Genomic DNA, 56,868 nt, shown 5'->3' on the forward strand with positions numbered 1-56,868 from the left:
GGCTTTAGGCATGATGAACATCCTTCCACCCGCGAGGTTAATCCTCACAGGTCAGGAGTCAACCAAACCTTCAGCAGTCCCATCATTGTCGAGCACAACATGGAACTGGTGATGAGCCTGTGTGACCACGTCATTGTGTTCGACCAGGGGAGGCCCATTGCCTCCGGCGTCCCATCGATGATCCAGAAGGATCCCAAAGTATTGGAGGCTTACCTTGGCGTCTGAATTCTTGCTCGAGCTAAATGACATTGAAGCGGGCTACGGGCGGGCGGCCCTTGTTCTGCGGGGGCTCACCGTCCGGGTCCCGCCTGCCAGCGTGGTGTGCCTTGTGGGGCCCAACGGGGCGGGGAAATCCACAGTACTCAAGGTGGCAAGTGGCATGCTGACACCACGCGCCGGGAACATCGTCGTGGATGGGGATGATGTCACCGGGAAGTCTCCCCAGCAGATGCTGGCCACTGGACTCTCCCACGTATTGCAGGGGCACAGCGTATTCCGAGAGATGACTGTCGGCGAAAACGTGCTCCTCGGTGCCTATTCAGTCAAGGATCGTAAAGTTATCGAAGAGCGGTCGTCATTTGTCAAGAACCTCTTCCCGATCGTGGGCGAGCGATGGGGCCAGCTTGCAGGCTTGCTCTCAGGCGGGCAGCAAAAGCAGGTGGAGTTCGCCAGATCGTTGATGGTGAGTCCCAAGGTGGTCCTCCTGGACGAACCGTCCATGGGCCTGGATCCGAAAACCACAACAAAGGTTTTCGAACAGATCGCCCGGATGAGGGACGCTGGAACAGCTGTGCTTCTGGTCGAGCAGAATGCCCGCCGCGCGCTGGAATCTGCCGACATAGGCTGCGTTCTGGACCTTGGGAAGGTGCACATCACCGGACCGGCGCCGGAGCTGCTCGCGGATCCCAAGCTTGGTGAACTCTATCTTGGCGGCCGTCCGGCTGGGTTGCCTGCTGATTAGGCGCAGCGATTGGTGCCCGGGCGCGGCTGGCTGGGGCCTCTAATAGGTGGAGTACAGCTCCCCGACGCGCAGGTCGGCGTCCACCCGGTTGTCGACGCCGGGCAGCGGGCAGGCCCACGCCTCGTCATAGGCGCACGACGGGTTGTAGGCGAAGTTCAGGTCGATGATCAGCCGGTCGCCGACCACGCCCAGGTGTGCACCCTTCACCGTGTCCAGCACATAGCGGCCACCGCCGTAGGTCCCGCCGGCCGTGCCAGCAGACCCGTCGCGCAAGGGCAGGAACAGCCCGCCGCCGTACGACGCGAGCCGCCACAGCGCCAGCCGTCCGACGCCGTCGAGCCCCACGGTGCCCAGCCGCTGGAAGGTCACCGTACCGTCAGTGCCGGTGGGGACGTCCATGTTCTCGCCCACGCCGTCGTCGTCGATCACTGCCTCAAACCGGTACTCCGGCTGGTACGGGGCCACCGCGAGACCGTTGAAGGTGGCCACAGCCGTCGCGTCGAGTGGGGAGGCGGGATGGCTGGCAAACAGCTTGTCCCGGCCCGCTCGCCACAGGTCATGCGCCGACGACGGCGAACCGGCCTGTGCGGTGTCGCGCACCTGCCCGTAAAGCTCGAATACCTGCTGACGCCAGTCAGCGATGTGCAGGGCCGTGGTAGCTGTAGGCATTGCACTAGCCTAGCGGTCGGCGTCGGGCGGCCGTCACGGAAACCCTGAATACAGTTGCCCAGGCGTACTGTGTCATCTGTGACAACCGGGATCTTCTTCATTGTTTTGTTCTCCATCCTGCTCGGCGCTATCGCCCAGCGGATCGCCGGCCTGGGCTTTGCCCTGCTCATCGCGCCGTTCCTGGTGATCATCCTGGGCCCGCATGAGGGTGTGGTGCTGGTCAATATTTGCGGGGTGGTGTCCTCTGCCCTGATCGTCGGCAGGGTCTGGAAGGACATCGACTGGAGTATGTTCCGGTGGATGGTGATCCCCTCAGTCTTCGGCTCCATTCCCGGCTCGATTGCAGCGGTGATGCTGCCGTCGGCCCCGCTGTCGGTGACGGTGGGCGGCGTCGTTCTGGTGGCGCTGTCGGTGTCCCTGGTGTTGCAGCGCTCCTCGGTGGTGGTGCGTGGCAATACGCCGAAGGCAGTTGCCGGTTTCACGGCCGGCCTCACCAATGCAATGGCCGGTGTGGGCGGGCCCGCCGTCAGCGCCTACGCCCTGCTCTCCCGCTGGCCGCAACGCCCGTTCGCTGCCACTCTGCAGCCGTTCTTCGTGGTGATCGGACTGGTCACCCTCGCGGTCAAGCTCAGTCTCGACCCGACCGATGCGCCCGCGCTGCAATGGTGGATGTGGTCAGCGATCGGCGTCGTGATCGTGTTCGGAATCCTCACCGGTGAGAAGCTCTCCCGGTTCATCAAGGACGACCATGCCCGGTTCTTTGTGATTGTGATCGCTTTCCTCGGCGCCGCGGCCGCTCTGGTCAAGGGATTGCTGGATCTCCTGCTCTAGGGTCGCGATCTGCAGCCGTTGAACCGGAGCCCGGCACCGAGTCGCTGAACCTCGCAGGCATTAGCCGGTGGCACCATTGAGGAGATGAAACTTCCACTCCGTATGCCCGGTCGGCGTGCCCTGCCTATGCCCCTGTGGCTGCAGGGTGTGTTCGAGCTGGCCCAGTCAGCAGTGATTTCCGGGCTGCTGATCCTGGTCCCCCTGGCCGCCGTATGGTTGGCGGGTGGATTCGCCGATCGGACACCTACTGCAATGCTGCAATTGGGCGGTCAGGTGTGGCTCCTCATCCACGGAGTGCCGCTGGAAGTGACTTTCGCACCGGCCGACCCGGATGGCGTGGGAACCACCGGGATTCTGTCCCTCGTGCCGCTGGGCCTGACCCTGCTCCCGTTCCTGCTCGCCTGGCGGGCTGGCCGGCGTCTGGCGCGGGCCTCCTACTCCGATCAGTTGTGGCAGGCACTCCTGGGAGCTCTCGGGATCTACGCGGTGGTGGGGGGCGGCGTTGCCTACCTTAGCGCCACGGCTGAGGCGACAGTCCCGCTTGCTGCGGGCGCCCTGATTCCCCTGGTGTCGGCCGGTCTGGGACTGGTGATTGGCGCGTACCGTGAGGCGGGTGCGTGGAGCCGGCTGATCGGCGTCGACCGCGCCGCCTGGCTGGCGAAGACCAGCCAGAGTTCCCGGTGGGCCGGATCCTACGCCTGGGCCTGCCTCAGGTCCGGGTTCCTTGCGCTGGCGGTATCACTGGGGTTGTCGGCATTGCTGCTGGCTGTCACCCTCGGGCTGCGCTGGGCCGAAATGGCGGCCGTTTATCAGCGCCTCGATGCAGGAATTGTCGGCGGGAGCGCCCTGACACTGGCCCAGCTTGGCTTCCTGCCCAACTTGGTGGTGTGGACCCTTTCCTGGGCCTCCGGCGCCGGTTTTGCACTGGGATCCGGCAGTACGATTTCTCCCCTGACGACCAGTGCTGGACCGCTGCCGGCCATCCCGGTCCTCGGCGCCGTGCCGCCGGGCACCCTCGAGTACGGGCTGGCGGCGCTCGCCATCCCGGTCCTGGCGGGGCTGCTGGCCGGCTGGTGGTTCTTCCGTGAAGGAGAAAACCATCTGGACGAGTGGCTGGAAATCAAGGTGGCACAGCGGTGGGTCACTGCAAGCCTGTCGACCCTGGCTGCTGCCGTGTTGATTGGGGTGACCGCCGGTGTTGCAGCCGGGGCGGTCGCGTGGGTGTCTCACGCGTCGCTGGGCCTCGGCCGGCTGGTGGACCTGGGTCCCAACCCGCTGTGGGTGGGCCTGTTGATTGCCGCGGAGGTGGCTGTCGGCGTCGTCATCGGGTATGCAGCGGGGCCGCTGCTGGAGCGGGACAAGCGCTCCTAGCCGGTGCCACGTCCGTCAAAAGAGTGGCTGCCCCGCATTGAAGCCCCAAAAGAGTGGCTGCCCCGCGGTGAAGCCCCAAAAGAGTGGCTGCCCCGCATTGAAGCCCCAAAAGAGTGGCTGACCCGCAGATAAGTGGTGGCGCAACCACGCATCTGCGGCGCTGCCACTTTTCTGGGACCTAGGGACCGTCGATCTGCGGCGCTGCCACTTTTCTGGGACCTAGGCACCCTGTGACCCTGCGGTCAGGAGTCGGGGAGGAGGCCGCCCAGGTTGCTGAGCTCGTCCTGGCACGCGCTCTGCGCCGAGTTGGTCAGGGCAGTGCTCATGCATTCCTCGTACTCGGCGATGACCGGCCAGAAAGCCACCTGGGCGCCGGTCCCGAGGACCAGGAACGCGGTCGCCGCCAATCCGATGACCGTGGTGACGCGCAGCATCCCGGGAAGTTTGTCCCGCACCGCCCGCACCAGCGCGAAAATTCCGAGTACCAGTGCCGCCAGCCCGAAGACCAGACCGAAGACCTTCCACGGCAGGGGGAGGGTCGCGGTGAGGACCGCGCCCAGCATCGCCAGCAGGAACCACCTGAAGTAGCTTCTCGTCCGGGCCAGTTCTTTTTCCTCGGGCGACCCGGCAGCGGGCGGAGCTGGCTTGGCGGGGCGGGGGCTGTCGGTCATGGTTTAACCCTAGGGTAGAGCGCAGCCTATGGTTGACCCATGCGCATCGTAGTCCTGGTTTCCGGCACCGGATCCAACCTTCAGGCGGTCATCGATGCCGTCAGCACCGGCTCCCTCGACCTCACCATCGCGGCCGTCGGCGCCGACCGGCACAATACGTACGGGGTGGAGCGCTCAACAGCAGCCGGCATCGACGGGTTCGTGGTGGACTTCAAGTCCTTCGACCAGCGCGCCGACTGGAACGCGGCCCTGACCGAGAAGGTCGCCTCCTACTCTCCGGACTACGTGGTGTCCTCGGGGTTCATGCGGATCGTTGACCAGACGTTCCTCGATGCGTTCCCCAACCGCTACCTCAATACCCACCCAGCCCTGCTGCCGAGCTTCCCCGGCGCCCACGGTGTCCGGGATGCCCTGGCCTACGGGGTGAAGGTGACCGGATGCACGGTGATGATCGCCGACGCCGGCGTGGACACCGGCCCGATCCTGGCCCAGGCCGCCGTCGAGGTGCTCGACGACGACACCGAGGACACGCTCCATGAACGCATCAAGGTGAAGGAACGGGCGCTCCTCATCGAGACCCTCCGCCAGCTCGCACTGGGCGACCGCTGAGATGGCCATCGTCGACAACGCTGTCTACCTGGAGGGTGAACGGCAAACAGACCCGGTCTCGCTGGCCGAAACCTTCGAGTTCATGCGATCCCTCGGCGGAATGGCGTGGATCGGTCTGTACCGGCCCGACGACGCCGAGCTCGCCGCCGTCGCCGACGAATTTTCCCTCCATCACCTTGCGGTCGAAGACGCGATGGAGGGTCATCAGCGGTCCAAGCTGGAACGCTACGGCTCCACCCTGTTTGTTGTGTTGCGTCCGGCACGGTACCTCGACGCCGAGGAGAAGGTCGAGTTTGGCGAGCTTCATATCTTTGTCGGCGCCGACTTCGTGGTGACTGTGCGGCACGCCGAATCACCGGATCCGGGCCGGGTCCGGCGACGGTTGGAGGAGGCACCCGAGCTCCTGAAAATGGGGCCGTCTGCGGTGCTGTACGCAATCCTGGACGAGGTTGTCGATGAGTATGAGCCCGTGCTGAACGGACTGGAGAACGACATCGACGAAATCGAGAACGAACTCTTCGGCGGTGATCCGGGTGTCTCCCGCCGCATCTACGAGCTGCACCGGGAGGTGATCGAGTTTCAGCGGGCCACCCAACCGCTGCAGTTCATGTTGGAGAACCTGGAGCGCGGATCTGAGAAGTACCATCTGGACCCTGAAATCGGCCGACGCCTGGCCGACGTCCTTGACCATGTGATCCGGCTCGTCGAACAGGTCAACACGTTCCGCACCCTGCTGCAGAATGCTCTCACCGTTCACTCGACGCTGGTGGCCCAACGTCAAAATGAGGAAATGACCCGGTTGACGGAGACTTCCCTGAGGCAAAACGAAGAGGTCAAGAGGATCTCTTCCTGGGCCGCAATCCTCTTCGCGCCCACCCTGGTCGCTGCGATTTACGGAATGAACTTTGATGTCATACCCGAACTGCAGTGGGCGTGGGGCTACCCGTTTGCCCTGGTGCTCATGGTCGCCACCGGCATCGGGCTGTATTCGGCGTTCAAACGGAATCGCTGGTTGTAAGCGGCTTCACCTGGTTGAGTGCAATGCCACGGGTTTCCGGGGCGTTACGTGCCATCCACAGCACCGCCAGCAGCACGAGCAGGCCGGTCGCCGCGAAGGTTAGCGGCAGACCGAGGACCGGCCAGAGCAGCGAACCGAAGATCAGCGGTACCAGGCCGGCTCCTACTCGGGACACGGTGGACGCCCAGCCGAACCCCGAGGCGCGCAGCTCGGTGGGGTAGAGCTCCGACACATAGGTGTAGAGCACCGGAATGGCGACCTGGATCAGGAAGCCGAACAGGAGGAGCCAGGCGGTGGCGACGGCGGGGAGTTCGACCGTAAGCGCGAAGATCACCAGCGCGACGGCGGACAGCGGACCTGACACGGCGAGGATCCACTTCCGTCCAACCCGTTCCACCAGTAACGCAGCAGCGACGACGCCGAAGAACCCTACCGCTGTCATCCCGGCGGTGGTCAGAAAAGCAACTGACTGTTCGTAGCCCGCCTGCACCAGAATCTGCGGCATCCAGGTCAGTGCCCCGTAATAGACCAACAGGATGCTCAGGAACAGTCCCCAGGCGGCAAGGGTGATTCTCCAGTCGAACCGCCACAGCGCGGTGAGCTGGCCGGACACCGAGCCGATGGACAGCTTCGGTGTTTCCTCGGGAGACGGTAGCCGCCAGGGGGTTGGTGTGGCCCCGGTGCGTTTCACCAGGTCGTTGATCACCGCTTCGGCTTCAGCCTGGCGGCCTTTCTGGACCAGGAAGAGCGGGGACTCGGGCACCGACCGTCGCACCCAGAACACCAGCAAAGCTGGCAGCACCATCACGAGCATCAGGTACCGCCAGTCACCGAAGGCTGTCATCAGGAGCGCTGAGACCACCCCACACAGGGCGGCCCCGATGGGCCACCAGGCATCCATGGCGGTCAGCACCCTGCCGCGATGTTTACGGGGGGTGAACTCGCCGACCAGGGCGTAGTCCACGGGTATGCAGCCGCCCAGCCCGACGCCGGCCATGAACCTGAACACGCAGAACCAGATGAAGTCGGGGGAGAACGCGCCCAAGACGGTGAAGATGGAGAAGATCAGCAGGGTGAGGGTGAACGCGCGCTTCCTGCCGATGATGTCGGCGATGGACCCCCAGGCGAACGCGCCGATGGCCATGCCGATGAGGTTGGAGGTGGCCACCCAGGCCGCTTCGCCCGGTGTCAGATCCCAGTGGTCCGACAGCAGGGGGATCAGATACCCGTTGAGGGTCACGTCCCAGGCGTCGAACATGAAGCCGAGGCCGCCGATGAGGAAGATCTTCCCCTGTACCCTCCAGCGCCACGGCAGTTCCTGCACCACCTGGTCCCCGGTGGGTAATTCAGTTTGGTAGCTCACGGGGAAACTGTACAGCCGGAGCTTCCCCTCATCAGAAAAACCCCACGAATCGAGTCAACACAAATAGCGGGTTTTCGTCAGGATTCCGGTTATTTCTGTTGACTCGCGGGGCGGAGGGGTGTCTCGCGGGGCGGAGGGGGTGCTCGTGTGGAGAGGAGGCCTGCAGCGCCCAGTGACCTAGACTTGGAGGCGATCCCACCCGCAGCAAAAATCCTGGAGCCCCGCGTGACTTTGAACCATCTTGACCAAGTTCCCATCCGCCGGGCCCTGATCTCGGTGTACGACAAGACGGGGCTGGAGGAACTGGCCACCGGCCTGCACCGGGCCGGAGTCAGCATCGTCTCCACCGGGTCCACCGCCAAGCGCATCGCCGCCGCGGGTGTCCCCGTCACTGAAGTCTCTGAACTCACCGGTTTCCAGGAATGTCTCGACGGGAGGGTCAAGACCCTCCACCCCCGTGTCCACGCCGGGATCCTTGCTGACCGGCGCCGCGATGACCACGTCGAGCAGCTCCGCGAGCTTGAGGTGGAACCCTTCGACCTGGTGGTGGTGAACCTGTATCCCTTCGTCGACACGGTGAAGTCCGGCGCGGCCGAGGACGACGTCGTCGAGCAGATCGACATTGGCGGCCCCGCCATGGTCCGCTCTGCCGCGAAGAACCACCCCTCGGTGGCCATCGTCGTGGACCCGGCACGGTACCGCGACGTGGTGGCTGCCGCCGACGCTGGCGGGTTCGACCTCAGTGCACGACGCCGGTTGGCTGCGCTCGCGTTCTCTCACACCGCTGCCTATGACAACGCGGTAGCTGCGTGGACGGCCTCCCAGTTCGGTGATGGAACTGGCGACGGCGACACCTGGCCCGCGTACGCAGGCCTGTCCCTGGAACGGTCGGAGGTCCTCCGCTACGGCGAGAACCCGCACCAGGACGCCGCCCTGTATGTGGAGAAGGGTGCCACCCCGGGGATCGCCCAGGCCGACCAGCTGCACGGCAAGGCCATGAGCTACAACAACTACGTCGACGCCGACGCCGCCCTGCGTGCCGCGTTCGACTTGGACCAGCCAGCTGTCTCCATCATCAAGCACGCCAACCCGTGCGGCGTGGCGGTCGGTGCGACCGACGCGGCCGACCCCATTGCCGACGCCTACGCCAAGGCGCATGCCTGCGACCCGGTCTCGGCGTTCGGCGGTGTGATCGCCGCCAACCGGACCGTTACCGCAGCCATGGCCGCCGCAGTGAAGGACGTGTTCACCGAGGTGGTCATCGCCCCCGACTTCGAGGCCGAAGCGGTGACTATCCTCTCCGCCAAGAAGAACATCCGCCTGCTGACCCTGCCGGAAGGCTACCGGCGTGATCCCGCCGAGCTCCGGCAGGTCTCCGGTGGCGTGCTGGTGCAGTTGTCCGACACGGTCAGGGCCGACGGCGACGCGCCGGAGACCTGGACCCTCGCCGCGGGGCCCGCGGCCGACGACGCCACCCTCGCCGACCTCGCCTTTGCCTGGACCGCGTGCCGTGCCGCCAAGTCCAATGCCATCCTGCTCGCCGACGGCGGGGCAGCCGTGGGCGTGGGCATGGGGCAAGTGAATCGGGTTGATTCCTGCAAGCTCGCGGTCGAGCGGGCCAACACCCTGGCCGGTGACGGCGTCGACCGTGCCCGCGGCTCCGTAGCGGCGTCGGACGCGTTTTTCCCGTTCGCCGACGGCCTGCAGATCCTCCTCGACGCCGGGGTGCGCGCCGTGGTGCAGCCGGGCGGGTCGGTCCGGGACCAGGAAGTCATCGACGCGGCAACCGCCGCAGGGATTACCATGTACTTCACCGGCACCAGGCACTTCTTCCACTAGCCGGCCAACAGAGACGGCGGCAGTGCCCATGGAGATCGCTTCGATTTTTACCCTCGCCGCAGGGATGGCACTGGCCGGATCGGCGTTCGCGCCGGCAGTCGCGCCGGGGACCCGGTTGGTCTCGGCCATCCTTGGCCTGGGACTGTCCCTGCTCGCCATCGTCCTGCTCTTCCTCGGGGCCAGCCCCGGGATTTTCCTGTGGGTCATCGCGGTGGCGTTCGCGGTGCGGAACTTCCAGGCAGCGGACCAGCGCCAGAAGAAGATCGATGCCGGCCTCGATCCGGTCCGGCACCCCAACCTGGGCGATCTCCGCCAACTGCAGCTGCCCGCCTGGGCGCCGAAGGTGCCCGGGCTCAGCGGCCCCGGGACCACCGGGACAACCCGACAGGGGACGATGGGCGCACGCCAGCCGACCATCAGGCGGGGGCAGGCGGCGTCGTACACGACATCCGGGCAGGCACCCGGCCACAATTCGGCGCCGGATACCCGCGGACTGCGGCCCGCCCCGGCCGCGGACCGGTGGGGTAAACCCATTCCACCCGGGTCCGTGATGGATCGCTGGGGAAACATTGTGCCCACTGAAGGACACCCTCCCGGAGGGACCCATTTAGGGCACCATTAGTGGCCTGTGGCATAGTTGAGCAGGATAAAACCAGTACAAATCACGGGCCGTGCTGCGTCCATCACAACGGCTGCCGGCCCACCACCGCAAGGAGACCGTGTGGCTGACGCGCCCGCAACAAAAATCAAGGTACAGGGTTCGGTTGTCGAACTCGACGGCGACGAGATGACCCGGATTATCTGGCAGTTCATCAAGGACCGCCTGATCAACCCTTACCTGGATGTCGACCTGAAGTACTACGACCTCTCCATCCAGAACCGCGACGCGACCGATGACCAGGTCACCATCGACGCCGCCAACGCCATCAAAGAGCACGGTGTGGGCGTCAAGTGCGCCACCATCACCCCTGACGAGGCACGTGTTGAAGAGTTTGGCCTGAAGAAGATGTGGGTTTCGCCCAACGGCACCATCCGCAACATCCTCGGCGGCGTCGTCTTCCGCGAACCCATCATCATCTCCAACATCCCGCGCCTGGTGCCGGGCTGGAACAAGCCCATCATCATCGGCCGCCACGCCCACGGTGACCAGTACAAGTCCACCAACTTCAAGGTGCCCGGCCCCGGCAAGGTCACCATGATGTTCGAGCCCGCCGACGGCTCCGAGCCAATGAAGTTCGACATTGTCACCATGCCTGAAGAGGGCGGCGTGGCGATGGGCATGTACAACTTCAACGAGTCCATCCGGGACTTCGCCCGGGCGTCCTTCGCCTACGGCCTGCAGCGCCAGTACCCCGTCTACCTGTCGACGAAGAACACCATCCTGAAGGCCTACGACGGCCAGTTCAAGGATCTCTTCCAGGAAGTCTTCGACGCCGAATTCAAGGACCAGTTCGAAGCAGCTGGCCTGACCTACGAGCACCGCCTGATCGACGACATGGTGGCTTCAGCCATGAAGTGGGAAGGCGGCTACGTCTGGGCCTGCAAGAACTACGACGGCGACGTCCAGTCCGACACCGTCGCCCAGGGCTTCGGTTCGCTGGGTCTGATGACCTCAGTGCTGATGACCCCAGACGGCAAGACCGTCGAGGCTGAGGCCGCCCACGGCACGGTGACCCGTCACTTCCGCCAGCACCAGCAGGGCAAGCCCACCTCCACGAACCCGATCGCTTCGATCTTCGCCTGGACCCGCGGGCTGATGCACCGCGGCAAGCTGGACAACACCCCTGAGGTCATCACCTTCGCGGAGACCCTTGAGGACGTGGTCATCAAGACCGTCGAGTCCGGCCACATGACCAAGGACCTCGCGGCCCTCGTCGGACCCGACCAGGCGTACCAGACCACCGAGGAATTCCTGGCGACCCTCGATGACAACCTGAAGGCACGCCTGGGCTAGTACCAGCCCTGCAATGTAGCAGAGCCCCGGCGGGATTCCCGTCGGGGCTCTGCTGTGTCAGGGGTCTCCGGGGTTAGGCGTCGTTGGCGTAGCGCAAGCCCAGCTGGTTCCGTACCCCGTCCAGGAGTCGCATCGTGTTGAGGGTATCGGCCCAGGGCATCGTGGGTGACTCGGTCAGACCCTGCTGGATGCACCGGGTGGTTTCGCGCAGCTCGTAGACATAGCCGCGACCGGCCTGCTCAAAGGTCTCCACCCGCTGCTCGCCCTGATGGGGATGGATAGTCAGCTCCCGCGGATTGTGCAGCACCGACCCGGTCCGCAACCAGCCGGCTGAGCCCGACACGGTAGCCTGGCCCGGGCCAGAGGAGACGAGCGACGACGTCAACTGGGCGTGGGCGCCACCTTCGTAGCTGAGGGTGAGCGCATTCTGGGTGTCGATGTTGTCGTCGTTCAGGGCACCTGCTGCGGTCACTGCGGCGGGGAACCCCAGTGCGCCAAGGGCCCAGGTCAGCGGATAGACGGTGAGGTCGAGTAGCGCCCCGCCACCAGCAGCCGGGTCCCACAGGCGGTGGGTGCTGCCATGGTCTGACGGGAAACCCAGATCGGCCTGGACCCACTGGATCTCGCCCAGCTCGCCGGAATGGATGATCTCCCAGGCCCGGTTGACGCTCGGGAGGAAACGGCTCCAGAGGGCCTCCATCAGGAAGAGGTTGTTGGCCCGAGCCAGATCGATCAGCTCCGCAGCCTCCCGCGCGTTGACGGTGAAGGCTTTCTCACACAGGACGTGTTTGCCTGACTCGAGGGCAGCCCTGGCCACCTCATGATGTTGGGCGTGGGGCGTCGCAATGTAGACGACGTCAACCTCGGGATCGTTGAAGAGCCGCTGGTACCCGGTGACGCCGTCGTCGTCGTAATAGCTGGTGGAGAAGCCGAACTTCTCGGCAAAGGCCCGGGCCGAGTCCTGGGAGCGGGAGCTGACCGCCTGCAGGACGCTGTCCTCCAGGCCGGCAAGATCCTCGGTGACGTTGCTTGCGATGCGACCGGTGGCGACGACCCCCCAGCGTAGTGGCTCGCCGGTGGCTGCGAACGGGTCGGCGGCATCTGGCGCGGCGCAGGGTGGCCGGGGAATCTGCTGGGCAGGTGTGTGGAGGTTCATCGTTCTATCCTTACGTGGCTGCGGACAAAAAAGTAGCCCGGCCCATCCGGGGCCGGGCTACTTCAATCACATCGGTTACTCGTTGACGATCTCGGAGAGCGTTGGGTCGTTCTCGTAGGCTTCGGCAGCGTTGTCCATGGTGACGATCTGTGGTTCGAGCAGGTACGCGGGAACAACCTTCACGCCGTTGTCGTAGGAGTCGGGATCGTTGATCTCGAGTTCCTCGCCTGCGCCCAGCCCCTGCACCATTTCGATGGCGTGGGAGACGAGTGCGCGGGTGTCCTTGTTGATGGTGGAGTACTGCTCGCCGGCCATGATGGAGCGAACCGACTCAACCTCGGAGTCCTGCCCGGTCACGATGGGCAGTTCCTTGCCGCTGGCCTGGACCGAGGTCAGGATGGCGCGGGCCAGAGTGTCGTTGGGGGACAGGACGCCGTCGAGGTCCTCGGAACCGTAGGTGCCGGTCAGGAGGGTATCCATGCGGGTCTGCGCGTTGCCGGCTTCCCAGCCCTGGGTGACAGCCTGGTTGAACTCGGTCTGGCCGGAGGCGACGACGACGTTGCCGGACTCGATCTCTGGCTCGAGGATGCTCATCGCACCGTCGAAGAAGACCTGGGCGTTGGCATCATCGGGTGAACCAGCGAACAGTTCGATGTTGTAGGGACCTTCGCCGCGCTCAGCCATTCCGTCGAGCAGTGCCTGGCCCTGCAGCTCGCCCACCTGGAAGTTGTCGTAGGCAACGTAGTAGTCAACGTCTTCAGTGTTCGTCAGCAACCGGTCATACGCGATGACAGTGATGCCGGCTTCCTTGGCCTGGGCCAGCTGGGTTCCCAGCTGCGCGCCGTCGATGGCGCCGACGATCAGTACCTCGACGCCGTTGGTGATCATCGAGCTGATCTGGTTCTGCTGCTCAGAGACGCCACCATTGGCGAACTGAACGTCCGGGTCATAACCGGCTTCGGTGAGGCCGTCGTTGAACAAGCCCTCAGCCAGCACCCAGTTCTCCGACGTCTTCTGGGGCAGAGCGACGCCGATCGCTGCACCTTCCTCAAATCCTCCCTCGCCCTCGGCTTCGGACCCGGCGTCGCGACCGCAACCAGAGATGGCTAACGCTGAAATCGCGGCGATTGCCGCTAGTGATCGTGCGTACTTACGCATTGTTGCTCCTTTTAGTGGACTCAATAACTTATTGCTGAAGTGTTGGTTAGGGTCAGCGGGCGGACACGTCGTTGGACACGACGGTCTCGGTGGCTGTCGGCAGCTCGGGTTTCCCCTTGTTGCCGAAATTCTTCATAATCATGCCGGTGATGGAGGGCTTGCCCTGAGTCTTGTTGTAGACGTCGAAGGCGACGGCGACCAACAACACGAGACCCTTGATGATCTGCGTCAGGTCGGCGCCAACGCCGAGCAACTGCAGACCGTTGTTCAAGACAGCCATGACCAGGCCGCCGATCACGGATCCCACCACTGTGCCCACACCGCCGGTCACTGCGGCGCCACCGATGAACACGGCGGCAATGGCATCGAGCTCCCAGCCGACGCCGTCGAACGGGCCGGACGCCGTGGAGCGTCCCACGAAGATCATGCCGGCCAGGGCCGCCAGGATGGACATGTTCATCATGACGAGGAAGTCGACCCGGCGGCTACGGACGCCCGACAGTTTCGCTGCGTGGCGGTTGCCACCGACCGCGTAGACGTGGCGCCCGATGATGGTCTTGGTGGAGATGAAGCCGTAGATGATGACCAGTGCACCGAGGATCAACCCGGGTACCGGGAACGAGGTACCGGGGTTGCCGGTGGCGAACAGGTAGGTGGCGTACAGGATGACCGCGGACAGCAGTGCCATTTTGACGACCGAGACCCACACCGGGGGAGCCTCCGCGCCGATCTTGGCGAACCGCCTGCGGGTGCGTACCTCGTTATAGATCACGGCGGCGATCAGCGCGAACCCGAGCAGCAGGGTGAGGTTGTTGTAGCCCAGATCGGGCCCAATTTCGCGCAGGTATCCAGCACCGATGAAGCGGAATTCCTGGGGAACGGGGACCGTGTTGGACTGTCCCACGAACTGGTTGGCGCCGCGGAAGAGCAACATACCAGCCAGGGTGACGATGAACGCCGGTATCCCGACATACGCCACCCAGAAGCCCTGCCAGGCCCCGATCAAAGCGCCCAGGAGCAGGCCGACGACGATACCCAGGTACCAGGGGAAATCCCAGTCCCGCATCACCAGGGCGACGACAATGCCGGCGAACGCTGCGACCGATCCGACCGACAGGTCGATATGGCCGGCAATAATCACCAACACCATGCCGATCGCGAGGATCAGAATGTAGGAGTTGCCGTTGAAGAGGTTCATCATATTGCCGGAGGTGAGCGTTTTGCCGCCGGTCATGATCTGGAAGAAAACGACCAGGGCTAGCAGGGCGAAGATCATCCCGAACTGCCGTGTATCGCCGCCAAAGATTTGTTTGAGGGAGGTCATGGGGTGGTTCCTAAGAGCTAGGCAGTCTTCCTGCGGGCGGTCATAAGTTTCATCAACGATTCCTGGTTGGCTTCTCCGCGGGCTAGTTCCCCCGTGATGGCCCCCTCGAAGATTGTGTAGATACGGTCGGAGATGCCCAGCAGCTCAGGCAGCTCCGAGGAGATGACGATCACGCCCTTGCCCTGGTTGGCGAGCTCCTGGATGATCCCGTAAATCTCGTACTTGGCTCCGACGTCGATCCCGCGGGTGGGCTCGTCGAGGATCAGCAGGTCAGGGTCGGTGAACATCCACTTGGCCAGGACCACCTTCTGCTGGTTCCCACCCGAAAGCTTGGCCACTCCCTCGTTGACTGATGGCGTCTTCGTCCTCAACGACTTGCGGTACTTCTCGGCGACGACAAATTCCTGGTCATTGTCGACCACCAGCCCGCGGGTGATCTTTTTGAGCGCCGCCGAAACGGTGGTGGTCTTGATGTCGTCGAGCAGGTTCAGTCCGAGTGACTTCCGGTCCTCGGTGACGTAGGCAAGGCCGTGCCGGATAGCCGACGGCACCGACTTGAGGTTGACAAGTTCGCCGTCCTTGTAAATCTCACCGGAAATGAAGTTCCCGTAGGAGCGTCCGAAGATGGAGCGCGCCAGCTCAGTGCGTCCGGCGCCCATCAGGCCGGCGAACCCCACGATCTCCCCTCGACGGACCTTGAAGTTTGAGCCCTTACAGACCAGCCGGTCCGCCACAGCAGGGTGGCCGACGGTCCAGTTGCGGACCTCGAAGAAGGTTTCGCCGATGGTTGGGGTGTGGTCGGGGAAGCGTGATTCGAGGGACCGGCCCACCATCCCGCGGATGATCCGGTCCTCGTCGACGCCGTCGTTCTTCACGTGCAGTGTCTCGATGGTCTTGCCGTCACGGATGATCGTGATGGAGTCGGCGATCTGTTCGATCTCGTTGAGCTTGTGGGAGATCATGATGCAGGTGATGCCCTTGGACCGCAGCCCGGCCATCAGATCCAGGAGGTGCTGTGAATCGGATTCGTTCAGCGCTGCGGTGGGCTCGTCGAGGATCAGGAGTTTCACCTGCTTGCTGAGGGCTTTGGCGATCTCGACCAGCTGCTGCTTGCCGACGCCGATGTCCTTGACCGGGGTGTTTGCTTCCTCACGAAGCCCTACCCGCGCCATGAGCTCGAGGGTCTGGGAGTTCACCGAGTCCCAGTCGATAATGCCGCCCCGGCCCGGCTCGTTGCCAAGGAAAATATTCTCAGCGATGGAGAGCTCAGGGATGAGCGCGAGTTCCTGGTGAATGATCACGATGCCAGCTGATTCGCTGGACCTGATGTCCTTGAACTGCACTTCTTCGCCCTGGAAGATGATGCTGCCGTCATAGGTGCCGTACGGGTACAGGCCTGAGAGGACCTTCATCAGGGTCGACTTGCCGGCACCATTCTCCCCGCAGATTGCATGGATCTCGCCGGCCTCGACGGTGATGGAGACCTGGTCGAGTGCCTTGACTCCCGGGAACTCTTTGGTGATGGAACGCATTTCCAGAATCTTGTGATGCTCCATACGCATCCTCCCGGGTGACGGCATTGGCTGTACCTGACCCCTAATGGTCAGAATAGGAAGTTAACCCTGACCTGCCGCTTGGAGTCAAGTCTTGAACACATAAGCGATAATATTGGTAGCTAAACGTTATGAAGATGCGGTTGCGAGAGGACGACGGCGGCTCCTCCGAGCGCCTCAGTCCGGTCCCCGAGTGCGGACATCAGCACGGTGGTGGACTCGCCGACCACCGGGACCGCATGCCTCTGGAGGCCTCGCCGGATCGGCTCCAGCAGGATGTTGCCGAGACTGGTGAGCGGCCCGCCAATCACCACCAGTTCGGGATTGATCAGGTTTGCTACGTTGGCGACCGCTTTGCCGAGGGCTAGCCCGGCGTCGTCAATCACGCGCAGGGCCGCGGTGTCGCCGGCCAGCACCAGGTCCAACAGGTCGTCCACGGAGATGGGCCCGTCAGCGCGGCGGCTCAGGAGGTCGACCATGGTGCTCGTCGAAGCGACCGTTTCGAGACAGCCGCGGTTGCCACATCGACAGACGAGACCGTGTTCAACGATGGTGCTGTGGCCGAGCTCGCCGGTGATGCCGACGTGGCCGTAGTAGACCGATCCTCCGAGGATCAGTCCGGCGCCGATGCCTGAGCCGACCTTCAGGAACATCAGGTTTTCGACCGAGCCGTGAGGGCCCCAGGTGACTTGGGCCAGCGCGCCGAGATTGGCGTCATTGTCAATGAAGACGGGGAATCCGAGCCGCTCGCCGAAGGTGGTAAGGATGTTGATGCCAACCCATTCGGGAAGGATGGCTCCCTGCACCACGGTTCCGGTGCGGCGGTCGATGGGGCCCGGGATGCCCACTCCGGCGCCCAGCACCGATGAGCGCGTCACGCCTGCCTTGAGGAGCAAACGGTCGAGGAGTTGCTCGGCGGCGTCGAGTCCTTCCTCGGCGCAATGGCCGAGGGGTAGGGTGATCGCCTCATCCTGCATCACCTGATAGTTCAGTCCGGCCAGGACAACCCGCACGTGGCGTCGGCCAATGTCAATGCCGGCGGCCAGGGACCCGTTGTCGTTGAGGATGACCGAGAGGGCGCGGCGGCCTGAGCTGGTGGTTGGAGCGGTGGTGGCGAGACCGGCGTCGACCATTGCCTTGACGATGTTCGAGACCGTCGCGGTGGAGAGTCCGGTCTGCCGTGCGAGCTCCGCCTGGGTCTGCGGGCCACCCGTCAGGACACCGACGACGCGCTGCTGGTTGCGTTGCCGAAGAGCCGACTGGGAACCCGGGCTTGGAGGATTCCCGTCGAAGTCACGCTTGGTGTTCGGGCGTCCTGCGGGCATGTACTAAAGGTTCCTACATGGACCCCTTGTAGTCAAGAAGTTAACGCTTGGCGGTGTGATTGAGCCAACACTTGATAGGACGAGGCGTTCTTCTTGACACTCTCAAGCTCGCTATCGGTGAGCTCCCGCCTCACCTTCGCGGGCACCCCGGCGACCAGGGAGCGGGGTGGCACCTCGGTCCCTTCGAGGACGACGGCGCCCGCAGCAACCAGTGAGCCGGCGCCGATGACTGCGCCGTTCATGACGGTGGCGCTCATCCCGATGAGGCAGTCGTCGCCGATGGTGCAGCCGTGGACCACCGCGGAGTGACCGATGCTGACCCGGTTGCCGACGGTGGTGGGGAAATCCGGGTCGGCGTGCAGTACGACGTTGTCCTGCAGGTTAGTGCCGTCGCCGACGCGGATCGGTGCGGTGTCGCCGCGTACGGAGACGCCGTAGAACGCGCTAGCTTCGTGGCCGAACACCACGTCGCCGATGATCGACGCCGTCGGTGCGAGGAAACAGGAGTCACTGATAGTGGGGGTCTTGCCGAAGATTTCGATGATGTGGGCCATGGGCCTTAGCCTAGCGGCCCCCCGCCTGGCCCTAGCTGCGTCACATCGGTGAGCAACCTGGACAGGCCGGGTCAACCTGGACATCGGTGAGGAAGATCCTGACCACCGATGTCCAGGTTGCTATCGGATTCAGGGCAGATGCCAGATTTCCTGTGCCCGTTGTCCACATAGGGGCGGTGCCAGCCCCGGTGGCGCCCCTGGCAGGGTTGGCTTGACGCATGACCAGGATCATTTCCATCGCCGACCACCCCCTGGACGAAGCGTGGCCCCGGCAGCTGGCGCGTCGAGCAGAACGCGGGGAGCTGGTAAGAATTCGGCTCGGGTGTTATGTCGACGCGCCGGGTTGGCGGGACCTCGATGAAGAGGCGCGCTACCGGGTCAAGGTCGACGCCGTCCGACGCACCGCCCGACGCGAGCCGGTCTTTGGCGGCGAGACCGCGGGACTGCTCTGGGGGCTGCCCCGACCGGCCCTCCCGGCGAACGTCGAGGTGGTGGTGCCCGTCGCGAGTGGCCGGCGAAGCGCCAACGGGGTCAGCCGGTTGGCGCGGTACCCGGATGAGTTCACAGTCGTCACCTTCGGCGGACGGTATGTCACGGGGAAGGTCGCCACGACCGTCGAGTTGGCTTTGCACTACGACTTCCCCTGGGCGGTGTCGGTGATGGACCGGCTGCTCAACCAGAAGCCACTCCTTCCCGAATCGGGCCCCCAACCGGTGACGAAGGATGAGGTCAGGAATCGGATTGCTCTGCTCTCGTCTGCGCCCAAACGACGCCGGGCCTTGCGTGTGCTGGATTTCGCCGACGGTCAGGCTATGTATCCGGGGGAGTCCCTCAGCAGGGTGCAGATGGCGCGGCTGGGGTTCCCCGCGCCGGAGCTCCAGCACGAGGTGGTCGACCATACCGGTCGCTCGGCCTGGGTGGATTTCTACTGGAAGGAACAGCGACTGGTGGGGGAGTTTGATGGACTGGGGAAGTACCTCAAGCCCGAGTATCTGCAAGGACGGACCACCGCGCAGGCGGTCATCGAGGAGAAGCTCCGCGAGGACAGGATTCGATCCACCGGGCTGCAGGTCGTGAGATGGGACTGGGCGACGGCGGTGTCCCCAGGGAAGCTGAAGGCACTGCTGCTACAGGCGGGACTACCGTGCAACCCACCGGCCCGTCGTCGTCGGCTCTCCACCGCCTAGCCATGTCCAGATCGGTGAGCGACCTGGACAGGCCGGGTCAACCTGGGCATCGGTGGGCAAGATCCTGGCCACCGTTGTCCGGGTTGCTCACCGAATCCGGGTGAGTCCCAGTGAGCGGGCCGGGAGGGTCAGTTGAAGACGATGGTCCGGCCGCCGTCGAGCAGCACCCGGTGCTCGGCGTGCCATTGCACGGCCTGGGTGAGGGTGCGGCCTTCGACGTCGCGCCCGATCGCTACGAACTGCTCCGCCGAACGGGCGTGATCTACGCGGATGACCTCCTGCTCGATGATCGGCCCCTCGTCCAGAGCGGGGGTGACATAGTGGGCCGTCGCTCCGATCAGCTTCACCCCACGGGTGTGCGCCTGGTGGTAGGGCCTGGCCCCCTTGAAGGAGGGTAGGAACGAGTGGTGGATGTTGATCGCGCGTCCCACCAGTTCCGAGCACAGCCCATCGCTGAGAATCTGCATGTAGCGGGCCAGGACCACCAGCTCGATGTTGTGTTCGGCGATGACAGCGCGCAGGGCATCCTCGGCCGCTTCACGGGTGTCAGGGGTCACCGGGATGTGATGGAACGGGATGCCGTAGAACGCGGCGAGGTCGGCAAGCTCGGTGTGGTTCGAGACGATCGCCGGAATCTCGATCGGCAAGGTCCCGGAACGCTGCTGGAAGAGCAGGTCGTTGAGGCAGTGAGCCGCCTTCGAGGCGAGGATCAGCGTGCGGGCGGGTGCGCCGTCGTCGTGCAGCGCCCAGGTCATGCCAAACGCCGTGGCAACCGGAGCTAATTGGGCCTCCAAAGCCGTCCGCGCAGCCGCTGTGCTCATGGCTACCCGCATGAAGAAGGTCCCGGTGTCGGGGCTTCCGTACTGCTGTGATTCGGTGATGTTGCAGCCCGCATTCACCAGTGCTCCGGCCACCGCATGCACAATACCGGGTTGGTCAGCGCAGGAGAGCGTCAGGATAAAGGAGGTCTGGGGGAAAGGGGAGTCAGTCACAAATCAAGCGTACTTCGAATGATCGGCCCGCCGGGATACACTCGGAAGTGCCGCGACTGGCGTCAGGTGGGTCACCATCGGGAAGCGGCATGCATCGTCATCTTCGGTCGGTTCCTGGACAGCTCGTTCAGGACGGCTCCGGCGACGACGGCGCGCAGTGCCGACCACGGATCGCACGCCTGGGACGTCTGGTCAAGATTTTGCTCGCCGATGCTTCAGCGCGGCCCGATATCGGAGCCGCCCGGAAGACTCAGCGAGTAACCTGACCTGTAGAAACGCACCCCACCCAGGAGTTCACTGTGACAACTTCGCACCTGACCGCCACCGGATCCGCCACCTCGGCGGTCACCAACGCCCCCCTCTCCGAGATCGACCCGGAGATCGCAGCAGTGCTGACCGACGAACTTGCCCGCCAGCGGGACACCCTCGAAATGATCGCGTCCGAGAACTTCGCCCCGCGCGCGGTCCTTCAGGCCCAGGGGTCGGTCCTGACCAACAAATATGCTGAGGGTTACCCTGGCCGCCGGTACTACGGTGGGTGCGAGCACGTCGACGTTGCGGAGACCCTCGCCATCGAGCGGGTCAAGGCCCTGTTCGGTGCAGAGTTCGCCAACGTCCAGCCGCACTCCGGCGCCCAGGCGAACGCCGCGGCGCTCGCCGCGATGATCAAGCCCGGCGACAAGATCATGGGCCTGTCCCTTGCCCATGGCGGACACCTGACCCACGGCATGAAGCTGAACTTCTCCGGCAAACTTTACGACGTTGCCGCCTACGGGGTGGAGGAAGACACCCACCGTCTCGACATGGACAAGGTCCGCGCGCAGGCGATCGCCGAGAAGCCGCAGGTCATCATTGCGGGCTGGTCCGCCTACCCGCGTCAGCTCGACTTTGCCGCGTTCCGCTCCATTGCCGATGAGGTGGGTGCACTCCTCTGGACTGACATGGCCCACTTCGCCGGCCTCGTCGCCGCCTGCCTGCACCCGAACCCCGTGCCGTACTCCGACGTCGTCACCTCCACTGTGCACAAGACTCTCGCCGGACCACGCTCGGGGGTCATCCTGGCGAAGCAGGAGTGGGCGAAGAAGCTCAACTCGGCCGTTTTCCCGGGCCAGCAGGGCGGGCCCCTGATGCACGTCATTGCGGCGAAGGCGACGGCATTCAAGATCGCCGGCTCCCCTGAGTTCAAGGAACGCCAGGCACGTGTCCTGGAAGGAGCCCGCATCATTGCGGACCGGTTGACCGCCACCGACGTGAGCGAGCACGGCGTTTCGGTGCTGACCGGCGGCACCGACGTTCACCTTGTCCTGGTGGATCTGCGCGCTTCACAGCTCGACGGCCAGCAGGCCGAGGACCTGCTGCACTCGATCGGCATCACCGTCAACCGCAACGCGGTTCCGTTTGATCCACGCCCGCCGATGGTCACCTCCGGGCTCCGGATCGGCACCCCGGCGCTGGCCACCCGCGGCTTCGGCGCGAAAGAGTTCACCGAGGTGGCCGACATCATCGCGACGGCGCTGAAGCCCGGCTCCGATGCGGAGGCACTGCGCGCCCGCGTCCTGGCCCTCACCGCCGACTTCCCGCTCTACCCCGAACACGAGCAGTGGTAGCAGACCTCCCGGAGGGCGCGCTGGACTCTGCTGCGGCCGCCTCGACTGACTACGACATTCCCACCGACGAGTGCTGCTTCACCGGCTGCTGCGACCGCGGCAAAGCATTCGTCCTCGAGCAACTGGAAGCAGGCCACCTCAGATGAGCCCCACCGCACAGATCCTCGACGGCAAGAAGACCGCCGCCGCCATCCGGTCCGAACTCACCACCCGCATCGGCGCCCTCAAGGAACGGGGCATCAACCCCGGCCTGGGCACCGTCCTGGTGGGGGATGATCCGGGCAGCCACTCCTACGTCGCCGGAAAGCACCGCGACTGCGAGCAGGTCGGCATCACCTCGGTTCGCCGGGACCTCCCGGCCGACATCTCCCAGGCCGACCTGGAGAAGGTCATCGATGAACTGAACGACGACGACGCCACCACCGGCTACATCGTCCAGCTCCCCCTCCCGAAGCACCTCGACGCGAACGCCATCCTGGAACGGATGGCTCCTGAGAAGGACGCCGACGGCCTGCACCCGGTCAACCTCGGCAAGCTGGTCCTCAACGTGGGCGCCCCGCTCGACTCCCCGCTGCCCTGCACCCCGCATGGCATCGTGGAGCTGCTGCGCCGGCACGGGATCACCCTGAACGGGAAAAATGTTCTGGTGGTGGGCCGCGGGATCACCGTCGGCAGGCCCCTCGGCTTGCTGCTCACCCGCCGCGACATCAATGCCACTGTCACCCTGGCCCACACCGGGACCGTTGACCTGCCGCACCTGCTGCGCCAGGCCGACGTCGTCATCGCTGCGGCAGGCTTCCCCGGCATGATCAAGGCAGCCGACCTCAAGTCCGACGCGATCGTGCTCGACGTCGGTGTCACGCGGGTGGAGGATCCCGAGACCGGCAAGGCGAAGCTCACGGGCGACGTCGAACCAGCGGCCGCCTCGACAGTTGCCTGGCTGTCACCGAACCCGGGCGGTGTCGGCCCGATGACCCGCGCCATGCTGCTCGCGAATGTGGTGGAGGCCGCCGAGCGGCAGGCCGGGATCGCCGTCGGGCACTAAGGCCCCCTTTTCGTAGCCCGTTCCTAATGTCAGGCGGTGAGGGCGGTGCTGTGGATGATTCGATCAAGGGTGACACCCCAGCCATCCCGTGTGCCGCCATCGATGAGGTTCCGAGCCTCCTCAGCTGGCAGGTGGTCGGGAAAGGTCACCGTGAGCTCGAGTCGGGTGCCGTCCTCGGCAGCTGCGAGGTTGACGCTCACGACGGGCGCCTCCCGCTGGTGGTCTCCCGCGAGGTCCGGCCACCCGCCGACGGCTCCCCACCGAAAAACTAGGCGTACGTCGGGAATGATTTCGAGGTACTCCCCACCGGTCGGGTAGTGGAGTTCCTCATTGACGACCATCTGCTGCCTCCATACTCCGCCCACCCGCAGATCGACCTCTATCGGGGACGCCGGGGTGGGCATGGCTGGGTTATAGAACCAGGCGAGATGTTCCGCATCGGTCCAGGCTTTGAACACCAGCTGGCGGGGGGCTTGCAGATTGCGGGTCAGGGTAAAGCTTCGTTCTGGCTGTGTGGGGTGCGTCATCGGTCTTCCTCCAACTCGGATTCAAAGAGGCGGGTAGTTGCGCGTCGCTCACAACCCGGGTTCATAACCGACGAGCCAGTGAAGTCCGTAGCGGTCAACGACCTGGCCGTCGGAGGCACCCCACGGCTTCGGAGTTAGCGGGTCGATGACCGAGCCGCCATCAGCGAGCTTGTCGAACCACTCATGCAGCACTGCCGGCTCGGCGGTACCCAACAACGAAAGCATCATCCCCTCGAACCGGACCGTTGTCTCGCCAGCCCCGGCGTCCGATCCGGCCAGAGCAACGACACCGCTCAGAACTCCGTGCGCGATAGCGTTTCCTGGCCCGTCGCTACGACCGAAGTCTTGGTAGGTATGCAAGGCGAGTTCCCCACCGAAAACGTCCCTGTAGAAGCTCAAGGCTTCACGAGCGTTACCCGGGAAGCTGACGTAGATCTGGGGCGCAGTCATGGGCATACCCGACATGCGTCGACTTGGTGGGTGCGGGAGGAGGTCATGGTCTGATTCCTGACTGTCATGGGGTAGCGCACAGGTACGTTGGCGCCAGTACGCACATTTCGCCATCCTAGGCGAGGCTGGTTGAGCTGAGTAGTACGAGTTTCGATCTTTTCCTCCGCTGTGGGCGGTGGCGCGATTGCGACCGAGGATAAAGAGTGTGGTTGGCTTTTCCCAATGGGATAAATCCCCTAGGCTGAGCAGGTGCCCAACTCACTGACCCGCGACTACGTCATCTCTGCCCGGAATCTCACCAAGCACTACGGTGACTTTGCGGCCGTCGATGACATCTCCTTCGATGTCCCCGCCGGGGAATCCTTCGGCCTGCTCGGCCCCAACGGTGCCGGCAAATCCACCACGATGCGAATGATTGGCGGAGTCTCGCAACGCACGTCGGGGGAGCTGACCATCATGGGGCTCGACCCGGAGCAGCACGGTCCGCAAGTCAGGGCCCACCTGGGCGTGGTCCCGCAGCAGGACAACCTCGACGAGGAACTGCGGGTCCGCGACAACCTCATTGTCTACGGCCGGTACTTCGGGTTGCCCCTGAGCTACCTCAAGCCCAAGGCCGATGAGCTGCTGGAGTTCGCCCAGCTGACCGAGAAGGCCAAGTCCAAGGTCGATTCGCTGTCCGGCGGCATGAAGCGCCGCCTGACCATCGCCCGGTCCCTGATCAACGAACCGAAGATCCTGCTGCTCGACGAACCCACCACCGGCCTCGACCCGCAGGCCCGCCACATCCTCTGGGACCGGCTGTTCCGGCTGAAGGAATCCGGGGTCACCCTGATTCTCACCACCCACTACATGGACGAGGCCGAGCAGCTCTGCGACCGGCTGGTCGTCGTGGACAAGGGCAAGATCATGGCGGAAGGGTCGCCGGCGCAGCTGATCCGCGAGCATTCCACCCGCGAGGTCCTCGAACTCCGGTTCGGCTCCGAACGCAACACCACTGTCGCAGCCGAGCTCCAGGGCATCGGCGACCGGCTCGAGCCGCTGCCCGACCGGGTGCTCATCTACACCCACGACGGCGAAGCGGCCCTCGAGCAGGTAGCCTCCCGTGGGCTGCACCCCATCACGTCCCTCGTGCGGCGTTCCTCGCTGGAAGATGTCTTCCTGCGCCTGACCGGGAGGAGCCTCGTTGACTAACCGACTGACGGCTCCCACCCCCCTGCGCGCCCACTCGCCGCAGGTCTCGGCGGACCGGGCCAAAAGGTTCGGCTCCTGGTACTACGCCGAACACGCCCTGCGGGTAATGAACGGGTACCGCTGGACCCTGATCGCCTACAGCGTGGGCAACCCGGTAATGTACCTGTTCGCCATGGGGATCGGCCTGGCCACTCTGGTGGACCAGAACTCCGCCGACGCGTTCGGTGGGGTCAGCTACCTCGCCTTCATCGCACCGGCCCTGCTCGCGGCGGCCACCATCATGACCGCCGCCACCGAGTTCACCTACCCGGTGATGGACGGCTTCAAATGGCGGCGGGTGTACTACGGTCCACACGCCTCCCCGCTGGCGGTGCACCAGATTGTCAACGGCTACATCATCGCGATCACGCTCCGGCTGGTGCTGATGAGCGCCATCTACTTCGGCATCGTCGCAGCGTTTGGTGCCTCGCCGTCGCCGTGGGGGTGGGCGGCCGTCCCCGTGGCCGTGTTATGCGGGCTGTCTTTCGGGCTGCCGCTGATGGCCTACTCGGCCAGCGTCGAGGAGGACAAGGGTCAGTTTGCGCTGGTGATGCGGTTCCTCGTCACGCCGATGTTCCTGTTCTCGGGCACCTTCTTCCCGCTGACTACCCTGCCGATCTTCCTGCAGTGGATCGGTTGGATCTCACCGCTCTGGCACGGCACCCAGCTGGGTCGGATGCTCACCTACGGCTACCCGGTCCCGGCCTGGCTGGCAGTGATCCACGTCGTGTACCTGGTGGCGCTCGCTGTCCTCGGCTGGCGCCTCGCCCGCCGCACCTACGAGCGGAGGCTGGGCAAATGACCGAGAACCTGACCCAGCGGTCTGGCCCGTCGTCGGCCCGGCCGCTGACCGACGAGGATTACCGGATCACCGCGCACGACCGGCGGTTCAGCGCCCTGTACTCCCGCAACGCCAAGGCAGTGATCGCCCGCGGGCTGCGGGCGACCAAGAGCAGCAACTGGCTGATCATGGTCTCGGGCTTCTTCGAGCCGGTGCTCTACCTGATCTCCATGGGTGTGGGGCTCGGCGCACTGGTGGGCGACGTCGTCGGGCCCGGCGGGGAGCCCATCAGCTACGCCGCCTACATCGCGCCGGCCCTGCTGGCCGTCTCGGCGATGAACGGCGCCGTGTACGACTCCACCTGGAACGTGTTTTTCAAGATGAACTTCGCGAAGCTCTACCAGGGGATGCTGTACACCTCGCTGGGGCCGCTCGACGTCGCGATCGGGGAGATCTTCCTCGCCCTGCTGCGCGGGGCCATGTACGCCACCGGGTTCACCGCGGTGATGGGCATGATGGGGCTGATCACCACGCCGTGGGCACTGCTGATGGTGCCGGCGTCGGTGCTGATCGCGTTCGGTTTCGCGTCCTTCGGGATGGGAATCACCAGCTACATGAAGACCTTCCAACAGATGGACTGGATCAACTTCGTGATGCTGCCGATGTTCCTGTTCTCGGCGACGTTCTACCCGCTGAGCGTGTACCCGCAGGGCATCCAGTGGTTCATCCAGGCGCTGCCCCTCTGGCATGGCGTCGAACTGCTCCGCCAGATCAGCGTGGGCACGTTCACGTCCGCTACGGCAATCCACATCCTGTACTACCTGGTGATGATCCTCATCGGGATGGTGCTGACCACCAGCAGGCTGCGGAAACTGTTCCTCAAATAGGTCTCAGCTCCCGGACCCGCCCCAAGGGGTTCCCTCCCACCGGGGCCCGGGAACATACTGGACCATGATTGGAAAATGGCAAGCCACAGTCTTCGATTGTCCAGACACCGATCGTCTCGCGTCGTTCTATGAGGACCTGCTCGGGATGATCAGGGTCCAGCACGACGACGACGGGTGGATCTCCATCGGCGACGCGCCGGACCGGCCCGCCCTCGGCTTCCAGCGGGTCGCCGACTACACGCCGCCCCGCTGGCCCAGCCAGGACCTGCCCCAGCAGCTGCACCTGGATGTTCGGGTCGATGATCTCGACATCGCCGAGGCGAAAGTCCTGGCCCTGGGCGCCGTGAGTATGAACTCGGGATCCAAAGCCCACCGGGTCTTCCTCGACCCGGCCGGGCACCCATTCTGCCTTGTCAGCTGGTAACCCAGGCCCTCTGGGCCGGTGCTTACGGTACGAGGGTTGCGTAGATCACGTAGTTGTCGTCAAACTCTCCGGTCTCCGGGTTGTAGCCGTCGCAGGTGATCAGCCGAAGCTCGGCGGCCTCAGTATTTCCGTACACCTCAAGGGTGGGGAAGTCGGCTTTCTGGTACTGCTCGCCGCGGTCGACGGCAAACACAGCAGTGCTCCCATCCTCACGGACCACATTGATCTCGTCACCGGCCTGCAGTGCTCGCAGGTCAGCAAACACGCCGGGGCCACCGCCGGTCGCATTGACATGGCCCAGCAGCACGGATGGGCCGCGTTCGCCCGAGGTGGGGGACTGGTCGTACCAACTCGCTGGCGCCCCAGGTCCATCGGGCGGCACCTCAAGGGAGCCATTGTCCCGAAGTCCGAGATGCAGCAGCTCGGATTCAGCGGCGATCGTGGGAATGTTGAACGACACCGGCTTGGACGCTTCAAGGACCGCGGGCAGCTCCGGGGAGGGGGCCGCGCTGGGCGCCTCTGACGCAGCCGCAGAGGTAGGTGCTGGGCTGGAGGGCGTCGCGGTCGAAGGTGCGGCAGAGGACGACGCGGACGAGCTCGGCGCGGCAGCCCCCGTGCTGTCAGGGGGTGTGTCGGCACCGCAGGCGGTAAGAATCAAAAGGGCGGCCGCCGCCGAGACCATGAAGCCTCGACGACGACCGTTGTTAGCGCTGATCATGAAATCAGACTATTCCTTTAGGCGCGGTCTGCAGCGTTACGGCGAACAACGTAGGTTCCGCCAGCGGCAGCAGCCAGAACGAGGCCACCTCCGAGGACGAGCATGCCCATGCTGTTTGAGCTGGACTGTGCAACACCGGTGTCGGCGCCGCCCTCAGGCATTTCGCCCATCTGTGAAGCGGTCACAACACCACAGAGTGCTGGTGAGGTGGCGCCCAGTGGAAGCGAAGGCTCGAGGTCCGAGGGGGCGTTGAAGGCCTCTTCGGAGCTTGAGGTTGCTGGATCGAGGCCGTGGATGACGACGACGGCGGTGCCAGCTTCGATGGCGTCGAGGGTCTCGGCGTTCATCTCGAAGGTGCGCTCGATGGAGTAGTTTCCACCCTGGCCGGCGAGCTCAAGGTTCAGGCCAGCAGCCGGGCTGGTGTCGCCGCTGGTGCCCAGAGTGGTCTGGATGCCGCCGTAGGAGGCTGCGCCTTCGGTGGTGGACAGGATGCCGTCGCCATCGGCGTCAGCGTCCATCGTGGGGCAAACACCCTCGGCTCCACCGTGGATGTGCTGTACGTGGGGGTACGGTGCATCCATGAAGGTTTCGGCCAGACCTGAGACCTGCAGGTTCACGGTCGCGGTCTTGTCATCGATGTCCATCGCGAACGAAGCGGTACCGGTGGTGCCGCTGAGCTGCTGGAAGTCGACGGTGTAGGAGCCGTTGGCGTGGTCGGCCATTGCTGGCGCACCGGCCATGGCAACCATGCCAAGGGCGAGGGTGGGGACTGCGAGAAGACGCATGTTCTTATTCATGTGGTTTTTCCTCCATAGAGCGAGTATTAGCGCGCAATCATCAGCACACATACCAATACTTCGGAGTGGTGCCGATCACGGATGGGTCGGGAATAGAACAAACTGTCGAGGCTGAACGTTCGCCAACGGTGGAAGGTCATTCCATCCCCGCCATGATTTGCGAGAATGGGAGGTATGAAGCCTCTTGGGAACCAGAAACCGTTCGAGACCGGCACCCCAGCGGGAGCGGGCCGAGGCCTGAGCCTGCGCATGGGCACGATCGGGATGAGCATCATGTTGATCGTCTTCCTGGTGGCCGTGGTCTTCGCCGCCAACCAGAACGACGTCGTCGGCTGGCTGGTCGCCATCATCTCCCTGGGCTGGCTCCTGGTTTTCAGCTTCGTGGTGTTCAGCCTCCGGACGGCCGCCCGCAATGCGGCGGCGCGGATCAATGAGGCTCAGCAGCAGTTCAACCGTGCCAACGGCATCCAGGATCCCACCGGGACCGGAGTGGTCGATGAGGCCACTCTGGCCCGCGACCTGAAACTGGACCACAGTTTCAAAATTGTGCAGGTTCAGGTACGGGTCATCCGGGACCACTTGGCCGCTGGAAAGTCCAGCGACGAGGAGACAGTGGGGCGGGCACTCGAAACCATCGAGATCACGTCGCACAATGCCCGGTCAATGATGAAGAAGAACGACGACGGGCCGGTAGAGGGCACTGTTGTCGACTGACCAAGGTAACCACCGCCCCTCCTTTTTTGCCCTCATTCAGCAGAGTGCTCGGGTAGGGTGGAGCGAGTGAGTTCCACTGCAGCATTGACAGCTTCTCCCGATGGCTTGTCCCACGCCGACGGATCATTCCTGCGCGTCGCCACCGTCAACGTCAACGGGATCCGTGCGGCCTACAAACGGGGTATGGCCGACTGGCTCGCGGACCGGGAAATCGACATCCTCTGCCTCCAGGAGGTCCGGGCACCCGACGACATCCTCAGGGGGCTGCTCGGCGATTCCTGGCACATTCTGCACGCCGAGGCTGAGGCCAAGGGCCGCGCCGGGGTGGCGATCGCTTCCCGGCTGGCACCGACTGCCACCCGCACCCATATCGGGGATGACTACTTCGCCACCTCCGGGCGATGGGTCGAAGCAGATTTTGATCTTGGGGGAGTGACCCTCACCGTCGTCAGCGCCTATGTCCACTCGGGTGAAGTCGACAGTCCCAAGCAGGAGGACAAGTACCGGTTCCTCGACGTGATGTCGGAGCGGCTGCCGGAGCTGCGACGCACCCGGGACCACACCCTGCTGGTGGGTGACCTGAACGTGGGTCACACCCAACTCGATATTCGCAACTGGAAAGGCAACGTGAAGAAGGCGGGATTCCTGCCGGAGGAACGCGCCTACTTTGACCGGTTTTTCGACGACGAGTTCGGCTTCGTCGACGTGCACCGCCGACTCGCGGGCGACGTCGACGGTCCCTACACCTGGTGGTCCTGGCGCGGGCAGGCGTTCGACAATGACACCGGGTGGCGGATTGACTACCACCTCGCCACCGAGGGCCTTGCCGCCGCGGCGGCCGACGCCGTCGTCGACCGTGCACCCTCGTATGACACGCGCTTTTCAGACCATGCTCCGCTGGTAGTCGACTACCGGCTCTAACGTTCAGGATTTTGTAACCATGACGACTACCACCCACGGGGCGCGGCAGCGGGTTCTCTCCGGCATGCAGCCCTCGGGCGAGTCTCTCCACCTGGGCAACTACCTGGGGGCCCTGGTGCATTGGGTGCGGATGCAGGACGAGTATGAGGCGATCTACTTCATTCCCGACCTGCACGCGATCACCGTGCCGCAGGAACCGGGCGAGCTTGCAGAACGCACCCGCCGCACCGCTGCGCAGTACATTGCCGGCGGCGTCGACGTCGACAAGTGCACCCTGTTCGTGCAGTCCCACGTGCCTGAACATGCCCAGCTTGGATGGGTGCTGAACTGCATCACCGGGTTTGGCGAGGCGTCGCGGATGACCCAGTTCAAGGACAAGTCGCAGAAACAGGGCGCCGACGCGGCGAGCGTGGGTCTGTTCACGTACCCCATCCTCCAGGCCGCTGACATCCTCTTGTATCAGCCGGAGGGGGTGCCGGTGGGGGAGGACCAGCGGCAGCACGTCGAACTGAGTCGTGACCTGGCGCAACGGTTCAACTCCCGGTTCGGTGAGGCATTCGTGGTGCCGAAGCCCTTCATCCAGAAGGAATCGGCGAAAATTTACGATCTGCAGAACCCCACGGCGAAAATGTCCAAGTCGGCAAGCTCGGCGACAGGACTGATCAACCTGATGGATGATCCGAAGGTGACAGCCAAGCGCATCAAGTCGGCGGTCACTGACACCGATACCGAGATCCGCTTCGATAAGGAAGCCAAGCCCGGCATCTCGAACCTGCTCACCATTTACTCGATGCTCACCGGCAAGACCATCGACGACGTCGTCGGGGACTTCCAGGGGCGGATGTACGGGCACCTGAAAACCGAGTTGGCAGACATTGTGGTGTCACATCTCGAGCCGATCCGTCTTCGCACCGAGGAGCTGCTCGCCGATCCAGCCGAATTGGACCGGCTCCTGGCTCGCGGTGCCGAGAAGGCGCGCACCATCGCCTCAGCCACCCTCGCTGACGTGTATTCAAAGGTCGGGTTCCTCCCACCGCTGGGCGGAGCGCGCTAACTGTATGGACCAGTCGATCAGCTCCGCCACCAGCGGCCACCAGCAGGCACGGGCCGGTGGAATGACCGTGCCGGAGGCCGCTGGCCCCTCGCAGAGCTGCGTTGGCGTGGTGATCGCGGTCCCTGAGCCGTTGGCTGCGGAGCTCGGCCGCTGGCGCGCGTCCTTCGGCGATCCGATGGCGGACCTGATCCCCGCGCACATCACCCTGGTGACAACCACTCCGGCGACCGACTGGGATGCGACCATCGAGCATGTCCGTGAAGTGGCCCGCGGACAGCGGGCCTTCACCGTGACGTTGAGAAGCACTGGAACGTTCAGACCCGTCTCCCCGGTGGTGTTCCTGAACCTGACGGACGGCTTCGATGACTGCGTGGAGCTGCACACCAAATTGCAGCGAGGGCCACTGGAGCGGGCGCTGGAGTTCCCTTTCCACCCGCATGTGACGGTGGCCCACGATGTCAGTGTGGCGAGCCTGGACGGTGCGGAAGCCCAGTTGAGGGGGTTCGAGGCGTCCTTCATGGTCCGTACCATGGGGTTGTATGAGCACGATTCGTGCGGTATCTGGCGACTGAGGGAAGAGCTAAGCTTTGGCCAAGATCAAAACCAGGGCGATCACCCCGGCTGAGACCGACTACTATAACGAGCCGCGCCCGGCCGAGCTAGCCCACCTCAAGCTGAAAGTGATCGACGCCCGCCGCGATCTGGGCAAGGTGAAACGGCGCGGCGGTACGGGTCTGCCCCTGATCGTGGCGACCATCAACTACCTCCTCGCGCGGACCTTCGTACTCCGCCCGGTGCGGGTGTTCCATCTGTACACGGTTCGGCGTGGTCCCCTCATGGCAGCGGGCATCGCCTACCGATTGTTCTTTTCCATGGCATCACTGCTACTCGCCGGTTTCTCGATTCTGGGTCTGGTGGTCACCGGAAACGCGCCGTTGCAGAACCTGATCGTCGAAACGGTGAACTCGGCGGCACCGGGCATCCTCAAAATGGAGGAGGACGGCCCCGGCCTCGCCACCCCCGAGCAGCTCTTCAGCGCCGGGGAGGGCCTGACCCTCACCCTGATTGTCTCAACCATCATCACCGTGATCACCGCGCTTGGTTGGATTGCCGGTGTCAGGCAGGCGATGAGGGGCATTTTCGCCCTCCCTCCTGTCCCCGGGCACCCCCTTCTGATCCGGGTCAAGGACCTGGGGACGCTGCTCGTGTTGGGGGTAGCGATGATCGTCACCACAGTGGTCGGTCTGGTTGCCAACACCCTCCTGGACGTGGTGTTCGACTGGCTGGACTTCGGCGACACCGGGCGGCCCTTCACCCAGCTCGCAGGCATAGCCGTGATGCTGATCCTGGATTTCGCCGTGGCGGTGATTCTCTTCCGGAGGGCCTCGGGAATCGACCAGACGCGACGCCTGCTCATCCAGTCATCACTGATCACCGCGGTCGGAAGCACCGTGCTGCGGACCTTCAGCACCCTGCTCCTGGGCAGCGTCGGTGGCGGCAACCCGCTGCTGGCGCCCTTCACCGTCGTCGTCGGATTGTTTGTCTGGTTCTTCCTGCTCAGCCAGGTCTATCTGCTGGCCGCGGCGTGGGGCGCCATTGGCGCCGCGGACGCCGAGGCGGGGCTGGCTCCACGACATGGTCGGTCCCTGAAGCAGCGCAGCCGTGTCGCTGGGCGGCGGAAAGACCAGCGAGTCCGGGACGCGGGACCAGACCTCGCTCACCAAAAACGTCGGCCCGGTCACGCTGGGTAGCGCAACCGGGCCGACGTCGTCGATCACCGCCGTTGTCGATCACCGCCGAGGACGGGTCGGGACCAACTAGATCTTGCGGCTCAGAATGGCCTGCTTGACCTCAGCGATGGCCTTGGTGACCTGAATGCCACGGGGGCAGGCTTCGGTGCAGTTGAACGTGGTCCGGCACCGCCACACACCTTCCTTGTCGTTCAGGATCTCGAGGCGCATGTCGCCGGCGTCGTCGCGCGAGTCGAAGATGAACCGGTGGGCGTTGACGATCGCCGCTGGGCCGAAGTACTGGCCATCGGTCCAGAAGACCGGGCAGGACGAGGTGCACGCGGCGCACAGGATGCACTTGGTGGTGTCGTCGAAGCGTTCCCGCTCCTCGGAGGACTGCAGGCGCTCCTTCGTGGGTTCGTGGCCGCGGTTGACCAGGAACGGCATGACCTCGCGGAAGGACTGGAAGAACGGTTCCATGTCGACAATCAGATCCTTCTCCACGGGGAGGCCCTTGATGGGTTCCACCAGGATGGGCTTCGACGTGTCGAGGTCTTTCAGCAGGGTCTTGCAGGCCAACCGGTTACGGCCGTTGATCCGCATGGCGTCGGAGCCGCAGACCCCGTGGGCGCAGGAGCGGCGGAAGGTGACTGTGCCGTCATGCTCCCACTTGACCTTGTGCAGGGCATCGAGCACACGGTCCGTGCCGTACATGGTCAGGTTCCACTCGTCCCAGTGGGCCTCGTCCGAGACCTCCGGGTTGTACCGGCGGACCTTGAGCGTGATGTCGAACGTCGGGATTTCCCCGCCGCCACCGATTCCCGGCGCGAGCTCGATCTTGGAGGCTGGTTCTCTTTCGACTGTTTCAGTGCTCATTAGTACTTACGCTCCATGGGCTGGTAACGGGTAAAGACAACCGGCTTGGTCTTCAGACGCACGCCGGATGTTTCGGTGGCCGTTGGATCTTTGTAAGCCATCGAGTGGGTCATGTAGTTCTCGTCGTCCCGCTCCGGGAAGTCTTCGCGGAAGTGGCCCCCGCGGGATTCCTTCCGATGCAGGGCGGCGGCGGTCATGACCTTGGCCATGTCGAGGAGGAAACCCAGCTCGACGGCTTCCAGCAGGTCAAGGTTGAAACGCTTGCCCTTGTCCTGGACGGTGACGTGCTTGTACCGCTCCTCGAGACCATCGATGACGCTGAGTGCCTCCAGCAGGGTCTGCTCGGTGCGGAACACCTGGACGTTGGCGTCCATGATGTCCTGCAGTTCCTTACGGATCTGTGCTACCCGCTCGCCACCCTCGGAGCTGCGCATGGTGTCCAGCAGCGACTGGGTTTCCGTGAGGGGGTTGTCGGGGATCTCGATGAAATCGGCGGTCAACGCGTATTCAGCCGCGTAGATCCCGGCGCGCTTGCCAAACACGTTGATGTCCAGCAGCGAGTTGGTGCCCAGCCGGTTCGAGCCGTGCACCGATACACACGCCACCTCGCCGGCAGCGTACAGGCCCGGCACCACCGTGTCGTTGTCCTGGAGCACCTCCGCCTTGATGTTCGTGGGGATGCCACCCATGGCGTAGTGGGCGGTGGGGAACACGGGGACCGGCTCGGTGTACGGCTCAACCCCCAGGTAGGTCCGCGCGAACTCGGTGATGTCCGGGAGCTTGGCGTCGATGTGAGCGGGTTCCAGGTGAGTGAGGTCCAACAGGACGTAATCCTTGTTGGGGCCGCAACCACGGCCTTCCCGCACCTCGTTGGCCATGGAACGGGCCACAATGTCGCGGGGCGCCAGGTCCTTGATGGTGGGGGCGTACCGCTCCATGAACCGCTCACCCTCGGAGTTACGCAGGATTGCACCCTCGCCGCGGGCCGCCTCCGAGAGCAGGATGCCCAGACCGGCCAGACCGGTCGGGTGGAACTGGAAGAACTCCATGTCTTCCAGGGGGATACCGCGGCGGAAGGCGATGCCCATGCCGTCACCGGTGAGGGTGTGCGCGTTGGAGGTGGTCTTGTAGACCTTGCCAACGCCGCCGGAGGCGAAGATGATCGACTTGGCCTGGAACACGTGCAGCTCGCCCGTGGCCAGATCGTAGGAGACAACCCCGGCAACCCGCGTCTGCAACTTGGTCACGCCGTCGACAGTCACTTCCTCCTGGACGGTGAGGAGGTCAAGGACGTAGTACTCGTTATAGAACTCAACGTTGTGCTTGACGCAGTTTTGGTAGAGCGTCTGGAGGATCATATGGCCGGTGCGGTCAGCCGCGTAGCAGGACCGGCGGACCGGGGCCTTGCCATGGTCTCGGGTGTGACCGCCGAAGCGACGCTGGTCGATCCGGCCTTCGGGGGTGCGGTTGAACGGCAGGCCCATCTTTTCAAGGTCGAGCACGGCGTCAATGGCTTCCTTCGCCATCACCTCAGCAGCGTCCTGGTCAACCAGGTAATCGCCACCCTTGACGGTGTCGAAGGTGTGCCATTCCCAGTTGTCTTCTTCAACATTCGCCAGGGCCGCGCACATGCCGCCCTGCGCCGCGCCGGTGTGGGAGCGGGTCGGGTACAGCTTGGTCAGTACTGCCGTCTTCGCGCGCTGACCGGATTCGATGGCTGCGCGCATACCGGCACCGCCAGCACCCACGATTACGACGTCGTACTTGTGGACCTGCATACGTGTTGTTCTTTCTGTTGGTACCGAACGGCCGCGCCGGCGGCCAGAAGCGTCGAGAGCCCTACGGGGCCGGGCAGTATGGCGCTACATGCGCCACGCCGTCGATCACGGGGCACGGATCGAAGGTGAAAATCACCAGGGTGCCGAGCACGATGATCACAACGGTGGAGGCGTAAAGAACGCTCTTGAGCCAGAACCGGGTGGAGTCCTTTTCGGCATAGTCGTTGATGATGGTGCGAACACCGTTGGTGCCGTGCAGCATGGCCAGCCACAGCATCACCAGGTCCCAGATCTGCCAGATGGGACTTGCCCATTTGCCTGCGACGAAGCCGAAGTCGACACCCTTGATGCCGTCGCCGTCGATCAGCGAGGTCCACAGGTGGACGAAGATCAGTACCACCAGGATGATGCCGGAGACCCGCATGAACAGCCAGGCCACCATTTCGAAGTTGCCCTTGCTGGCACCGGTGCGGGTGTACTCGGGCGCAACGCGTCCGGAGCGGGGACTTTCAATTACTGGGTTAGTCATGGCTTAACCTCCGAAGACAACCGCGAGATGACGGATGGAGAACGCGACCATGGTGACCGCCCACAGCCCGACAACACCCCAGAGCAGCTGGCGCTGGTACTTGGGGCCCTTTTTCCAGAAGTCGATCAGGATGACGCGCAGACCGTTGAACGCGTGGAACACGATCGCTCCTACCAACCCCAGTTCGCCCAGGCCCATGATGGGGTTCTTGTAGGACTCGATCACTGCGTCATAAGCCTCGGGGGACACGCGCACCAACGAGGTGTCGAGCACATGGACCAGGAGGAAGAAGAAGATCACTACTCCGGTAATACGATGGGCTACCCAGGACCACATGCCTTCACGGCCGCGATAAAGGGTGCCTGCTGGTGTCTTCGACACTGAAATAACCTCCCCTGCAACGCCCGGCGTCTGCGTGTCTGCCACGCAGGTAAGACGCCGATGCGAAAGCACTCTTCACTTGATCCTAATGTAGGCTCCGTCACCCCGGCAGACAATTTAGGCTTCCCTACGCTGTGACATTCTTAACAGGGGCTGTGGGGGTGGGCCTCTTGACAGGTGGGAACCTGTCAAAGCGTGCCATGCAGGTGCTCAGCCGTGAGAATTTTGTGGAGTGCACTACCGTGGAAACGATGACTACGCAAAGGGCTGGTGCCCAGAACCCAGACGAGGCGCTCAGGCGTTTCTATGGCGTGATTCCCGCCGGAGGGGTAGGGACGCGTCTCTGGCCGCTGTCGCGGGCCGCTGCCCCCAAGTTTCTGCACGACCTGACCGGGTCCGGCAGTACCCTGATCCGCGCCACCTATGATCGGCTGGGGCCGCTGAGCGGGGACCGCATCATGGTGGTCACGGGGAAGGTCCACCGCAGCGCCGTCCTGAAGCAAATTCCGGAGATCCAGGACGCCAACCTGGTGCTCGAGAGTGAGCCGAAGGACTCTGCTGCGGCGATTGGTCTTGCTGCGGCGATCCTGTACCAGCGTGACCCCGAGATCATCATGGGCTCCTTCGCGGCCGACCAGGTCATCACCCCGGTCGACGTGTTCCAGGAGGCAGTCCGCGAGGCGATTCACACGGCAGCGCAGGGGTATATCGTCACCATCGGGATCAAACCCACCCTCCCCGCCACCGGATTCGGGTACATCAGGGCCGGCAGGAACCTCCACCTCGACGGAGCGCCCAGCGCCCACTCCGTCATCGAGTTCGTTGAGAAACCCTCCGAGGAGGTGGCGCGCGGCTACCTGGAGACCGGAAATTACTCCTGGAACGCTGGGATGTTCGTTGCCCCGGTGGCACTGATGCTCCGCCACCTGGAAGCCAACGAGCCCGAGCTCTACACCGGCCTGACCGAGATTGCCGAGGCCTGGGATACCCCGTCACGGAGCGAGGTCGCCCGGCGGGTGTGGCCAACCCTCCCGAAAATTGCCATTGACTACGCCGTTGCTGAACCTGCCGCGGCTGCCGGTGACGTCGCAATGATTCCCGGGAACTTCAGCTGGGACGACGTCGGGGACTTCGCTGCCATCGGTCGGCTGAACCCGGCCATCGAAAACAGCAAGCTGACCGTGATGGGCGAAGGGGCCAGAGTGTTCTCCGACAATGCCTCGGGCATCGTCGTCTCGGACACCAAACGGGTGATCGCGTTGATCGGGATCGACGACGTCGTCATCGTCGACACCCCCGATGCCCTCCTGGTTACCACCAAGGAGCACGCCCAGGAAGTGAAAAAGGCCGTCGAGCACCTGCGCGCCAGCGGCGAAACGGACGTGCTCTAGCCCCGCTAGGGTCCATCCGGTCGCTTCATCCTGCTGCACAGTTCTATGGTGTGGACCGGCTGTGGCTAGGCTGGAGTGGTGCAAACCAACCGCAGTGCGCCAACCGTTCCGTCTGCCGCCCCTCCCATCGGGGTGTGGCTTGCGCCCATGCTCGAGGAGCTGACCCGGTTCCGACGCGATCTGCACATGCACCCCGAACTTTCGCATAAGGAATACCGCACCACCGACCAGCTGGTCGAGCGTCTGGCGGCGGCAGGGTTGGTGCCGCAGCGGCTCGAATACACAGGGCTCTTCGTCGACATCGGTGAAGGCCCCATCCGTTTGGGGTTGCGAGCTGACATCGACGCGCTGCCGGTACTCGAGGAGACAGGGCTGCCGTACGCCTCGGCGTCGACCGGCATTGCCCACGCCTGCGGGCACGACATTCATGCGACGGTGATGCTCGGCGTCGCGCTGGTCCTGGCAAAAATGCATGCCGACGAACCGTTGGGCGGACGCATCCGGATCATCTTCCAGCCCGCTGAAGAGATGATGCCCGGTGGCGCGCTGGAGGTCATTGAACAGGGAGTGCTCAATGATGTGCCCCGGATTGTTGCGCTGCACTGTGATCCCCACATCGACGTCGGACTCGTGGGAACCCGGATTGGTGCAATCACCTCCGCTTCGGACACCGTCCGGGTCGAGCTCACCGGGAGGGGCGGGCACACCTCACGCCCCCATCTGACCGAGGACCTGGTGTTCGCGCTGGCAAATATTGCTGTGAATGTTCCAGCGGTGCTGTCCCGCCGGATCGATGTCCGCAGCGCCGTGTCGGTGGTGTGGGGGCAAATCCACGCCGGTAGCGCACCGAACGCCATCCCCGGCCACGGTTTCATGTCCGGCACCATGAGGTGTCTCGACGGTGAGGCGTGGGAAGCGGCCGGCGACCTGTTGGACAGCACCGTTCGCCAGATCGCCGCACCCTTCGGCGTCGACGTTCACCTGGAACACACCCGTGGAGTGCCGCCGGTCATCAACACCGAGGCAGAGACCGGCCTGCTCGAAGCGGCGACACGGGCGGAACTGGGGCAGGACGCCGTCGTGCTCACCCCGCAGTCGATGGGCGGGGAAGACTTCGCGTGGATGACCCAGGCGGTGCCCGGTGCCATGATGCGTCTGGGCACGCGGACCCACGGTGGCGAGACCTACGACCTGCACCGCGGCGACTACAACCCGGACGAGCACGCCATCAGCTGCGGCGTCCGGGTGATGGCCAACGCGGCCCTTCGGGCTATCCGCGGCGTGAGGTATTAGCCTTCGCCGGTCGTGAAAACATCCCGGATCGATCCCGGGGTGTGGGGGTGGCCGGAATAGAGCTGGCACGGGGCAGGTTACGCCCCAGGTGAGTACATCAGTGAATACCCGTCCGCCCCTGTCAGTCCTCGATCTCGCCACAGTGGGCGTCGGGAAGTCCTCGGGGCAGGCACTAGCCGACAGCACCACCCTCGCGCAGGCAGCCGACCGGTTGGGATTCAGACGCTTCTGGGTGGCCGAACACCACAACATGCCGGCCGTGGCGTCCACTTCCCCGCCCGTCCTGATGGCGCATCTGGCGTCGAAGACCGAGCAGATCCGGCTCGGCTCCGGGGGAGTGATGCTCCCCAACCATGCGCCCTTTGTGGTCGCTGAGCAGTTCGCTCTGCTCGAAGCGCTCTACCCGAACCGGATCGACCTGGGGATCGGCAGGGCTCCCGGCACGGACCAGGCCACGGCGATGGCGCTGCGGCGGCAAGCCGGCGGACTTGGCGTGGAAGAGTTTCCCCAGCACGTCCTCCAGGTAATGAGCCTCCTCGGCGACCACCGATCGCCGGATCAGGCGCTGAATCTGGTTGCGACGCCGTCGGCCACCAGTTTCCCCGAGGTGTGGCTGCTCGGATCCAGCGGATATTCCGCTCAGCTCGCCGGCATGCTCGGCGTCCGGTACAGCTACGCCCACCACTTCGGCAACGAGGACCCGGCAGCCATCATGAATCTCTACCGGTCCAACTTCCAGCCCTCGCCGGTCCTGGATGAGCCGCACGCCATGCTGGCCACCTCGGCGCTCACCGCCGACACGGAGGAGGAAGCCCAATACCTCGCCGGTCCCGCCCGGATCATGGCGTTGGCCCTCCGCTCGGGGAAATTGGGCCCCATTGTGTCCCCCGAGGAGGCCGCGGCCCGCGTTCTCACCGACCAGGAACTCATGGTGCTGGATCACCTTCCGGCCATCAAGGCCGTCGGCACGCCCGCCCAGGTGGTCGAACGCCTGGACACCCTGGTCCAGCTAACCGGAGTGAACGAGCTGATGATCACCGGGACCACGTACGACGTCGCCTCCCGGGTCTCCTCGCTGGAAGCCTTGAGTGCCGCGTGGTCGGCGAGTGTTTCCAATGCACTACCCGTTGGTAACAAATCCTGAACAATGTGATTTCCGTCGCCTGATTTGGTAGGTGCTGGGCCGGCACGCCGCTAGAGTATGCTCATATCGTGCCGGCCCCGGCACGGCCCAGTGCCTACGAAAAATCAGTGAAAACAGAGCCCTGCACCCGTTCGCGTGGTCAGGGGCGGTCACTCATTGAGGTCTTCAGCCGTGGGGCCCATTTCTTTCTGGAGGAATTTTGAAGAACTCACAGCGCACCACTACGCGTCTCAACAACAAGACGGCCCTCTCCGCCGCGATGCTCGGTGTTTCGGCACTGCTGATCGCCGGTTGCGGCGCAGCACCTGAAGACTCCGCAGGCTCGGATGAGAGCGCCGAAGCAACTGCAGCCTCGATCGACTACACCGGCTGCATCGTCTCTGACCAGGGCGGTTTCGACGACGAGTCGTTCAACCAGTCCAGCTACGAGGGCATCACCGCGGCCCAGGAAAACCTCGGTATCGAGGTCCGCCAGGCCGAGTCGCAGGCCGAGACTGACTTCGGCCCGAACGTCAACTCAATGGTTACCGAGGGGTGCGACATGATCGTCACCGTCGGGTTCCTCCTCTCCGCAACCACCGGCGAGGCAGCCGAAGCCAACCCTGACACCAACTTCGCCATCGTCGATGACAACCAGATTGAACTGCCGAACGTCAAGCCCATCATCTATGACACGGCTCAGGCAGCATTCCTTGCCGGTTACACGGCCGCTGGGACCACCGAGACCGGCACCGTAGCCACCTACGGCGGCATCCAGATCCCGACCGTGACCATCTTCATGGATGGCTTTGCCGACGGCGTTGCCTACTACAACGAGCAGAAGGACGCCGACGTCCAGCTGCTCGGCTGGGACAAGGAAGCTCAGACCGGCACCTTCACCGGCGACTTCGAGTCCCTCGCCAACGGCAAGACCAACACCGAGAACTTCATCAACGAAGGCGCCGACATCATCATGCCGGTCGCCGGCCCCGTTGGTGCAGGCACCATCGAAGCAGTCGAGGAAGCCAACGCCGACGGCGCCGACGCCAAGGTGATCTGGGTCGACTCCGACGGGTTCCTGACCGTCAACGCCGGCAACGAGTTCATCCTGACCTCGGTCATGAAGCTGATGGGCGAGGCCGTTGAAGAAGTGATCAACACCGACGTTGAGGACAACTTCGACAACACCCCCTACGTTGGCACCCTTGAAAACGGTGGCGTGGCCCTCGCGCCATTCCACGATCAGGAGGACGCCGTGTCCGAAGAACTGATGGCCGAACTGGAAGAGATCGAAGCGGGCATCATTTCAGGCGACATCGTTGTGGAATCTGAAGCCAGCCCACAGCAATAACCGCTTTGGCATAACGCGCCGCTGCTCCGCGTGAGGGAATACCGCACACGGAGCAGGCGGCGCGTTTTGCGTTTAGGCTGGTGACCAGCAAAAATCTTATCGACCAGTTCGGCGGCTCCCTCCGCTGAGATCTGGTCCTGATTCAGAACAGGTGGTTGGAGTCCGTTGCTGCTCGAACTGCAGGGAATAACAAAGAGGTTTGGCACCCTGGTGGCCAACGACTCCATCGATCTGATCGTCAAACCCGGCGAAGTGCACTGCCTGCTGGGCGAGAACGGTGCAGGCAAATCCACGCTGATGAATGTCCTCTACGGACTCTACGAACCGACCGAGGGCAGCATCCTGCTCGACGGCAAGGACGTGACCTTCAACGGTCCGGGCGACGCCATGGCCGCGGGAATCGGCATGGTGCACCAGCACTTCATGCTGGTCCCCGTCTTCACCGTCGCCGAGAATGTGGCCTTGGGAGACGAGGCCACCCGCGCCGGCGGTATCCTCGACCTGGAGAAAACCCGAGCCAAGATCCGGGACATCTCCGACCGGTACGGGTTCGACGTCGACCCCGACGCCCTGATCGAGGACCTCCCCGTCGGCGTTCAGCAGCGAGTCGAGATCATCAAGGCCCTTGTTCGCGACGCGAGCATCCTGATCCTCGACGAACCCACCGCCGTCCTCACCCCGCAGGAAACCGACGAACTCATTGAAATCATCGGTCAGCTGAAGGCAGCAGGCACAGCCATTGTCTTCATCTCGCACAAGCTGCGGGAGGTCCGCGCCGTCTCCGACGTGATCACCGTGATCCGCCGCGGTGCGGTGGTGGGCAGCGTTCCCCCGAGCACCAGCACCACCGACCTCGCGAACATGATGGTCGGCCGCCAGGTGAGCCTGAGCCTCAACAAGGAACCGGCAACTCCGGGAGAACGCACCTTCCAGGTCCGGAACCTCACGGTCCAGTCCGCCACCGGGCAACGCCTGGTCGACGACGTCACGTTCGACATCGCCGAGGGAGAGATCCTCGCCGTCGCGGGCGTTCAGGGCAACGGCCAGACCGAACTGACCGAAGCGATCATGGGTCTGCAGCCCCATACCAGCGGCTCGATCACGCTGAAGGGCACCGAACTGATCGGGATGAAAGCCAAGGATGTGATCCGGCAGGGGGTCGGGTTCGTTCCCGAGGACCGGACGGTTGATGGACTCATCGGCGCCTTCTCGGTCGCGGAGAACCTGATCCTCAACTGGTACAACGAAGCCCCCTTCGCCAAGGGCCTGGCCATGAAACCCGCGGTGGTGCAGGCCAACGCCACAGCAAAAATCGCCGAATACGACGTGCGCACCCAGTCACCCGACTCAGCCGTGGCCACGCTGTCGGGCGGAAACCAGCAGAAAGTGGTGCTGGCACGCGAGCTGTCACGGCCGCTGCACCTGTTCATCGCCTCCCAGCCCACCCGCGGCGTCGACGTCGGGTCGATCGAGTTTCTACACAAGCGCATCGTTCAGGAGCGCGACGGCGGCACCCCGGTGATGATCGTGTCGACCGAACTTGATGAGATCAGTGAACTGGCTGACCGGATTGCCGTGCTGCATCGCGGAAAGCTGATGGGTGTGGTCCCCGGCAGCACCACTCGCGACATCCTCGGACTGATGATGGCCGGAATGACGGCGGACGAGGCCTTCGGCCAGTCCGCGGAGGAGAAAAAATGAGTTCACAGGCGCAATCCGGCGATGCCTCGCGCAGCGTCCTGCACCGGATCATGGGCGGCAGCACACTGGTGGCGCTGCTGGCGGTGGTGCTGTCGATCGTGCTCGGCGGGCTGCTGATCGCGGTGACTGACGAGCGGGTCGCTGAAACGTCGTCGTACTTCTTCAGCCGCCCCGGCGACATGCTCTCGGCGGCGTGGGAAGCGGCCAGCGGTGCCTACATCGCCCTGTTCCAGGGTGCAGTGTTCAACCCGCGCGCCGATACCTTTGCCGCATCGATCCGGCCTTTCACTGAAACGCTCACCGTCGCGACCCCGTTGATCCTCGCCGGTCTCGGCGTAGCCATCGCGTTCCGCACCGGACTGTTCAACATCGGCGCCCAGGGCCAGATCATCATCGGCGCGACCTTCGCAGCCTGGGTAGGTTTCACCCTCGAACTGCCGCCAGGTATCCACCTGCTGATCGCGGTGCTCGCCGGGTTCATTGGCGGCGCCCTGTGGGGGTTCATCCCGGGCATCCTCAAAGCCCGCACCGGAGCCCACGAGGTGATCGTGACCATCATGCTCAACTATGTGGCCGTGTACCTGGTGGCGTATCTGCTCTTCACCCCGGCCTTCCAGAACCCGGGATCATCCAACCCCATCAGCCCCCGACTCGACGACTCGGCAATGTTCCCGCTGATCCTGGGGTCCAGCTACCGGTTGCATCTCGGTTTCCTGGTGGCCATCGCCGCAACCTACGGCGTGTGGTGGCTCCTGAACCGCTCAACGACCGGGTTTGAACTCCGTGCGGTGGGTGCCAACCCGCACGCCGCCCGTACCGCCGGTATCAGCGTCACCAAAGGGTACGTTGTGGTCATGATGCTCGCCGGTGGGCTCGCGGGCCTCGCCGGCGTCGCCCAGGTTGCGGGCACCGAGAAGGTCCTCACGGGCGGTATCGCTGCCAGCTTCGGTTTCGATGCCATCACCGTCGCGCTGCTGGGCCGGTCCCACCCCTGGGGTGTGTTCTTCGCCGGGTTGCTGTTCGGCGCGTTCCGCGCTGGCGGTGTCCAGATGCAGACCCAGACCGGCACCCCCATCGACATTGTCCTCGTGGTGCAGTCACTGATCGTGCTGTTCATCGCGGCTCCGCCCCTGGTCAAAGCCATCTTCAGGATCGACCAGAAAAAGAAGAAAAAGCAGTCCAACAAGCCTGACCGCTCCGAGGACATCACCACTGCAGCTGGAGGCCTGGCGTGAGCACCGCAACAGAAGCGCGGCCCAAGAGGCAGGCGCACAGTGACACCGTAAGGAATTGGAAAGCGCCCATCGGGTTCGGCATCGGCGCCCTGGTTGCCGTCCTGGTGTTTGCCGTCGGTAGCCCAGCCCAGACGGCGGTCTTCCGCATCTCCGACGATTCAGACCGGTTCCGGCTGGCCGATGTCGTGTTGCCCGCGACAGCGGTGGGGTGGTTCACCGCCGTCGCACTGACGCTGCTCGCGGTCTACGCGTTCCTGCAGGTCAGGAACGGCCGGAAGCTCAACAAGTGGATTCCGATCATCTATGGCGTGTTGTTCATGATCGGTTTCCTCACCTGGGTCGTGGGAAGCGCTAACACCCCCAGCATTTCCCTATCGGGCCTGATCGCTGGATCGGTCACCCTCGCCATCCCACTGATCTTCGGGTCCCTGTCGGGCGTCCTGTGTGAGCGGGTGGGAGTAGTAAACATCGCCATCGAAGGCCAGTTGCTATCCGGCGCGTTTGCGGCGGCAGTTGCAGCCTCGATTTCCGGGAACGCTTACGTCGGGTTGATTGCCGCCGCGTTCGCCGGGACCCTGGTTTCCCTGGTCCTCGCGGTATTCAGCATTAAGTATTTCGTCAACCAGATCATTGTCGGAGTGGTCTTGAACGTGCTGGTTTCGGGCCTCACCGGGTTCCTGGCCTCGACTCTCCTGAGCCGCGACCCCGCCGTGTTCAATTCCCCGCCCAGCCTGCCGGACATCAGCATCCCGCTCCTCTCCGAACTGCCGATCATCGGTGCCATCCTGTTCAAGCAGAGCATCGTCGGCTACCTCATGTATGTGGCAGTGATAGTGATCTACATCGGGCTCTTCCACACCAAGTGGGGGCTGCGCGTGCGGGCCGTCGGCGAGCACCCGCAGGCAGCGGACACCATGGGTATCAAGGTCAACTCGACCCGGTTCTGGAATGTGTTGCTCGGTGGAGCGGTGGCCGGATTCGGTGGAGCTTTCTTCACCCTCGTCTCCGTGAGCGCTTTCTCCAGAGATATGACGGCTGGCGCCGGCTACATCGCCCTGGCCGCTCTGATCTTCGGGCGGTGGAACCCGATCGGTGCGTTCTTCGCAGCACTCCTCTTCGGCTTCTTCACCAACCTGCAGTACGTGCTATCCATCGTCGGCACCTCGGTGCCGAGCCAATTCATGGCCATGCTTCCGTACATCGTGACCATTCTCGCCGTCGCAGGGCTCGTCGGGCGTTCCCGGCCTCCGGCAGCCAGTGGCACCCCGTACATGAAGGAGTGATCGTGGCCTCGACGCCCGCTGAATCCGAGCTGATTCCCTGGGACCAGCTCACCGCAGCCGCTACCGCAGCGATGCGACGCGCCTATGTGCCGTACTCGAAGTTCCCGGTCGGCGCCGCAGCCCTGACCGACGACGGACGAATCGTCTCCGGATGCAATGTAGAGAACGCCTCCTACGGGCTGACCCTCTGCGCTGAGTGCTCACTGGTGAGCCAGTTGCACATGACCGGCGGCGGCAAGCTCGTCGCGTTCAGCTGTGTTGACGGCGACGGCAACACTCTGATGCCCTGCGGGCGCTGCCGGCAGCTCCTGTACGAGTTCCGTGCGCCCGGTATGTTGCTCCTGACGGTCAGCGGCATCAAGACCATGGATGAGGTGCTCCCCGATGCGTTCGGCCCCGAGCACCTTGCCTGAGACTCACCCAGCGGATCCCCGCCCCTAAGACTCCCGAAGTAAAGGACACCCCACCCATGTCTGAGCAGTTCGACGCCGTCGATATCATCCGGATCAAGCGGGACAAAGGCATTCTCAGCCCGGCGCAGATCGACTGGACCATCGACGCGTACACCCGCGGAGCCATCGCCGATGAGCAAATGGCCGCCCTCAACATGGCGATCCTCCTGAACGGCATGAACCGTGAAGAGATCAGCAAGTGGACGACGGCGATGATCGCCTCCGGCGAGCGGATGGACTTCTCCTCGCTCGGGAAGGCCACCAGCGACAAGCACTCAACGGGCGGCGTCGGGGACAAGATCACGCTCCCACTGGCACCCCTCGTCGCGGTCTTCGGGGTAGCAGTCCCGCAGCTCTCAGGACGTGGACTGGGCCACACCGGGGGCACCCTGGACAAGCTGGAGTCCATCCCGGGCTGGCGCGCCGACCTGACAAACGACGAAAAGATGCGCCAACTGGCCGACGTTGGAGCCGTGATCTGCGCAGCAGGCGCCGGTCTGGCGCCCGCCGACAAGAAGCTCTACGCGCTGCGTGACGTGACGGGTACGGTCGAAGCGATCCCGCTCATCGCGTCCTCGATCATGAGCAAGAAAATTGCCGAAGGCACCGGGTCGTTGGTGCTCGATGTCAAGGTCGGCAGCGGTGCGTTCATGAAGAATCTGGATCAGGCCCGGGAGCTGGCGCGCACCATGGTCGCCCTGGGCCAGGATGCGGGCGTCAACACCGTTGCGTTGCTCACGAACATGGCCACCCCGCTGGGCCTCACCGCTGGCAACGCCATTGAGGTGGAGGAATCGGTGGAGGTGCTGGCCGGTGGTGGACCACAGGACGTGGTTGAACTGACCGTCAGGCTTGCCGAGGAAATGCTTGCCTGCGCCGGGGTGAAGGACGCAGATCCGGCCGCCGCGCTGCGGGACGGGCGCGCCATGGACGTATGGAACAAAATGATCGAGGCCCAGGGCGGCGACCCCCGCGCCACCCTCCCGGTAGCTAAGGAATCCGAGACCATCTACGCTCCCGCCGACGGGGTCCTGGTGGAACTGGACGCATTGTCCGTCGGGGTTGCCGCCTGGCGCCTCGGGGCCGGACGTGCCCGGAAGGAAGACGCAGTGCAGGCTGGGGCCGGAATCCGGATGCACGCCAAGCCCGGGGCTCTGGTGCGGGCGGGAGAGCCGCTGATGACCCTGCTGACCGATACGCCCGAAAAGTTTGACCGGGCTCGCGAGGCGCTCGACGGCGCCGTCGTCATTGCGCCCGAGGGATCCAGGCCCGACTACCAGCTGATCCTGGACCGTATCGCCGAGGCGTAACAGCCGCGCCGTCGCACCGGCTGTCCTTTAACGTCGGTCGTGTCCCCCCGTGGGTGGAGGCCGTCACCCGAAAGATCAGTCGAACGGTCGACGCGGAACAGGGCCTCGGCACCCTACCGTTGAGGTATCACAGCGGCCAGACAACCTGGCACTGACGCAACCTGACACAACCCCTCGCGAAAACAGGGGTTGTGTCAGGGGATCCACCCATGGCGGGGTCCCTCGGCGGATGGCATCGTGATAACTGTCGGACAGTCAGCGAGTGCGAAAAGGGGGTAGGCCGAACATGGACGCTGTCATCACCGTCCTGAACGCGGTCAGTACCTTCATCCTCAGCACCGCCGAACAACCCTGGGTCTACCTCCTGGTGTTCATCTGCTGCACCGTTGACGGCTTCTTCCCGCCCTTCCCCAGCGAATCGGTAGTGGTTGGGCTCGCCTCACTAGTGCTCACCCAGGGGGTCCCCGACCCCTGGCTCCTGATCGTCTCGGCGGGTCTCGGAGCGTTCATCGGCGACAACATTGCGTACGCGATGGGAAAAGCGATCGGCACCCGACGGTTCCGTTGGATGCGCTCTGCCCGCATGCAACGCTCATTTGCCTGGGCCGGGTATGAGCTGCAAAAACGAGCTGCCTCCCTGATCCTCGTGGCACGCTTCATCCCCATCGGGCGGGTGGCGGTGAACCTGACGGCAGGGGCCACCGGGTATTCACGCCGGAGCTTTGTTGGCCTCACCGCACTCTCGGCGGTGGTGTGGTCGAGCTACTCGGTCGGCATCGGCGTCCTCGCTGGCTCCTGGTTTGAGCACAATCATCTGCTCGGCGTCATGGTCGCCATCGGCATCGCCGTAGTTCTCGGGATCGTGGTGGACCGCATCATTGCAGCGGTCCGCGGCTCAACGCCGATGCGCCCGGAGCGGGCCAAGGTTAACTCGGACAGCCGCTGATGGTGCCGTTAGTCAACAGGCACCTCGGTGCTAGTCCCCTCAGAGCACCTCGCGTAAGGTAAGTGAAGTGACTGAGCCAATAATCTCCCCAGCGACCGACCTCTCCTTCGACCTGCGGAGCCTTCCCAAGGTGTCCCTGCATGACCACCTCGACGGCGGCCTCCGCCCGTCCACCATCATCGAACTAGCCGAAGCGGTTGGCCACCAGCTGCCCTCCACCGACGCGGTGGCACTGGGCGAGTGGTTCAGGGAATCAGCGAACTCCGGTTCACTGGTCCGCTACCTGGAAACCTTTGACCACACCATCGCGGTCATGCAGACCCGTGAAGGCCTGATCCGCGTAGCCCGCGAGTTCGTTGAGGACCTGGCCGACGACGGCGTCGTCTACGGCGAGGTGCGCTGGGCCCCGGAGCAGCACACCGCCCAGGGCCTCAGCCTTGACGAGGCCGTTGAAGCAGTTCAGCAGGGCCTGGACGAGGGCGTCGACGCAATCGTCGCCGGCGGCCGGGCCATCCAGGTGGGTCAGCTGATCACCGCCATGCGGCATGCAGACCGCGGCCAGGAAATCGCTGAACTGGCCGTTCGCCACCGCGACAAGGGCGCCGTCGGGTTCGACATTGCCGGCGCCGAGGACGGATTCCTGCCGTCCCGGTTCAAGGATGCATTCACCTACCTGGCAGAACACCAGTTCCCGGTGACGGTCCACGCTGGCGAGGCTGCTGGTCTGGAGAGCATCGTCGACGCCCTGGTCCACGGGCACGCGTTGCGCCTGGGCCACGGGGTCCGGATTGCGGAGGACATCGAGATTGACTATGACGAGAACAGTGACGAGCCGGAACTCGGCGTCGTCACCCTCGGCCAGGTGGCCTCCTGGGTCCGCGACCGCGGTATCGTCCTTGAGGTGTGTCCCTCCTCGAATCTCCAGACCGGAGCAATCGAAGCGTTCGGCGGGGACATCGCCAGCCACCCCATCGACCTGCTGTTCCAGCTGGGATTCAAGGTGACGGTCAACACCGACAACCGCCTGATGAGCGGTGTCACCCTGACCGACGAGTTCGAGCTCCTCTCCGAAACCTTCGATTACGACCTGGACGATCTGCTGGAGCTGACCCTCAACGCGGTCAACGCGGCGTTCCTGCCACTCGAGGACCGTGAGGCGCTTGCCGACTACGTCACCGAAGGTTTTCTTCGCGCTGATGCCTGAGTCACCGCCGGGCACCGCCTCGCCGGGAGGACAGCATCAGCTGGACCGCCTGGTTGAGGTGGTTGCCCAGCTCCGGGAACACTGCCCCTGGATGGCTGAACTCACCCACGCTTCACTCGTCGAGTATCTGGTGGAGGAATGCTACGAGTTGGTTGATGCGCTCGACGCCGTGTCAGGCAGTGCTGCCAGCGTTGACTCGCCGGCCAACCTGCGCGGGGAACTGGGTGATGTGCTGCTGCAGGTGGTGCTCCACGCCCAACTGCAGCGGGAGCAGCATCGGTTTGACCTCAACGATGTGATCGACGGACTGACACGCAAGATGGTCCGGCGCAACCCCCATGTCTTCGCACCCGACGGAACGCTGCGGCAGAGCTTTCCCGCCTCAATCGAATCGATCGTTGAGACCTGGCATCAGGTCAAACGTGCTGAGGAGCCCGACCGGGTTGATCCGTTCCACGGCATCCCCAGGCACCTTCCCGCGCTGGCTCTGGCCGCCAAGACATTACGTCGGGCCGGTGACCCGCTGTTTGAACCAACGGCAGCCGGGCCGGGCACCGAACCGCACACCGAAGCCGAACTGGGGGAGCAGCTGCTCGCCGTGGTGCAGCGATCCATCGCGAGCGGGCTCGACCCGGAGCGGGCGCTGCGCTCCGCGACGCTGCAATTCCAGGAACGCTCACGCGCCAGTCTTCTGGAGGACATGAACGGCGCCACGACAGAGGTTTCCACTAGGCTGGGAACGAACCCAGCAACCGGGCAGGCCAGTCCTGACCGGACGCTTTGAGATTCTTCACCCCAGGACCAAAGGAGCAATACATGGCCATCATCGACGCCATCCACGCACGTGAAATCCTCGATTCCCGCGGCAACCCCACCGTCGAGGTGGAAGTACTGCTCGACGACGACACCTTCGGCCGGGCGGCCGTGCCCTCCGGTGCCTCCACCGGTGCCTTCGAAGCCAACGAACGTCGTGATGGCGATAAGACCCGCTACCTCGGCAAAGGTGTCCTGCAGGCCGTCGAAGCAGTGATCGAGCAGATCCAGCCGGCGCTCCTCGGCTTCGACGCCACCGACCAGCGGGCCATCGACCAGGCCATGATTGACCTCGACGGCACCGAGAACAAGTCAAGCCTTGGCGCCAACTCGATGCTCGGCGTTTCCCTGGCCATCGCCCGCGCTGCGGCAGAGTCCTCCAAACTGCCTCTCTACCGCTACCTCGGTGGCCCCAACGCTCATGTTTTGCCCGTTCCGCTGATGAACATCCTGAACGGCGGCTCCCACGCCGACTCCGACGTCGACATTCAGGAGTTCATGATCGTTCCCCTGGGCGCCGAGTCCTTCTCCGAGGGTCTGCGCTGGGGCGTCGAGGTCTACCACGAGCTGAAGTCCGTGCTCAAGGAAAAGGGCCTCGCCACCGGGTTGGGTGACGAAGGCGGATTTGCGCCAAACCTGCCGTCCAACCGGGATGCGCTCGACCTGATCACCACAGCTATCGAGCGCGCTGGCTACACGCCAGGACAGGACATTGCCCTCGCGCTGGACGTAGCGGCGTCGGAGTTCTACACCGACGGCTCCTATCACTTCGAGGGCAAAACGTTGTCCTCCGCGGACATGAACACCTACTACGGTGAACTGGTGCGCGACTACCCGTTGGTTTCCATCGAGGACCCCCTCGATGAAGAAGACTGGGAGGGGTGGAAAGCCCTCACCGAACAGGTCGGCTCACAGGTTCAGCTTGTCGGTGACGATCTCTTCGTCACCAACCCAGTGCGACTTTCCCGCGGTATCGAGGCCGACACCGCCAACTCGCTGCTGGTCAAGGTCAACCAGATCGGAACACTGACCGAGACCCTCGATGCGATCACCATGGCGCAGCGAGCGGGCTACACCACCATCACCTCGCACCGGTCAGGTGAGACTGAGGACACGACGATTGCCGACATCTGCGTCGCAACCAACGCCGGCCAGATCAAGACCGGTGCCCCGGCACGATCCGAGCGGGTGGCCAAGTACAACCAGCTCCTGCGGATCGAAGAAGAGCTCGACGACGCCGCCCGGTACGCAGGACGAGGCGCCTTCCCGCGTTTCACAGCCTAGTTAGCAGGAGCGGCGGCTACCCTCTTAACAGGGACGGCTTACAGGCCACCAGTCCCGGTACAGAGGATTTTGAGGAGTTTTGATGTCTACCCGCCGCCCCAAGGTGCCGCGCAGCGCCGGTCCTCAGGCGCCGCCGGCACCAGCACCCATCGACCGGCACGGGACACACGCCACGCCTCCGGCGCGGCGAACACCCAGGAAGCCCGGCGCGGGTGCTGGCAAGTCCACCGCAGCCGCACCGGCTCCACGCGGCGCGGGTCCCACCGGGAAACCGGCCGGACCCGCGCCAGCCCCAACTCCGCTGACCCCGTCAGAGGAACGGGCGAAGCAGCGGCTGCAACTTGCTGGCACCATCCGGCGGGCACGCCAACCGTTCCGACGTGAACAGCCAGCAATTGTGCCCGCCGAGGATGCCACGCCCATCCCGGCCAAATCCTTTTCCGGCCGGCTCCTGGCGCTGGCAGTAGTGTTGGTGACCATCACAGTGCTGCTGGCGCCATCGGTGCGCACCTACCTACTCCAGGAGGGTGAGCTCAACACCCTGCGGGACGAGATTGCCGCCCTCGAGGAAACCCAACTGGATTCCCAGCGGCAGCTCGCCCGCTGGGAGGACCCTGCCTATATCAAGGCTCAGGCCCGCGAACGAATCTTCCTGGTGATGCCGGGGGAGACCCGCTATGTGGTGGTGGGTGACACCGAACCAGGCGAAGCAGCGGTCGGCTCCTCCGGGGACGCTCCGCAGGATCTGCCCTGGGTCGATGCACTCTGGGATTCCATCGAACGGTCTGCAACAGACTCCTAGGGACCGCACCTGCGCCGATCACCTCCGGTGTGGCTCCCGGAGCACTGCACCTCACCCACCTCCACGAACTTCAACCACGAAAGGTTGGCGCCGACATGGACGCTGCACCCGGCACCGAGCTGACCACAGCCGATCTGGAAACCCTCAGCAGGCAACTTGGGCGTCCCGTGCGCGACGTCGTCGAAATCGGGGCTCGCTGTGTCTGCGGCAATCCGCTGGTAGCGACCACCGCCCCCCGGCTCTCCAACGGCATCCCCTTTCCCACCACCTACTACCTGACGCATCCGGTGATCACGGCTGCCGTTTCCCGCCTTGAAGCGTCGGGCTTGATGGCCGAGATGACGGCGCGGCTCGAACACGACCAGGGACTTGCCGAGAAGTACCAATCGGCGCATGAGCAGTATCTTCGCGTCCGTAAAGCCATCGGCGACCGGTCGGGGACAGGGCCTGTCCCGGAGATCGACGGCGTGTCAGCCGGCGGAATGCCCACCCGGGTCAAATGCCTCCACGTCCTGGTGGGACACTCATTGGCGGCCGGTCCGGGGGTCAACCCGCTCGGCGACGAAGCGGTTGCAGGTATTGCCCAGTGGTGGACCCGGGACATTTGTTACTGCTCCGGGGCCTGGGACACGGCCGGGTCCGCGCCTGACCGTGAACTCAGCCGGCACACCCGCACCCAGGGTCTCAGCCCGGAAGAAATCGACGCGAAACGCGCCTCCCGCCGTGCGGCTGCCGACGCGGCTGACGCGGCGGCCACCGACACAGGGCCCACCGACACAAACCCGCCGGAGAAACCATGATCCGCACAGCTGCCATCGATTGCGGCACCAATTCCATCCGGCTGCTGATCGCTGACGTGGACGACGACGGCAGGTCCCTCACCGACGTCGTCCGTCTCATGCGCGTGGTCAGGCTCGGGGAGGGAGTGGACACCACCGGTCGCCTGTCCTCGGCAGCGCTCGATCGCACCTTCACCGCGGCCCGCGAATACGCTGACCTTATCGGTCTCCATGGAGCCGACCGGATTCGGTTCGTCGCCACCTCGGCGACCAGGGATGCCGAGAACCGTGACGAGTTCATCTCGGGCATCCGCGCGCTGCTGGGGGTGGTGCCAGAGGTGGTCAGCGGGGATGAAGAAGCCGCGCTGTCATTCGATGGTGCGCTGAGTGTGCTTCCCGCGGCGGCGTCCCCGACCGATGAGTCGCTGGCGCTCGTCGTCGATCTGGGCGGTGGAAGCACCGAATTCGTCGTTGGCACCTCCGCCGGGGTGACGGCCTCACGAAGCATGGACATGGGGTGCGTCCGATTCACCGAGCGCTACCTGGCGGCAGACCCGCCCACTGCCCAGGAGATCGCGACCATGGAATCCGAGGTCCGTCGCCTGATCACCGAGGCTTCAGCAGACGTGCCGTTTGACCGGGTCAGCCGGCTGATCGGGGTGGCAGGAACCATCACCACCATCACCGCCCATGCGTTGGACCTGCCGGAGTACAGCTCGGCGGACATTCATGGCGCGGAACTGGATCAGGAGCGTGTCTGGCGGGCGTCCACCGAGTTGCTGGGCATGAGCAGACAATCACGTGCCGCCCTGCCGTACATGCATCCGGGGCGGGTGGATGTGATCGGTGCCGGAGCGCTGATCTGGCGCACCATCACCGCTCACCTGGCCGATGCCACCGGGGGCAGGGTGAAAACCTCCGTCGCCAGCGAGCACGATATTCTTGACGGTATTGCCCTCAGCCAGAACAGGAAAACCACACAGTGACCAGCCCCAGCGGAGCGTTTGCCTCCCGGCTGCGAGCCACGGCTTGCCTGCTCGGTGTTGCTGTCGCAGCAGCGCTCCTTCCCGCCCTCCCAGCTCAGGCGGATGACCTGCGGGAACGCGAATACTGGTTGGAAGATTACGGGATCGTCGAAGCCTGGGAGACCACCAAGGGTGAGGGAGTCCGCGTCGCTGTGATCGACAGCGGCGTCGACGGTTCCCACCCCGACCTTGAGGGAGTGGTGGTCGGCGGCAGCGACGTCTCGGGGTCGGGGCAGCCCGATGGACAGCTCGGCATCGGGGAAGTTGCTGAGCACGGCACCCTCGTCGCGAGCCTGCTGGCCGGGCGCGGGCACCTGCCCGATCCTCCGCCCAGCCCGTCACCATCCGACGACGACGAGGACACCGCTGATGAGTCGCCGTCGCCCGAACCGGTCGCAACGTCGGGCCCCGACACCTACGGTCGAGGATCGGACGGGATTGTCGGAGTGGCGCCCGAGTCCGAGCTGCTGGCCGTTTCCGTCTGGATTGAAGGGGAAACCAAGGGCCCCAATCCAGCGGGTATCAGCATCGACGCCCAGATCCCTAACGCTGTGCGCTGGGCGGTGGACAACGGAGCCCAGGTGATCAACATGTCGCTCGGAAGCACGTCACCAACCTGGCCGGAGAGCTGGGACGAGGCATTCCTTTATGCCGAACAGAACGACGTCGTCATCGTTGCCGCTGCGGGTAACCGTGCGGGCGGTTCCCTGCAGGTGGGCGCTCCGGCGACCATGCCCGGAGTTCTCGCCGTCGCTGGTCTGGACCGGGAGGGTGAAGCTAGCCGCGAATCCTCCTCCGAGGGAATCAGTATCGGGGTCGCCGCTCCTGCCGAGAACCTGGTGGGAGCCCTGCCGGGTGGGGTGTACGCCGATTGGTCGGGCAGCTCGGGAGCTGCGCCTCTCGTCGCTGGAACCGCCGCGCTGATCCGTTCGAAGTACCCTGACCTCTCCGCAGCGCAGGTCATCAACCGGATTCTGTTGACAGCCCAGGATGCCGGTGCCGAGGGTGAGGAACGCGACACTATCTACGGCTACGGGATTCTCGACGTGGCGGCCGCTGTGAATGCGGAGATCGCCATCCCGGAGGAGAATCTCCTGGGCTCGATGGCCGAGTTTATTGAAATTTACCGCAGGGGAGCTCCAGCACCCCCACCCGAGACTGATGCTCCCGCCGGCGAACCCACGCCGGCCGATATTCCGGAGCCTGAAGTGCCAGTCGCCGAAGACGCCACTGGCACTTCGAGCGGGCTTCCCGCGTCGATCGTGCTGGGCTTTGGTGGCCTGATTGTGGTGGTTCTTGCCGCAGGGACCTTCGCCGTCGTCCGGGCACGGAAGACAGCCTTGTCCAACCCGGTGGACGAGAACACCGACACGGATTCCCTGGCAGCGCCCGTCGAACCTCGACCCTAGGCTCGGATCCTGACGACCGCGTTCGACACTTAACGACGACTTAGTGAAGTTTTTCACAAAGTCCGGTACCATCGAGGCATGGCACTGAATCAACAGTTCTCCGATCGTCCGCGCACTCTTGTAGTCGGTGGCGGCTACGTAGGTCTTTACGTAGCCCACAAGCTACAGAAGAAGATCAAGTCCCACGGGGGCATTGTCACCCTGGTGGACCCGCTGCCCTACATGACCTACCAGCCATTCCTCCCCGAGGTGGCCGGTGGCAACATCGAAGCCCGCCACGCAGTGGTGTCGCACCGTACCCACCTGAAGCAGACCGAGTTGATTACCGGCAAGGTCACTGGCATCGACCACGCCAGCCGTACCGCGACGGTCGCCCCGGCTGACGGAAGTGAACCGTTTGAGCTGACCTACCGCGACGTCGTCATGGCCGCCGGTTCCATCACCCGGACCTTCCCGATTGACGGGTTGAAGGAGCAGGGGATT

The 56,868-nt window shown here is 64.3% G+C and carries 59 protein-coding genes (1 of these 59 only partly in view); 41 read left to right on the forward strand and 18 right to left on the reverse strand.

What is annotated here, in order from left to right:
• Positions 1–225, forward strand: a 225-nt coding sequence (locus ABD059_RS07625; RefSeq protein WP_465252656.1) for an ABC transporter ATP-binding protein C-terminal domain-containing protein, incomplete at its 5' end; no start/stop codon positions are given.
• Positions 215–961, forward strand: coding sequence for an ABC transporter ATP-binding protein (locus ABD059_RS07630; protein WP_343878789.1), 747 nt, complete (start codon positions 215–217; stop codon positions 959–961). The genes ABD059_RS07625 and ABD059_RS07630, both read left to right, overlap by 11 nt.
• A 39-nt stretch (positions 962–1,000) precedes the next feature.
• On the opposite strand, the gene ABD059_RS07635 is transcribed toward ABD059_RS07630, so the two are convergent.
• Positions 1,001–1,630: a DUF1684 domain-containing protein gene (locus ABD059_RS07635; RefSeq protein ID WP_343878790.1), complete on the reverse strand. Its 630-nt coding sequence runs from the start codon at positions 1,628–1,630 to the stop codon at positions 1,001–1,003.
• A gap of 78 nt (positions 1,631–1,708) precedes the next feature.
• On the opposite strand from ABD059_RS07635, the gene ABD059_RS07640 reads away from it, so the two are divergent.
• Together ABD059_RS07640 and ABD059_RS07645 are read left to right on the forward strand one after the other, a co-directional pair.
• A complete protein-coding gene (locus ABD059_RS07640) occupies positions 1,709–2,461 on the forward strand; it encodes a sulfite exporter TauE/SafE family protein (RefSeq protein WP_343878791.1) in 753 nt (250 codons plus the stop codon).
• A gap of 84 nt (positions 2,462–2,545) precedes the next feature.
• Positions 2,546–3,832, forward strand: coding sequence for a cell division protein PerM (locus tag ABD059_RS07645; RefSeq protein ID WP_343878792.1), 1,287 nt, complete (start codon positions 2,546–2,548; stop codon positions 3,830–3,832).
• A gap of 242 nt (positions 3,833–4,074) precedes the next feature.
• Here ABD059_RS07645 and ABD059_RS07650 read toward each other — a convergent pair whose 3' ends face one another.
• Complete coding sequence (locus ABD059_RS07650; protein ID WP_343878793.1) at positions 4,075–4,503, reverse strand: hypothetical protein; 429 nt, start codon at positions 4,501–4,503, stop codon at positions 4,075–4,077.
• A gap of 39 nt (positions 4,504–4,542) precedes the next feature.
• Here ABD059_RS07650 and purN point away from each other — a divergent pair, with 39 nt between their 5' ends.
• Together purN and ABD059_RS07660 are read left to right on the forward strand one after the other, a co-directional pair.
• On the forward strand, positions 4,543–5,112 hold the full coding sequence (purN, locus tag ABD059_RS07655; RefSeq protein WP_343878795.1) for a phosphoribosylglycinamide formyltransferase: 570 nt from the start codon (positions 4,543–4,545) through the stop codon (positions 5,110–5,112).
• Position 5,113: 1 nt separating this feature from the next.
• Positions 5,114–6,130 carry a magnesium and cobalt transport protein CorA gene (locus ABD059_RS07660; RefSeq protein ID WP_343878797.1) on the forward strand — a complete coding sequence of 339 codons (1,017 nt, stop codon included), beginning with the start codon at positions 5,114–5,116 and terminating at the stop codon, positions 6,128–6,130.
• On the opposite strand, the gene ABD059_RS07665 is transcribed toward ABD059_RS07660, so the two are convergent.
• The gene (locus ABD059_RS07665) at positions 6,108–7,493 is read right to left on the reverse strand and encodes an MFS transporter (RefSeq protein ID WP_343878798.1); all 1,386 of its coding nucleotides are present in this window, start codon (positions 7,491–7,493) and stop codon (positions 6,108–6,110) included. The genes ABD059_RS07660 and ABD059_RS07665 overlap by 23 nt on opposite strands.
• 225 nt (positions 7,494–7,718) lie before the next feature.
• Between ABD059_RS07665 and purH the strand changes: the two genes are divergently transcribed.
• The 3 genes from purH to ABD059_RS07680 all read left to right on the forward strand — a co-directional run bounded on the left by purH (position 7,719) and on the right by ABD059_RS07680 (position 11,286).
• Complete coding sequence (gene purH / locus ABD059_RS07670; RefSeq protein ID WP_343878799.1) at positions 7,719–9,332, forward strand: bifunctional phosphoribosylaminoimidazolecarboxamide formyltransferase/IMP cyclohydrolase; 1,614 nt, start codon at positions 7,719–7,721, stop codon at positions 9,330–9,332.
• A 28-nt stretch (positions 9,333–9,360) separates the two neighbouring features.
• The gene (locus ABD059_RS07675; protein WP_343878801.1) at positions 9,361–9,954 is read left to right on the forward strand and encodes a hypothetical protein; all 594 of its coding nucleotides are present in this window, start codon (positions 9,361–9,363) and stop codon (positions 9,952–9,954) included.
• Between the two features lie 99 nt (positions 9,955–10,053).
• A complete protein-coding gene (locus ABD059_RS07680; protein ID WP_343878803.1) occupies positions 10,054–11,286 on the forward strand; it encodes an NADP-dependent isocitrate dehydrogenase in 1,233 nt (410 codons plus the stop codon).
• Between the two features lie 73 nt (positions 11,287–11,359).
• Here ABD059_RS07680 and ABD059_RS07685 read toward each other — a convergent pair whose 3' ends face one another.
• From ABD059_RS07685 to ABD059_RS07710, 6 genes are all read right to left on the reverse strand, one after another.
• Positions 11,360–12,442 carry a Gfo/Idh/MocA family protein gene (locus tag ABD059_RS07685; protein WP_343878804.1) on the reverse strand — a complete coding sequence of 361 codons (1,083 nt, stop codon included), beginning with the start codon at positions 12,440–12,442 and terminating at the stop codon, positions 11,360–11,362.
• 75 nt (positions 12,443–12,517) lie between these two features.
• Positions 12,518–13,600, reverse strand: a complete 1,083-nt coding sequence (locus tag ABD059_RS07690; RefSeq protein WP_343878805.1) for a substrate-binding domain-containing protein — start codon at positions 13,598–13,600, stop codon at positions 12,518–12,520.
• A 52-nt stretch (positions 13,601–13,652) separates the two neighbouring features.
• Positions 13,653–14,924, reverse strand: coding sequence for a multiple monosaccharide ABC transporter permease (mmsB, locus tag ABD059_RS07695; RefSeq protein ID WP_343878807.1), 1,272 nt, complete (start codon positions 14,922–14,924; stop codon positions 13,653–13,655).
• A 17-nt stretch (positions 14,925–14,941) separates the two neighbouring features.
• The gene (gene mmsA, locus ABD059_RS07700; protein ID WP_343878808.1) at positions 14,942–16,480 is read right to left on the reverse strand and encodes a multiple monosaccharide ABC transporter ATP-binding protein; all 1,539 of its coding nucleotides are present in this window, start codon (positions 16,478–16,480) and stop codon (positions 14,942–14,944) included.
• Positions 16,481–16,599: 119 nt separating this feature from the next.
• Positions 16,600–17,802 (reverse strand): ROK family transcriptional regulator, encoded by a 1,203-nt coding sequence (locus ABD059_RS07705; RefSeq protein WP_343878809.1) that lies wholly within the window; start codon positions 17,800–17,802, stop codon positions 16,600–16,602.
• A 32-nt stretch (positions 17,803–17,834) separates the two neighbouring features.
• Complete coding sequence (locus tag ABD059_RS07710) at positions 17,835–18,356, reverse strand: gamma carbonic anhydrase family protein (RefSeq protein ID WP_343878810.1); 522 nt, start codon at positions 18,354–18,356, stop codon at positions 17,835–17,837.
• A 218-nt stretch (positions 18,357–18,574) separates the two neighbouring features.
• Here ABD059_RS07710 and ABD059_RS07715 point away from each other — a divergent pair, with 218 nt between their 5' ends.
• Complete coding sequence (locus ABD059_RS07715; RefSeq protein WP_343878811.1) at positions 18,575–19,543, forward strand: hypothetical protein; 969 nt, start codon at positions 18,575–18,577, stop codon at positions 19,541–19,543.
• Between the two features lie 128 nt (positions 19,544–19,671).
• Here ABD059_RS07715 and purU read toward each other — a convergent pair whose 3' ends face one another.
• Entirely contained in the window at positions 19,672–20,535 is an 864-nt protein-coding gene (gene purU, locus ABD059_RS07720) for a formyltetrahydrofolate deformylase (protein WP_343878812.1), read from the reverse strand.
• A gap of 89 nt (positions 20,536–20,624) precedes the next feature.
• Here purU and ABD059_RS07725 point away from each other — a divergent pair, with 89 nt between their 5' ends.
• Genes ABD059_RS07725 through ABD059_RS07740 form a run of 4 tightly spaced genes read left to right on the forward strand, consistent with a single transcriptional unit; the run spans position 20,625 to position 23,187 of the window.
• Positions 20,625–20,801, forward strand: coding sequence for a hypothetical protein (locus ABD059_RS07725; RefSeq protein WP_343878814.1), 177 nt, complete (start codon positions 20,625–20,627; stop codon positions 20,799–20,801).
• Positions 20,802–20,849: 48 nt separating this feature from the next.
• Complete coding sequence (glyA, locus tag ABD059_RS07730; RefSeq protein ID WP_343879172.1) at positions 20,850–22,142, forward strand: serine hydroxymethyltransferase; 1,293 nt, start codon at positions 20,850–20,852, stop codon at positions 22,140–22,142.
• On the forward strand, positions 22,136–22,288 hold the full coding sequence (locus tag ABD059_RS07735; RefSeq protein ID WP_343878816.1) for a hypothetical protein: 153 nt from the start codon (positions 22,136–22,138) through the stop codon (positions 22,286–22,288). The genes glyA and ABD059_RS07735 overlap by 7 nt, the downstream gene beginning before the upstream one ends.
• The gene (locus tag ABD059_RS07740) at positions 22,285–23,187 is read left to right on the forward strand and encodes a bifunctional methylenetetrahydrofolate dehydrogenase/methenyltetrahydrofolate cyclohydrolase (RefSeq protein ID WP_343878818.1); all 903 of its coding nucleotides are present in this window, start codon (positions 22,285–22,287) and stop codon (positions 23,185–23,187) included. Before ABD059_RS07735 ends, ABD059_RS07740 begins: the two co-directional genes overlap by 4 nt.
• A gap of 29 nt (positions 23,188–23,216) precedes the next feature.
• Here the strand turns inward: ABD059_RS07740 and ABD059_RS07745 are convergent, their stop codons facing one another.
• The gene (locus ABD059_RS07745) at positions 23,217–23,714 is read right to left on the reverse strand and encodes an SRPBCC family protein (RefSeq protein WP_343878820.1); all 498 of its coding nucleotides are present in this window, start codon (positions 23,712–23,714) and stop codon (positions 23,217–23,219) included.
• Between the two features lie 48 nt (positions 23,715–23,762).
• Positions 23,763–24,164, reverse strand: a complete 402-nt coding sequence (locus ABD059_RS07750) for a VOC family protein (protein ID WP_343878822.1) — start codon at positions 24,162–24,164, stop codon at positions 23,763–23,765.
• 261 nt (positions 24,165–24,425) lie between these two features.
• Between ABD059_RS07750 and ABD059_RS07755 the strand changes: the two genes are divergently transcribed.
• The 4 genes from ABD059_RS07755 to ABD059_RS07770 all read left to right on the forward strand — a co-directional run bounded on the left by ABD059_RS07755 (position 24,426) and on the right by ABD059_RS07770 (position 27,486).
• A complete protein-coding gene (locus ABD059_RS07755; protein ID WP_343879174.1) occupies positions 24,426–25,355 on the forward strand; it encodes an ABC transporter ATP-binding protein in 930 nt (309 codons plus the stop codon).
• Complete coding sequence (locus ABD059_RS07760; protein WP_343878823.1) at positions 25,348–26,196, forward strand: ABC transporter permease; 849 nt, start codon at positions 25,348–25,350, stop codon at positions 26,194–26,196. Before ABD059_RS07755 ends, ABD059_RS07760 begins: the two co-directional genes overlap by 8 nt.
• Positions 26,193–27,062: an ABC transporter permease gene (locus ABD059_RS07765; protein WP_343878824.1), complete on the forward strand. Its 870-nt coding sequence runs from the start codon at positions 26,193–26,195 to the stop codon at positions 27,060–27,062. The genes ABD059_RS07760 and ABD059_RS07765 overlap by 4 nt, the downstream gene beginning before the upstream one ends.
• 64 nt (positions 27,063–27,126) lie before the next feature.
• Positions 27,127–27,486 (forward strand): VOC family protein, encoded by a 360-nt coding sequence (locus tag ABD059_RS07770; RefSeq protein WP_343878825.1) that lies wholly within the window; start codon positions 27,127–27,129, stop codon positions 27,484–27,486.
• 22 nt (positions 27,487–27,508) lie between these two features.
• Here ABD059_RS07770 and ABD059_RS07775 read toward each other — a convergent pair whose 3' ends face one another.
• Complete coding sequence (locus ABD059_RS07775; protein WP_343878826.1) at positions 27,509–28,204, reverse strand: class F sortase; 696 nt, start codon at positions 28,202–28,204, stop codon at positions 27,509–27,511.
• Between the two features lie 17 nt (positions 28,205–28,221).
• A complete protein-coding gene (locus ABD059_RS07780) occupies positions 28,222–29,001 on the reverse strand; it encodes a CHRD domain-containing protein (protein WP_343878828.1) in 780 nt (259 codons plus the stop codon).
• Between the two features lie 174 nt (positions 29,002–29,175).
• Here ABD059_RS07780 and ABD059_RS07785 point away from each other — a divergent pair, with 174 nt between their 5' ends.
• The 5 genes from ABD059_RS07785 (at position 29,176) to ABD059_RS07805 (ending at position 33,441) form a co-directional block, all read left to right on the forward strand.
• A complete protein-coding gene (locus tag ABD059_RS07785) occupies positions 29,176–29,715 on the forward strand; it encodes a hypothetical protein (RefSeq protein ID WP_343878829.1) in 540 nt (179 codons plus the stop codon).
• Between the two features lie 84 nt (positions 29,716–29,799).
• Positions 29,800–30,636, forward strand: a complete 837-nt coding sequence (locus ABD059_RS07790; RefSeq protein WP_377959646.1) for an exodeoxyribonuclease III — start codon at positions 29,800–29,802, stop codon at positions 30,634–30,636.
• Between the two features lie 19 nt (positions 30,637–30,655).
• On the forward strand, positions 30,656–31,690 hold the full coding sequence (gene trpS / locus ABD059_RS07795; RefSeq protein ID WP_343878831.1) for a tryptophan--tRNA ligase: 1,035 nt from the start codon (positions 30,656–30,658) through the stop codon (positions 31,688–31,690).
• Positions 31,691–31,694: 4 nt separating this feature from the next.
• Positions 31,695–32,315: a 2'-5' RNA ligase family protein gene (locus tag ABD059_RS07800; protein ID WP_377959639.1), complete on the forward strand. Its 621-nt coding sequence runs from the start codon at positions 31,695–31,697 to the stop codon at positions 32,313–32,315.
• Positions 32,278–33,441, forward strand: a complete 1,164-nt coding sequence (locus ABD059_RS07805) for a YihY/virulence factor BrkB family protein (protein WP_343878832.1) — start codon at positions 32,278–32,280, stop codon at positions 33,439–33,441. The genes ABD059_RS07800 and ABD059_RS07805 overlap by 38 nt, the downstream gene beginning before the upstream one ends.
• Positions 33,442–33,507: 66 nt before the next feature.
• Here ABD059_RS07805 and ABD059_RS07810 read toward each other — a convergent pair whose 3' ends face one another.
• From ABD059_RS07810 to sdhC, 4 genes are all read right to left on the reverse strand, one after another.
• Entirely contained in the window at positions 33,508–34,296 is a 789-nt protein-coding gene (locus ABD059_RS07810) for a succinate dehydrogenase iron-sulfur subunit (RefSeq protein ID WP_019483694.1), read from the reverse strand.
• Positions 34,296–36,074, reverse strand: coding sequence for a succinate dehydrogenase flavoprotein subunit (gene sdhA / locus ABD059_RS07815; RefSeq protein ID WP_343878833.1), 1,779 nt, complete (start codon positions 36,072–36,074; stop codon positions 34,296–34,298). Before sdhA ends, ABD059_RS07810 begins: the two co-directional genes overlap by 1 nt.
• Before the next feature lie 61 nt (positions 36,075–36,135).
• Positions 36,136–36,603, reverse strand: a complete 468-nt coding sequence (locus ABD059_RS07820; RefSeq protein WP_343878835.1) for a succinate dehydrogenase hydrophobic membrane anchor subunit — start codon at positions 36,601–36,603, stop codon at positions 36,136–36,138.
• A gap of 3 nt (positions 36,604–36,606) precedes the next feature.
• Entirely contained in the window at positions 36,607–36,984 is a 378-nt protein-coding gene (gene sdhC, locus ABD059_RS07825; RefSeq protein ID WP_343878837.1) for a succinate dehydrogenase, cytochrome b556 subunit, read from the reverse strand.
• A gap of 251 nt (positions 36,985–37,235) precedes the next feature.
• Here sdhC and ABD059_RS07830 point away from each other — a divergent pair, with 251 nt between their 5' ends.
• The 18 genes from ABD059_RS07830 to ABD059_RS07915 all read left to right on the forward strand — a co-directional run.
• The gene (locus tag ABD059_RS07830) at positions 37,236–38,375 is read left to right on the forward strand and encodes a mannose-1-phosphate guanylyltransferase (RefSeq protein ID WP_343878838.1); all 1,140 of its coding nucleotides are present in this window, start codon (positions 37,236–37,238) and stop codon (positions 38,373–38,375) included.
• A gap of 147 nt (positions 38,376–38,522) precedes the next feature.
• A complete protein-coding gene (locus ABD059_RS07835; protein ID WP_343879180.1) occupies positions 38,523–39,668 on the forward strand; it encodes an amidohydrolase in 1,146 nt (381 codons plus the stop codon).
• Positions 39,669–39,756: 88 nt separating this feature from the next.
• On the forward strand, positions 39,757–40,812 hold the full coding sequence (locus tag ABD059_RS07840; protein WP_343878840.1) for an LLM class flavin-dependent oxidoreductase: 1,056 nt from the start codon (positions 39,757–39,759) through the stop codon (positions 40,810–40,812).
• 199 nt (positions 40,813–41,011) lie between these two features.
• A complete protein-coding gene (locus ABD059_RS07845) occupies positions 41,012–42,142 on the forward strand; it encodes a BMP family lipoprotein (RefSeq protein ID WP_343878842.1) in 1,131 nt (376 codons plus the stop codon).
• 165 nt (positions 42,143–42,307) lie between these two features.
• Complete coding sequence (locus tag ABD059_RS07850; RefSeq protein WP_343878844.1) at positions 42,308–43,843, forward strand: ABC transporter ATP-binding protein; 1,536 nt, start codon at positions 42,308–42,310, stop codon at positions 43,841–43,843.
• Positions 43,840–45,078, forward strand: coding sequence for an ABC transporter permease (locus tag ABD059_RS07855; protein ID WP_343878846.1), 1,239 nt, complete (start codon positions 43,840–43,842; stop codon positions 45,076–45,078). Before ABD059_RS07850 ends, ABD059_RS07855 begins: the two co-directional genes overlap by 4 nt.
• Complete coding sequence (locus ABD059_RS07860) at positions 45,075–46,361, forward strand: ABC transporter permease (protein WP_343878847.1); 1,287 nt, start codon at positions 45,075–45,077, stop codon at positions 46,359–46,361. Before ABD059_RS07855 ends, ABD059_RS07860 begins: the two co-directional genes overlap by 4 nt.
• The gene (locus ABD059_RS07865; protein WP_377959638.1) at positions 46,358–46,774 is read left to right on the forward strand and encodes a cytidine deaminase; all 417 of its coding nucleotides are present in this window, start codon (positions 46,358–46,360) and stop codon (positions 46,772–46,774) included. The genes ABD059_RS07860 and ABD059_RS07865 overlap by 4 nt, the downstream gene beginning before the upstream one ends.
• A gap of 56 nt (positions 46,775–46,830) precedes the next feature.
• Complete coding sequence (locus ABD059_RS07870; protein ID WP_343878848.1) at positions 46,831–48,123, forward strand: thymidine phosphorylase; 1,293 nt, start codon at positions 46,831–46,833, stop codon at positions 48,121–48,123.
• A gap of 286 nt (positions 48,124–48,409) precedes the next feature.
• A complete protein-coding gene (locus tag ABD059_RS07875) occupies positions 48,410–49,069 on the forward strand; it encodes a DedA family protein (protein ID WP_377959637.1) in 660 nt (219 codons plus the stop codon).
• A 67-nt stretch (positions 49,070–49,136) separates the two neighbouring features.
• A complete protein-coding gene (locus ABD059_RS07880; protein ID WP_343878849.1) occupies positions 49,137–50,273 on the forward strand; it encodes an adenosine deaminase in 1,137 nt (378 codons plus the stop codon).
• Positions 50,266–51,057: a MazG nucleotide pyrophosphohydrolase domain-containing protein gene (locus tag ABD059_RS07885; RefSeq protein ID WP_343878850.1), complete on the forward strand. Its 792-nt coding sequence runs from the start codon at positions 50,266–50,268 to the stop codon at positions 51,055–51,057. Before ABD059_RS07880 ends, ABD059_RS07885 begins: the two co-directional genes overlap by 8 nt.
• A gap of 32 nt (positions 51,058–51,089) precedes the next feature.
• A complete protein-coding gene (gene eno / locus ABD059_RS07890) occupies positions 51,090–52,370 on the forward strand; it encodes a phosphopyruvate hydratase (protein ID WP_343878852.1) in 1,281 nt (426 codons plus the stop codon).
• A gap of 82 nt (positions 52,371–52,452) precedes the next feature.
• Positions 52,453–53,172 carry an FtsB family cell division protein gene (locus ABD059_RS07895; protein WP_343878854.1) on the forward strand — a complete coding sequence of 240 codons (720 nt, stop codon included), beginning with the start codon at positions 52,453–52,455 and terminating at the stop codon, positions 53,170–53,172.
• Between the two features lie 95 nt (positions 53,173–53,267).
• Entirely contained in the window at positions 53,268–53,972 is a 705-nt protein-coding gene (locus ABD059_RS07900) for a DUF501 domain-containing protein (RefSeq protein WP_343878855.1), read from the forward strand.
• Positions 53,969–54,937 (forward strand): Ppx/GppA phosphatase family protein, encoded by a 969-nt coding sequence (locus tag ABD059_RS07905; RefSeq protein ID WP_343878857.1) that lies wholly within the window; start codon positions 53,969–53,971, stop codon positions 54,935–54,937. Before ABD059_RS07900 ends, ABD059_RS07905 begins: the two co-directional genes overlap by 4 nt.
• Entirely contained in the window at positions 54,934–56,385 is a 1,452-nt protein-coding gene (locus ABD059_RS07910) for a S8 family serine peptidase (RefSeq protein ID WP_343878859.1), read from the forward strand. Before ABD059_RS07905 ends, ABD059_RS07910 begins: the two co-directional genes overlap by 4 nt.
• A gap of 78 nt (positions 56,386–56,463) precedes the next feature.
• Positions 56,464–56,868: the 5' portion of an NAD(P)/FAD-dependent oxidoreductase gene (locus ABD059_RS07915; RefSeq protein ID WP_343878861.1), read on the forward strand. 1,032 nt of this gene lie beyond the right edge of the window; the window shows 405 of its 1,437 coding nt (coding positions 1–405); the start codon lies at positions 56,464–56,466; the stop codon falls past the right edge of the window.

Origin of the sequence: Arthrobacter flavus (genome assembly GCF_039526005.1) — a bacterium.
In the GTDB taxonomy this organism is placed as follows: Bacteria; Actinomycetota; Actinomycetes; order Actinomycetales; family Micrococcaceae; genus Arthrobacter_D; species Arthrobacter_D flavus.

Excerpts from the sequence above, each read along its gene's own strand:
- ABD059_RS07635 (WP_343878790.1), bottom strand. The coding sequence starts at position 1,630 with ATGCCTACAGCTACCACGGCCCTGCACATCGCTGACTGGCGTCAGCAG.
- ABD059_RS07645 (WP_343878792.1), top strand. The coding sequence starts at position 2,546 with ATGAAACTTCCACTCCGTATGCCCGGTCGGCGTGCCCTGCCTATGCCC.
- ABD059_RS07650 (WP_343878793.1), bottom strand. The coding sequence starts at position 4,503 with ATGACCGACAGCCCCCGCCCCGCCAAGCCAGCTCCGCCCGCTGCCGGG.
- purN (WP_343878795.1), top strand. The coding sequence starts at position 4,543 with ATGCGCATCGTAGTCCTGGTTTCCGGCACCGGATCCAACCTTCAGGCG.
- ABD059_RS07660 (WP_343878797.1), top strand. The coding sequence starts at position 5,114 with ATGGCCATCGTCGACAACGCTGTCTACCTGGAGGGTGAACGGCAAACA.
- ABD059_RS07675 (WP_343878801.1), top strand. The coding sequence starts at position 9,361 with ATGGAGATCGCTTCGATTTTTACCCTCGCCGCAGGGATGGCACTGGCC.
- ABD059_RS07685 (WP_343878804.1), bottom strand. The coding sequence starts at position 12,442 with ATGAACCTCCACACACCTGCCCAGCAGATTCCCCGGCCACCCTGCGCC.
- ABD059_RS07690 (WP_343878805.1), bottom strand. The coding sequence starts at position 13,600 with ATGCGTAAGTACGCACGATCACTAGCGGCAATCGCCGCGATTTCAGCG.
- mmsB (WP_343878807.1), bottom strand. The coding sequence starts at position 14,924 with ATGACCTCCCTCAAACAAATCTTTGGCGGCGATACACGGCAGTTCGGG.
- mmsA (WP_343878808.1), bottom strand. The coding sequence starts at position 16,480 with ATGGAGCATCACAAGATTCTGGAAATGCGTTCCATCACCAAAGAGTTC.
- ABD059_RS07705 (WP_343878809.1), bottom strand. The coding sequence starts at position 17,802 with ATGCCCGCAGGACGCCCGAACACCAAGCGTGACTTCGACGGGAATCCT.
- ABD059_RS07710 (WP_343878810.1), bottom strand. The coding sequence starts at position 18,356 with ATGGCCCACATCATCGAAATCTTCGGCAAGACCCCCACTATCAGTGAC.
- ABD059_RS07715 (WP_343878811.1), top strand. The coding sequence starts at position 18,575 with ATGACCAGGATCATTTCCATCGCCGACCACCCCCTGGACGAAGCGTGG.
- ABD059_RS07725 (WP_343878814.1), top strand. The coding sequence starts at position 20,625 with ATGCATCGTCATCTTCGGTCGGTTCCTGGACAGCTCGTTCAGGACGGC.
- ABD059_RS07740 (WP_343878818.1), top strand. The coding sequence starts at position 22,285 with ATGAGCCCCACCGCACAGATCCTCGACGGCAAGAAGACCGCCGCCGCC.
- ABD059_RS07745 (WP_343878820.1), bottom strand. The coding sequence starts at position 23,714 with ATGACGCACCCCACACAGCCAGAACGAAGCTTTACCCTGACCCGCAAT.
- ABD059_RS07750 (WP_343878822.1), bottom strand. The coding sequence starts at position 24,164 with ATGACTGCGCCCCAGATCTACGTCAGCTTCCCGGGTAACGCTCGTGAA.
- ABD059_RS07765 (WP_343878824.1), top strand. The coding sequence starts at position 26,193 with ATGACCGAGAACCTGACCCAGCGGTCTGGCCCGTCGTCGGCCCGGCCG.
- ABD059_RS07770 (WP_343878825.1), top strand. The coding sequence starts at position 27,127 with ATGATTGGAAAATGGCAAGCCACAGTCTTCGATTGTCCAGACACCGAT.
- ABD059_RS07775 (WP_343878826.1), bottom strand. The coding sequence starts at position 28,204 with ATGATCAGCGCTAACAACGGTCGTCGTCGAGGCTTCATGGTCTCGGCG.
- ABD059_RS07780 (WP_343878828.1), bottom strand. The coding sequence starts at position 29,001 with ATGAATAAGAACATGCGTCTTCTCGCAGTCCCCACCCTCGCCCTTGGC.
- ABD059_RS07785 (WP_343878829.1), top strand. The coding sequence starts at position 29,176 with ATGAAGCCTCTTGGGAACCAGAAACCGTTCGAGACCGGCACCCCAGCG.
- trpS (WP_343878831.1), top strand. The coding sequence starts at position 30,656 with ATGACGACTACCACCCACGGGGCGCGGCAGCGGGTTCTCTCCGGCATG.
- ABD059_RS07800 (WP_377959639.1), top strand. The coding sequence starts at position 31,695 with ATGGACCAGTCGATCAGCTCCGCCACCAGCGGCCACCAGCAGGCACGG.
- ABD059_RS07810 (WP_019483694.1), bottom strand. The coding sequence starts at position 34,296 with ATGAGCACTGAAACAGTCGAAAGAGAACCAGCCTCCAAGATCGAGCTC.
- sdhA (WP_343878833.1), bottom strand. The coding sequence starts at position 36,074 with ATGCAGGTCCACAAGTACGACGTCGTAATCGTGGGTGCTGGCGGTGCC.
- ABD059_RS07820 (WP_343878835.1), bottom strand. The coding sequence starts at position 36,603 with ATGACTAACCCAGTAATTGAAAGTCCCCGCTCCGGACGCGTTGCGCCC.
- ABD059_RS07830 (WP_343878838.1), top strand. The coding sequence starts at position 37,236 with ATGACTACGCAAAGGGCTGGTGCCCAGAACCCAGACGAGGCGCTCAGG.
- ABD059_RS07835 (WP_343879180.1), top strand. The coding sequence starts at position 38,523 with ATGCTCGAGGAGCTGACCCGGTTCCGACGCGATCTGCACATGCACCCC.
- ABD059_RS07855 (WP_343878846.1), top strand. The coding sequence starts at position 43,840 with ATGAGTTCACAGGCGCAATCCGGCGATGCCTCGCGCAGCGTCCTGCAC.
- ABD059_RS07870 (WP_343878848.1), top strand. The coding sequence starts at position 46,831 with ATGTCTGAGCAGTTCGACGCCGTCGATATCATCCGGATCAAGCGGGAC.
- ABD059_RS07875 (WP_377959637.1), top strand. The coding sequence starts at position 48,410 with ATGGACGCTGTCATCACCGTCCTGAACGCGGTCAGTACCTTCATCCTC.
- ABD059_RS07885 (WP_343878850.1), top strand. The coding sequence starts at position 50,266 with ATGCCTGAGTCACCGCCGGGCACCGCCTCGCCGGGAGGACAGCATCAG.
- eno (WP_343878852.1), top strand. The coding sequence starts at position 51,090 with ATGGCCATCATCGACGCCATCCACGCACGTGAAATCCTCGATTCCCGC.
- ABD059_RS07895 (WP_343878854.1), top strand. The coding sequence starts at position 52,453 with ATGTCTACCCGCCGCCCCAAGGTGCCGCGCAGCGCCGGTCCTCAGGCG.
- ABD059_RS07900 (WP_343878855.1), top strand. The coding sequence starts at position 53,268 with ATGGACGCTGCACCCGGCACCGAGCTGACCACAGCCGATCTGGAAACC.
- ABD059_RS07905 (WP_343878857.1), top strand. The coding sequence starts at position 53,969 with ATGATCCGCACAGCTGCCATCGATTGCGGCACCAATTCCATCCGGCTG.